Source organism: Calditrichota bacterium, from assembly GCA_013112635.1.
Taxonomy (GTDB): domain Bacteria; phylum Calditrichota; class Calditrichia; order Calditrichales; family J004; genus JABFGF01.
In genome coordinates, this window is the sequence record JABFGF010000004.1 from 403,700 (window position 1) to 461,370 (window position 57,671).

46 protein-coding genes (2 of these 46 running past the window's edge) are annotated in these 57,671 nt (G+C 36.8%); 15 read left to right on the forward strand and 31 right to left on the reverse strand.

Features of this window, described 5'->3' with window-relative positions; genetic code table 11:
* Both HND50_13260 and HND50_13265 read left to right on the forward strand, forming a co-directional pair.
* Positions 1 to 1,286: the 3' portion of a urocanate hydratase gene (locus tag HND50_13260; GenBank protein ID NOG46202.1), read on the forward strand. Its footprint begins 712 nt before the window's first position; the window shows 1,286 of its 1,998 coding nt (coding positions 713-1,998); the start codon falls outside the window, past its left edge; it ends in the stop codon at positions 1,284 to 1,286.
* On the forward strand, positions 1,286 to 2,524 hold the full coding sequence (locus HND50_13265) for an imidazolonepropionase (GenBank protein NOG46203.1): 1,239 nt from the start codon (positions 1,286 to 1,288) through the stop codon (positions 2,522 to 2,524). The genes HND50_13260 and HND50_13265 overlap by 1 nt, the downstream gene beginning before the upstream one ends.
* A 152-nt stretch (positions 2,525 to 2,676) precedes the next feature.
* On the opposite strand, the gene HND50_13270 is transcribed toward HND50_13265, so the two are convergent.
* From HND50_13270 to HND50_13280, 3 genes are all read right to left on the reverse strand, one after another.
* The gene (locus HND50_13270) at positions 2,677 to 3,810 is read right to left on the reverse strand and encodes a Fic family protein (protein NOG46204.1); all 1,134 of its coding nucleotides are present in this window, start codon (positions 3,808 to 3,810) and stop codon (positions 2,677 to 2,679) included.
* Positions 3,811 to 3,956: 146 nt separating this feature from the next.
* Positions 3,957 to 5,588, reverse strand: a complete 1,632-nt coding sequence (locus HND50_13275) for an ATP-binding cassette domain-containing protein (GenBank protein NOG46205.1) — start codon at positions 5,586 to 5,588, stop codon at positions 3,957 to 3,959.
* Positions 5,585 to 6,454 carry an ABC transporter permease gene (locus HND50_13280; protein ID NOG46206.1) on the reverse strand — a complete coding sequence of 290 codons (870 nt, stop codon included), beginning with the start codon at positions 6,452 to 6,454 and terminating at the stop codon, positions 5,585 to 5,587. The genes HND50_13275 and HND50_13280 overlap by 4 nt, the downstream gene beginning before the upstream one ends.
* Positions 6,455 to 6,559: 105 nt before the next feature.
* Here HND50_13280 and HND50_13285 point away from each other — a divergent pair, with 105 nt between their 5' ends.
* Positions 6,560 to 8,353 (forward strand): hypothetical protein, encoded by a 1,794-nt coding sequence (locus HND50_13285; protein NOG46207.1) that lies wholly within the window; start codon positions 6,560 to 6,562, stop codon positions 8,351 to 8,353.
* Here HND50_13285 and HND50_13290 read toward each other — a convergent pair.
* Positions 8,332 to 9,465, reverse strand: coding sequence for an ATP-binding protein (locus HND50_13290; protein NOG46208.1), 1,134 nt, complete (start codon positions 9,463 to 9,465; stop codon positions 8,332 to 8,334). The two genes, HND50_13285 and HND50_13290, sit on opposite strands and share 22 nt — an antisense overlap.
* 115 nt (positions 9,466 to 9,580) lie before the next feature.
* Here HND50_13290 and HND50_13295 point away from each other — a divergent pair, with 115 nt between their 5' ends.
* The gene (locus HND50_13295) at positions 9,581 to 11,191 is read left to right on the forward strand and encodes a hypothetical protein (GenBank protein NOG46209.1); all 1,611 of its coding nucleotides are present in this window, start codon (positions 9,581 to 9,583) and stop codon (positions 11,189 to 11,191) included.
* Here the strand turns inward: HND50_13295 and HND50_13300 are convergent.
* Positions 11,184 to 11,615, reverse strand: coding sequence for a VOC family protein (locus tag HND50_13300; protein NOG46210.1), 432 nt, complete (start codon positions 11,613 to 11,615; stop codon positions 11,184 to 11,186). The two genes, HND50_13295 and HND50_13300, sit on opposite strands and share 8 nt — an antisense overlap.
* Before the next feature lie 274 nt (positions 11,616 to 11,889).
* Between HND50_13300 and HND50_13305 the strand changes: the two genes are divergently transcribed.
* Together HND50_13305 and HND50_13310 are read left to right on the forward strand one after the other, a co-directional pair.
* Complete coding sequence (locus tag HND50_13305; protein NOG46211.1) at positions 11,890 to 12,681, forward strand: DUF3365 domain-containing protein; 792 nt, start codon at positions 11,890 to 11,892, stop codon at positions 12,679 to 12,681.
* The gene (locus HND50_13310) at positions 12,681 to 15,470 is read left to right on the forward strand and encodes a HAMP domain-containing protein (GenBank protein NOG46212.1); all 2,790 of its coding nucleotides are present in this window, start codon (positions 12,681 to 12,683) and stop codon (positions 15,468 to 15,470) included. Before HND50_13305 ends, HND50_13310 begins: the two co-directional genes overlap by 1 nt.
* A gap of 78 nt (positions 15,471 to 15,548) precedes the next feature.
* Here HND50_13310 and HND50_13315 read toward each other — a convergent pair whose 3' ends face one another.
* The 13 genes from HND50_13315 to HND50_13375 form a co-directional block, all read right to left on the reverse strand.
* The gene (locus HND50_13315) at positions 15,549 to 16,178 is read right to left on the reverse strand and encodes a rhodanese-like domain-containing protein (GenBank protein NOG46213.1); all 630 of its coding nucleotides are present in this window, start codon (positions 16,176 to 16,178) and stop codon (positions 15,549 to 15,551) included.
* Positions 16,178 to 16,768 carry a YeeE/YedE family protein gene (locus HND50_13320; protein ID NOG46214.1) on the reverse strand — a complete coding sequence of 197 codons (591 nt, stop codon included), beginning with the start codon at positions 16,766 to 16,768 and terminating at the stop codon, positions 16,178 to 16,180. Before HND50_13320 ends, HND50_13315 begins: the two co-directional genes overlap by 1 nt.
* 137 nt (positions 16,769 to 16,905) lie before the next feature.
* On the reverse strand, positions 16,906 to 17,409 hold the full coding sequence (locus HND50_13325; GenBank protein NOG46215.1) for a YeeE/YedE family protein: 504 nt from the start codon (positions 17,407 to 17,409) through the stop codon (positions 16,906 to 16,908).
* 109 nt (positions 17,410 to 17,518) lie between these two features.
* Positions 17,519 to 18,472, reverse strand: a complete 954-nt coding sequence (gene nrfD, locus HND50_13330; protein NOG46216.1) for a polysulfide reductase NrfD — start codon at positions 18,470 to 18,472, stop codon at positions 17,519 to 17,521.
* Between the two features lie 316 nt (positions 18,473 to 18,788).
* Positions 18,789 to 19,325 (reverse strand): 4Fe-4S dicluster domain-containing protein, encoded by a 537-nt coding sequence (locus tag HND50_13335; GenBank protein NOG46217.1) that lies wholly within the window; start codon positions 19,323 to 19,325, stop codon positions 18,789 to 18,791.
* Positions 19,322 to 21,544 (reverse strand): molybdopterin-dependent oxidoreductase, encoded by a 2,223-nt coding sequence (locus tag HND50_13340; protein ID NOG46218.1) that lies wholly within the window; start codon positions 21,542 to 21,544, stop codon positions 19,322 to 19,324. The genes HND50_13335 and HND50_13340 overlap by 4 nt, the downstream gene beginning before the upstream one ends.
* Entirely contained in the window at positions 21,534 to 21,992 is a 459-nt protein-coding gene (locus HND50_13345) for a MerR family transcriptional regulator (protein ID NOG46219.1), read from the reverse strand. The genes HND50_13340 and HND50_13345 overlap by 11 nt, the downstream gene beginning before the upstream one ends.
* A gap of 300 nt (positions 21,993 to 22,292) precedes the next feature.
* Positions 22,293 to 22,484 carry a hypothetical protein gene (locus HND50_13350; GenBank protein ID NOG46220.1) on the reverse strand — a complete coding sequence of 64 codons (192 nt, stop codon included), beginning with the start codon at positions 22,482 to 22,484 and terminating at the stop codon, positions 22,293 to 22,295.
* Between the two features lie 182 nt (positions 22,485 to 22,666).
* Entirely contained in the window at positions 22,667 to 23,800 is a 1,134-nt protein-coding gene (locus tag HND50_13355; protein ID NOG46221.1) for a hypothetical protein, read from the reverse strand.
* A 31-nt stretch (positions 23,801 to 23,831) separates the two neighbouring features.
* The gene (locus tag HND50_13360) at positions 23,832 to 24,713 is read right to left on the reverse strand and encodes a hypothetical protein (protein NOG46222.1); all 882 of its coding nucleotides are present in this window, start codon (positions 24,711 to 24,713) and stop codon (positions 23,832 to 23,834) included.
* Positions 24,714 to 24,807: 94 nt separating this feature from the next.
* Complete coding sequence (locus HND50_13365) at positions 24,808 to 26,550, reverse strand: hypothetical protein (protein NOG46223.1); 1,743 nt, start codon at positions 26,548 to 26,550, stop codon at positions 24,808 to 24,810.
* A gap of 86 nt (positions 26,551 to 26,636) precedes the next feature.
* Positions 26,637 to 27,026: a GxxExxY protein gene (locus HND50_13370; protein ID NOG46224.1), complete on the reverse strand. Its 390-nt coding sequence runs from the start codon at positions 27,024 to 27,026 to the stop codon at positions 26,637 to 26,639.
* Positions 27,027 to 27,106: 80 nt separating this feature from the next.
* On the reverse strand, positions 27,107 to 29,476 hold the full coding sequence (locus HND50_13375) for a hypothetical protein (GenBank protein ID NOG46225.1): 2,370 nt from the start codon (positions 29,474 to 29,476) through the stop codon (positions 27,107 to 27,109).
* 280 nt (positions 29,477 to 29,756) lie between these two features.
* Between HND50_13375 and HND50_13380 the strand changes: the two genes are divergently transcribed.
* Positions 29,757 to 30,812, forward strand: coding sequence for an HlyC/CorC family transporter (locus HND50_13380; protein NOG46226.1), 1,056 nt, complete (start codon positions 29,757 to 29,759; stop codon positions 30,810 to 30,812).
* On the opposite strand, the gene HND50_13385 is transcribed toward HND50_13380, so the two are convergent.
* Entirely contained in the window at positions 30,809 to 31,693 is an 885-nt protein-coding gene (locus HND50_13385; GenBank protein ID NOG46227.1) for an HDOD domain-containing protein, read from the reverse strand. The two genes, HND50_13380 and HND50_13385, sit on opposite strands and share 4 nt — an antisense overlap.
* Before the next feature lie 100 nt (positions 31,694 to 31,793).
* On the opposite strand from HND50_13385, the gene HND50_13390 reads away from it, so the two are divergent.
* Complete coding sequence (locus HND50_13390) at positions 31,794 to 32,513, forward strand: CPBP family intramembrane metalloprotease (protein ID NOG46228.1); 720 nt, start codon at positions 31,794 to 31,796, stop codon at positions 32,511 to 32,513.
* 18 nt (positions 32,514 to 32,531) lie between these two features.
* A complete protein-coding gene (locus tag HND50_13395; protein ID NOG46229.1) occupies positions 32,532 to 33,011 on the forward strand; it encodes a nuclear transport factor 2 family protein in 480 nt (159 codons plus the stop codon).
* Positions 33,012 to 33,053: 42 nt separating this feature from the next.
* On the opposite strand, the gene HND50_13400 is transcribed toward HND50_13395, so the two are convergent.
* The 10 genes from HND50_13400 to HND50_13445 all read right to left on the reverse strand — a co-directional run bounded on the left by HND50_13400 (position 33,054) and on the right by HND50_13445 (position 45,988).
* On the reverse strand, positions 33,054 to 35,252 hold the full coding sequence (locus HND50_13400) for a HAMP domain-containing protein (protein NOG46230.1): 2,199 nt from the start codon (positions 35,250 to 35,252) through the stop codon (positions 33,054 to 33,056).
* 41 nt (positions 35,253 to 35,293) lie between these two features.
* Positions 35,294 to 35,710 carry a hypothetical protein gene (locus HND50_13405; protein ID NOG46231.1) on the reverse strand — a complete coding sequence of 139 codons (417 nt, stop codon included), beginning with the start codon at positions 35,708 to 35,710 and terminating at the stop codon, positions 35,294 to 35,296.
* A 25-nt stretch (positions 35,711 to 35,735) separates the two neighbouring features.
* Positions 35,736 to 36,935, reverse strand: a complete 1,200-nt coding sequence (locus HND50_13410) for a hypothetical protein (GenBank protein ID NOG46232.1) — start codon at positions 36,933 to 36,935, stop codon at positions 35,736 to 35,738.
* Positions 36,936 to 37,408: 473 nt separating this feature from the next.
* Entirely contained in the window at positions 37,409 to 39,784 is a 2,376-nt protein-coding gene (locus tag HND50_13415) for a HAMP domain-containing protein (protein ID NOG46233.1), read from the reverse strand.
* A gap of 689 nt (positions 39,785 to 40,473) precedes the next feature.
* Positions 40,474 to 40,962 carry a 6,7-dimethyl-8-ribityllumazine synthase gene (locus HND50_13420; protein NOG46234.1) on the reverse strand — a complete coding sequence of 163 codons (489 nt, stop codon included), beginning with the start codon at positions 40,960 to 40,962 and terminating at the stop codon, positions 40,474 to 40,476.
* 11 nt (positions 40,963 to 40,973) lie between these two features.
* Positions 40,974 to 42,197, reverse strand: a complete 1,224-nt coding sequence (locus tag HND50_13425) for a bifunctional 3,4-dihydroxy-2-butanone-4-phosphate synthase/GTP cyclohydrolase II (protein ID NOG46235.1) — start codon at positions 42,195 to 42,197, stop codon at positions 40,974 to 40,976.
* A gap of 1 nt (position 42,198) precedes the next feature.
* On the reverse strand, positions 42,199 to 42,843 hold the full coding sequence (locus tag HND50_13430; protein ID NOG46236.1) for a riboflavin synthase: 645 nt from the start codon (positions 42,841 to 42,843) through the stop codon (positions 42,199 to 42,201).
* Positions 42,844 to 42,884: 41 nt separating this feature from the next.
* Positions 42,885 to 43,952, reverse strand: a complete 1,068-nt coding sequence (gene ribD, locus HND50_13435; GenBank protein NOG46237.1) for a bifunctional diaminohydroxyphosphoribosylaminopyrimidine deaminase/5-amino-6-(5-phosphoribosylamino)uracil reductase RibD — start codon at positions 43,950 to 43,952, stop codon at positions 42,885 to 42,887.
* Positions 43,939 to 44,655: a CoA pyrophosphatase gene (locus HND50_13440; protein NOG46238.1), complete on the reverse strand. Its 717-nt coding sequence runs from the start codon at positions 44,653 to 44,655 to the stop codon at positions 43,939 to 43,941. The genes ribD and HND50_13440 overlap by 14 nt, the downstream gene beginning before the upstream one ends.
* Complete coding sequence (locus HND50_13445; protein NOG46239.1) at positions 44,639 to 45,988, reverse strand: sigma-54-dependent Fis family transcriptional regulator; 1,350 nt, start codon at positions 45,986 to 45,988, stop codon at positions 44,639 to 44,641. Before HND50_13445 ends, HND50_13440 begins: the two co-directional genes overlap by 17 nt.
* Positions 45,989 to 46,184: 196 nt before the next feature.
* Here HND50_13445 and HND50_13450 point away from each other — a divergent pair, with 196 nt between their 5' ends.
* Together HND50_13450 and HND50_13455 are read left to right on the forward strand one after the other, a co-directional pair.
* Positions 46,185 to 47,897 (forward strand): SpoIIE family protein phosphatase, encoded by a 1,713-nt coding sequence (locus HND50_13450; protein ID NOG46240.1) that lies wholly within the window; start codon positions 46,185 to 46,187, stop codon positions 47,895 to 47,897.
* A gap of 205 nt (positions 47,898 to 48,102) precedes the next feature.
* Positions 48,103 to 49,932, forward strand: a complete 1,830-nt coding sequence (locus HND50_13455) for a GHKL domain-containing protein (protein NOG46241.1) — start codon at positions 48,103 to 48,105, stop codon at positions 49,930 to 49,932.
* A 7-nt stretch (positions 49,933 to 49,939) separates the two neighbouring features.
* On the opposite strand, the gene HND50_13460 is transcribed toward HND50_13455, so the two are convergent.
* Positions 49,940 to 51,382 (reverse strand): response regulator, encoded by a 1,443-nt coding sequence (locus HND50_13460; protein NOG46242.1) that lies wholly within the window; start codon positions 51,380 to 51,382, stop codon positions 49,940 to 49,942.
* A 162-nt stretch (positions 51,383 to 51,544) separates the two neighbouring features.
* Between HND50_13460 and HND50_13465 the strand changes: the two genes are divergently transcribed.
* The 4 genes from HND50_13465 to HND50_13480 all read left to right on the forward strand — a co-directional run bounded on the left by HND50_13465 (position 51,545) and on the right by HND50_13480 (position 55,076).
* The gene (locus tag HND50_13465; protein ID NOG46243.1) at positions 51,545 to 51,982 is read left to right on the forward strand and encodes a hypothetical protein; all 438 of its coding nucleotides are present in this window, start codon (positions 51,545 to 51,547) and stop codon (positions 51,980 to 51,982) included.
* Positions 51,983 to 52,113: 131 nt separating this feature from the next.
* A complete protein-coding gene (locus tag HND50_13470) occupies positions 52,114 to 52,767 on the forward strand; it encodes a hypothetical protein (protein NOG46244.1) in 654 nt (217 codons plus the stop codon).
* A gap of 169 nt (positions 52,768 to 52,936) precedes the next feature.
* On the forward strand, positions 52,937 to 53,977 hold the full coding sequence (locus HND50_13475; protein ID NOG46245.1) for an Mrp/NBP35 family ATP-binding protein: 1,041 nt from the start codon (positions 52,937 to 52,939) through the stop codon (positions 53,975 to 53,977).
* A gap of 256 nt (positions 53,978 to 54,233) precedes the next feature.
* Positions 54,234 to 55,076: a formylglycine-generating enzyme family protein gene (locus HND50_13480; GenBank protein ID NOG46246.1), complete on the forward strand. Its 843-nt coding sequence runs from the start codon at positions 54,234 to 54,236 to the stop codon at positions 55,074 to 55,076.
* Between the two features lie 94 nt (positions 55,077 to 55,170).
* Here HND50_13480 and HND50_13485 read toward each other — a convergent pair whose 3' ends face one another.
* A protein-coding gene (locus HND50_13485) for a T9SS type A sorting domain-containing protein (protein NOG46247.1) crosses the window boundary here: on the reverse strand, positions 55,171 to 57,671 show its 3' portion. Its footprint extends 2,071 nt past the window's final position; 2,501 of the gene's 4,572 nt are visible here — the last part of the coding sequence; its start codon lies off the right edge, out of view — the gene reads right to left on this strand; the stop codon is at positions 55,171 to 55,173.

Genomic DNA, 57,671 nt, shown 5'->3' on the forward strand with positions numbered 1-57,671 from the left:
CCCCCACCGGAAAAATATTCTTAACCGCCGGTTTAGGCGGAATGAGTGGTGCCCAACCAAAAGCGGGCAATATTGCCGGCTGCATTACAGTTTGCGCAGAGGTAAATCCACATGCGGCAAAAAAAAGACACGAGCAAGGATGGGCAGATATCTTAATTGAAAATATGGATGAACTTGTTAAAACTGTTAAAAATGCCAAGAACGAACACAAAGTTGTATCGATTGCTTTTATTGGAAATATCGTTGATGTATGGGAACGATTTGATGTGGAAAACATTTTCGTGCATATCGGTTCAGACCAAACTTCACTTCATAATCCTTGGTCCGGTGGTTATTATCCAGCCGATGTCACATTCGAAGAATCCAATCGGTTAATCCGCGAAGAACCGGCTTTGTTCAAAGAAAAAGTTCAGCAATCCCTCCGCAAACATGTGGTTGCAATAAACAAACACACTGCAAAAGGCACATACTTTTTTGATTATGGAAATGCCTTTTTGCTGGAAGCATCCCGTGCCGGAGCTGAAATTATGGCGGAGAATGGTATTGATTTTAAATATAAATCTTATGTGCAGGATATACTGGGGCCCATGTGTTTTGATTTTGGATTTGGGCCATTCCGTTGGGTTTGTACATCCGGAAAACCCGAAGACCTGGATTTGACTGACAAGATAGCCCGCGATGTTTTACAGAAAATAATGGATAACTCACCAAAAGAAATTCAACGCCAAATGCTGGACAATATTGTCTGGATAAATGAAGCCAAAAAGAACAAAATGGTTGTCGGTTCGCAGGCCCGCATATTATACGCCGATGCTGAAGGGCGCGTAAAAATTGCATTAGCTTTCAATAAAGCGATAGCAGAAGGTAAAATTGGTATGGTCGTATTAGGGCGCGATCATCATGATGTGAGTGGTACCGATTCGCCTTATCGGGAGACGTCCAACATTTATGACGGTAGTAGTTTTACAGCAGACATGGCAATCCAAAATGTTATTGGAGATAGTTTTCGGGGAGCAACCTGGGTGTCCATCCATAATGGCGGCGGTGTTGGTTGGGGCGAAGTAATAAACGGCGGTTTTGGAATGGTCCTTGATGGAACGCCGGAAACCGAATCGCGCATAAAAAGTATGCTTTTTTATGATGTTAACAATGGCATCGCCCGTCGCAGTTGGGCAAGAAATGATGGGGCTTTATTTGCAGCCAAACGTGAAATGCAACGTTCTCCAAATCTAAAAGTGACGCTTCCAAATATCGTATCAGACAATTTAATAGAAGGTCTTTTCTAATGCGGCTACTTTTAAAAAACATTAAAGAGTTACTTCAGGTACGAAACAACTTTATTCCATTTGTAGCCGGAGAACAATTGAGCGAACTACCTTCTATAAAGAACGCCTATCTGCTGATTGAAGATGACTTAATTTCCGATTTTGGACCAATGGATCTGTGCCCTGATCACAAGGTGGATAAAGTTGTGGATGCTACGGGAAAAATGGTTTTACCAACCTGGTGTGATTCACATACACATTTGGTTTTTCCTGAGACACGAGTAGGTGAATTTGTTGACCGGATTAATGGCCTTTCTTATGAACAGATCGCTCAGAAAGGCGGCGGGATATTAAACTCAGCCAAAAAAATGCAAACTATTACAGATGAAGAATTATATCTGCACAGCGAAAAACGATTGAAAGATTTAATTCAACTTGGTACCGGTGCCATTGAAATAAAATCAGGTTACGGTTTAGAAACAAATGCCGAATTGAAAATGCTTCGGGTAATCAAACGATTAAAAGAAAATAGTCCGGTAGAAATAAAAGCCACTTTTCTTGGTGCGCATGCACTCCCGTTAGACTATAAAAATGATAAAAGCGGCTATCTAAAAATGTTAGTAGAAATTGTAATGCCTAAAATTGCTGAAGAATCGTTGGCGGAATACATCGATATATTTTGTGAAACCGGATATTTCGATATTGAGGACACTAATTATATTTTAGAGGCGGGACAAAAATATGGACTTATACCAAAAATTCATGTAAATCAGTTTACAATTATTGGTGGTGTGCAAACTGCTGTTAAATTTAAAGCATTATCTGTGGACCATCTGGAAGAGTTAAATGAAAAAGACATCCAGTCTTTAAAAAACACCTCTACAATGCCGGTTGCTTTACCAGGTTGCTCCTTCTTTTTGGGCATTCCCTATACACCGGCCCGACAAATAATTGATGCCGGACTCCCAATCGCCCTGGCATCTGATTATAACCCAGGATCTGCACCCTCAGGAAATATGAATTTTATAGTTTCATTGGCTTGTGTTAAAATGAAAATGAATCCAAATGAAGCTATAAATGCCGCCACACTTAACGGCGCATATGCGATGGGTCTGGAAAATCAGTTAGGTTCAATCACGGTTGGCAAATTGGCAAATATTATTGTGACGAAGCCGATCGATTCGCATGAAGAATTGCCTTATTCCTTTGGTGAAAACCTTATCGATCAGGTTTATATTAAAGGCAATCTAGTTAAATAATATTTAAGTGAAAGTTAAGGAATTAAGTGCTGAAGCTGGCTAAGTATTACGAGAATGATTTCAGATAATAAATGTTTTCCGGTTTTACAATTTTGTCAAAAATCTCTTCATTGTGTGAAATAAGTAAAATAGCTTTTCCATCAGCTTTTTACCTATAAAAAAAGATTCAGATATTCTTTGAAAACAAAAACACGGTTTCTCTTGAAACCAGTATCTTCGATCAAAATTCCCATTTGAACAAAATCTTTAATGAAACGATTCGCCGTAGCCGGTGATGCCTGCAAAATGGCACCTATACGTGCTGCATTTGTAATGGGGCGACTATATAATTCATTTAATACATGTTTTGCTTTAATCTGTTTTTGGCCAAGAGTTAATAGCTTTTTACTTTCAATATTTTCTTTTAGCTTGATAATCTTATTAAATGTATCGATTGAATTTAAAGCCGTTTCCAGAACACCCACAAGGAAGAACCGTATCCATTGCGTTAGATTATTATGTGTTCGTACACTTGTTAAATTATCATAATAATGCGGTTTGTTACGCTCAAAGAAATCAGACAAATACAATGTTGGTTTTTGCAACAATCCGTTACTAACCAGATATAATGTAATTAACAACCTTCCCAGTCTTCCATTGCCATCTAAAAAAGGATGGATCGTTTCGAACTGATAATGGGAAATGGCAATTTTTATTAAGTGGGGAACTTGAATAAAAGTGTTATTTAAAAACTTTTCCAGGTCACTCATCAATCCCGGAACTTCTTCTTGAGTAGGCGGAATAAATATAGCATCTTTTAATGAAACGCCTATCCAGTTTTGGCTACGCCGAAATTCACCTGGCGAGCGTTCTTTGCCACGTACGCTTTTTAAAATGACCTTATGTGTATTCTTTAACAGACGGTTAGACAAAGGAAGTTTATCTAATTCTTTTATGGCCTGGTTCATAGCCGCTATATAGTTTTGCACTTCCTGCCAATCATCCCGACGTTCTGGCAAAACGCTTTCTTCTTCAATGAGTGCTTCTTCAAAACTGGTTTGAGTGCCTTCAATGCGGTTGGACTTGGTTGCTTCTTTGGCCATATGCATCAGGATAAAAAAATCGACATCAGGAATAAGCTGAGAAAATGCATTCAGCTCGCCCAGCTTATGATTGGCTTCACCAAGCAGAGTGTTAAGAGAGGGGTCGGAAATAATCCATTCGTGGTTAACGGGATTTGGTGAAAAGCTTTTATATTCAAATTGCTGGACCAATTTGCCAGCTTTGAAATTTTTAATATCCATAATTTTGAAAATATAGTTTTCTATATTTTTATTATCACCATTTTATGAAAATATAACAAATTGTGTTTTCATTTACAATTGTAATATGAAATGATATAAAAGATAGAATCAATATTTTTTATAGATTTAACTGCTTGCAATGATAAAAATTATGTGGATTTTAAATAATAAATATTTTCCGGTTTTACAATCTTATCAAAAATCTCTTCATTGTGTGAAATAAGTAAAATAGCTTTTCCATCAGCCTGACGTTGTTTAATTTTTTCAATAATTTTATGGGCGCTTCTCAAATCCAATCCGTTTAGCGGTTCATCCAAAATCAGAATATCTGTATCCAAAACCAGGCTGCGCAAAATATTGATGCGCTGCTTTTGCCCGCCGCTTAAAAATTTAATTTTTTTCTTTAAAAAGGATGGCTTCAGTTTTACATCAAACAATTCCTGGATACGTCGAAGCACTTTTGCATCATTTACTTTGCGCGTATCCGATAATGCTTTAAAGATTTCCAAAACTGAAGCATTTTGGTTTAGCGATTCATCCGCATGTTGAAAAACCATGGAAGCCCTTTGGCCCCAAATATGTTTCCGCCAAAAATCCTCAGTTGTTTTATGAGAAACGTTTTGCTGGTCGAATGACAAAACCATTCTTTGCGCTTTTACCAAACCCATAATTATTTTGGCAACAGTTGTTTTACCCGCCCCGCTTTGTGCTTTTAGATAAACAAGCTCACCACGCTTTACTTCCAATTCTATTTCCGGTGAATCAAGATTCTCTTTATGGAATGTCAGCCGTTTTCCAAAAATATTTATCCCGCTGCGGACGCTTAGAAGTACATGACCGGCGTGAATCGCATCTGAAGAAACAAAGCTTTGTTTTTTTATCCAACTAAGATATTCTTCTTTGGAAAAATCGTTTAACACCAACCCATTTTCAGAGGAATCTTTAATTATGTCATTCCCGAATGTATTAATCGGGAATCTCTGATCAGGAGATTTAGATTCCTGCTTGGAACTTGCAGGTTTGTTAACAACGGCTTGTCGGTGAATGACAGACATATTTTCAGATCTGGTAAGTTCCAAATATTCTACCGCTGCTGAGATATCTTTATAATTTTTTTCAACCTCTGAAATAATGGAATAATCGTGAGTTATGATTAAAATTGTAAATGGTTTCAGTTGGTAACACTCAAGTAAAAGTTGGATGAATAAATTGCGAAAACGGTTATCCAGGCTGCCAGATGGCTCATCAAAAACAAACAATGCCGTTTTTGTGCTTTTGCTATCAAGATATATTTTGATTTTTTTAAAAGCCATGGCCAGTAAAATGCGTTGCTTCTCACCACCGCTGGGCCGGTAAGGTTTTGGAAAAATTTTCAACAAGCGGTTTAAAAAAGCTTCCTCTGCCCCATTCCATAAATGCCTGATTATGGCTTGTTCGTCCGATGGATCAACATTTTGTAGGCTGCCTTCGCTTAGTTGTTTATATAATGGCAATAATGGATTGAGATGGGATGATGGCTCCTGAAAAACAAAAAAGCCATTTTCTTGCACAGATTTTGTTGCTGGCAAATTGAGATATTTTAAATAATCACTTTTATTAATTTTTACATCCAGGTCATCCGGATCAATTAATCCAAAAATTGCTTTGCTGATAATTGATTTACCGATACCTGACTCACCAAAAAGGAAATTTATTTTGTTTGGTGATATCTTAAAATTTGAAATATCTACAAGCTTGCGGCGCCCGGATGCAATTTGCAATGCAAATTCAAATGCACTCATATATGATATCTCCGGGCAAATCCATCAGAGATTTTATAAACACAAAATAATGTGAATACAATCAAAAAAGAAACGCTTATACCCTGCAAATGACGTAAAAATAAATTAGGAAAATAAAGCGGGTTTGTTAGTGTCGAGCCGATCGCTAAAATGTCTTGTTTGCTGTCGATCTGTGCCAGCATACTTCCAAGGGTTGATGGCAGGTTTATGGCGCTCACATCGGTGGAAAGTCCCACGGACACAATAAAATCAATACTGCAAATCAGAAAAATGGTCATCCCGAAAACAGCGATCAGTTTATTAAACAAATGTATCCAGCTGTTTTTGTAAAGTATATCAAAATTAATGATATGAAAATCTGAAATACCACACACACGGCTGGCATTGTAAAAATCTGTTTTCTTAAAATGATCGATCCGCTCCAGCATTAAATCACTTATCTCTAAAAAAACAAACAGGCTGATTATTAATGCCAGGAAGATCATAATTGTGGTGGTACCAAGCGTGGTTTTTTCCAGCATGCGGGTTACAAAAACATAACCGATCAAAATGCCTAAAATTTGTGGAATGGAGCGTATCAGGTTCACGAGCACTTTTACCGGGAAAAACAGGATTCCATTTAACCGCTCTTTGCTAAAATGAATCAGCATTGTTTTCATCCATGCCAGGATCAATGAAAACAGAATCACAAGCAGGCCGATAAACAGGGTATTAAAAAATGCCGCTTCAAGCTTTCTAAGCGCCGGATTATTGAGAAACATTAGATCCCACAACCAAAGAAGCATAAGGCCGCCAATCCAGGTTATGGCCCAAAGTTTGTCTTTTTGTGGATATATGTTTTTAAGAATTTCCAGAACAGGGTTCATATAAATTAGATTTTTATAAATGCAAAAAGTAAGCTTTCAGTTTTGACGCTATTTAAAATGTAACTATATTTTTTCATACCATTCAATCTTTTAGTGAATTCTTCTGTGAAAAAAAAGCAACTTACATATTTTACCTTAAGCGGTGTAATTTTTCTGATAGGAAGTTTTGTTATAATTGACTCTTTTGTTTTAAAAAAAGAGATCGTCTCCATCCCTGTTTCTGAAGAGAAATGCTTAACCTGCCACACGGATATGGGCGATCCAAGTCCGTTCCACCCAATTGCTGCTTATGGTTGTGTAATGTGCCATCTTGGAAATGCTTCAACTGATGATAAAGATGATGCCCATGAAGAGATGCTTGTAAATCCATCGGATTTAAATCATGCAGATCTTACTTGCGGTAAATGCCACAATGATATCCTGCACAATGTCAGAAACTCCATCATGACCAATAATGCCGGTTTGGTTGCTTCAACACTTTATCAATGGGATGAACGCATATCGCCCGATGATACTTCCCTGCATATAAATGAATTGCCGGATACATCATTGGCAACATCGCATATGCGAAAATTATGTGCCGGCTGCCATGTTAATAAACTGGAAAATGATCTCCCTGGAGAAACAGGAACGCGAGGCGGCGGCTGTAACGACTGCCATTTGGTAAAAGCCGGTACCGAGGGAAAACATTCAACCTTTTCTGTGCAAATGGATATCCCTGTTTGCGAAAAATGCCATAACCGATCTGACCGTGTTGGTCTTACCTACCAGGGAAAATTTGAATCCGAAGGTTATGGAACGCCTTACGAGCATGGAAATACTTCATCGATGGAATTATCCAACGGGCGCTATTTTTATCAAATCACACCGGACATTCATTACGAGGCAGGCATGGTTTGCATTGATTGCCATATCGCCGAAGATGTAATGGGTGATGGTAAAAAATATACTCATCTTGAGTTGGCCGTTCATATAAAATGTGAAGATTGTCATCAAATGAAAACAGCCCGCCCACCGGCAGATAATATTGTATGGAGAATGATTGAGGTAAATAGCAACTTGCAATTATCACCTGATTCTACTTTTGCCAAAACAGAAAGAAATTCATTTTATGCGAATGTTTTTATGGAAGATGAAGATGTTGTATTAATCCGTAAACTCGACGGCCAAAAACTAATCATTCCTCAAAACAAGAACAGGCCGGAGTGCCAAATGCCGGGGCATGAGAAAATGAGTTGTCAGGCTTGTCATTCTGCTTACACACCTCAATGTTATGGTTGTCATGATGTTTATGATCCGACAAAAAAACAGCTTGATAAGGTTTCATATGAAGAAACGTATGGCCATTGGAGTGAAGGCCGTTCCTATCTGCGATTTGAAAAACCAACACTCGGAATTGACAACCTTGGGCGGATTATACCGTTTGCTCCCGGCTGCCAGGTTTATATGACGGAGTTGGATGATGACTTGCAAATTAAACAACAAAAAACATGGCTGACAATGGCACCTTATGATCCACATTCTACTCGCAAAAATGTAGCAACATGTATTGATTGCCATGGCAGTATAAAACGGTTTGGGCTTGGAGAAGGAAACGTCCAATTCAAAGATGGCCTGTTTACAACCCAGCAAATTTATGATGCACCTTCGTCTGGTTTGGGTAATTTCAGTTTGGAAACTATGATTGATGAAAACGGAGAAATCCCACAAAAGATGTCCCGCAAAACAGCGCGGCCTTTTAGCCTAGATGAGATTAAAAAAATCTACAGGGTAAGTTTATGCATTACCTGCCATGACAGCTATAAAGATAAGATTTACAAAGATTTTGATAGAAGCATAGAATATTTCAAAAGCAAAAAAAACAAAGCCTGTCAAAACTATTTTAGCCATTCCAGGTAGTTTTCAGATGTGATTGTTGAAAATATTGACTTCGGATAAGCCTTTTTCCATGCCACAGGAATCTTTGTTTTCTGCTGTTTCCATTTAAATTCATACGCGAACTCAGTCCCTTCACGCTCCTCAACCCAATCAATCTCCTGCTTGTCATAAGTGCGCCAAAAATAATTATTTACCAGATATCGATTATAACTTTGTTGTTTTATCCTTTCAGAAACCATGTAGTTTTCCCAAAGTAAACCAATATCATTTCTTAGTTCAACCGGGTTTAAATTGGCAATTAAAGCATTGCGTATACCATTATCATAAAAATACCATTTAGAATTTTTAACAACTTCTTTACGCAGATTTTTACTAAATCCACCAACTTTATGAATTATAAAAACTTTGGCCAGCAAATCCAGATACCGTTCGACAGTTGTCTTACTCATCCCAAGTTGCTTTCCTAATTCCTGGTGAGATACCAGGCTTCCTGTTTGGTACGCAATAAGTTTTAACAAATTAAACAACTTATCTGAATTTTTAATACCATCGAATATTAAGATATCTTTTAACAGATAAGAATTAATAATTTCTTGAAGGTATTCAGTTTTTTCTGATTTGCCTGCCGAGTGAAGAAGTTCAGGATAATTTCCAAAAACCAATCGTTCTCTCAAGTTGTCCCTTCTCTGGATTATTTCCTCTGTTTCAGAGATTTCTCTTTCGCTTAAAGGGAAAAGGTGGAAAGTGGTTTTTCGGCCGGTTAAAGGTTCACCAATTGTATTGCTCAAATCAAAAGCAGATGAACCAGAAAGAATTACTTTCAACCCGGAAATTTCATCAATCATTAGTTTTATAATTTCACCGATTTGTTTTATTTTTTGTGCTTCATCAATTATTAACAATTTTTTTCCATCCAAAATATTTTTATAATTCTGAATGCTTATTGTTTTTAAAATCTCTGCAACATTTCTATCTTCTCCATTATACAGCAAGAAAGGTTCATTAAACTTTTCAATTAATTGCTTGATCAGGATTGTTTTTCCAACACGCCTTGCTCCTAGAATCACTACAACTTTATTTGGTTTAAGATAATTTATTATTTTCTTTTTTATTGCCCTGTCGATTAAATTCATTTTGTTCCTTAATAAATATCGCCAACTATCTGACGCAATTTGCGTAAATACCGTCATCAAACTGGCGCAATTTACATAAATGCCGTAACCAAGACAACATATTTTCATTGATTAAATGGAAAGTATTTCGAAAAAGCTAAAAATCATAAACTGGATAATAATTCTTTTTTCAATTTTTTCCAATCTATTCGCTCAGGAAGAGACGTGTGTTGACTGCCATAAAGAGTCAAAATCCAGCTGTAATATTAGCTGCCAGGATTGCCACAGTTCACCCAATGCGGATTTTATCCCCAATGAAAAAGATCATCCAACTATAATTCAAAATCCATCGCTGGAAAAATGGTGGGACGAAAAATGCGTTTCATGTCATGAAGATTACATAAAAAAATTTAGATCCAGCCAACATTATTCTACAGCCGATATAATAAACCAAACACGTTATTTATGGGGTAAAGATGAATCTTTAAAAAACAACAATCATGATTCGTGGAAGGAGTTGGAAAAAGAAGGCGTTGCCTCTGGTAATACACCTGTTGAATTGGTGGATAATTTGTTAGCCAAGAAATGCATGGCGTGCCATTTTAATGCTTCCGGTAAACAAAATGCTGTTGGCAAAAAAAGAAACAGCGGTTGTGCAAGCTGTCATATTCCATTGGATCAAATAACGGGCAAAGCACTATTTGGACATAAAATGCAAAAAGAAGTCCGGGATGAAACATGCCTTACGTGCCATACAAGCAATTATGTCGGGGCAGATTATTTTGGTTATTTTGAACATGATTATCATGAGGAATATGCAACGCCGTTTGGTGCGGAACCAATATTTGGCAGTTATCAGCACAGATTGATAAAAGATGTACACGCCAGCGCAGAGATGAACTGTTCAGGTTGTCACACTGAGGGAAACTCAAAATTTGAAAAAACTAAAAATTGTAGCGATTGTCATGGCGGTTTTAATCAATCTCTTAAATTAGAAAACGAAAACCCTGAAACGCCTTTATTTAATAAAGAAGTAATTTCGCATAGAGATTTTCATAAAAATATTGAATGCAGTGCCTGCCATGCACAATGGTCTTATCAGGATTACGGACTGCATTTATTTTTAGATGAGACTAATAATTTTCAGATGTGGGAAAATGTAAAATGGCAGGGTGATCAAGGCATTACGGATTTGCTAAATTCTGCCTCCGGGGAAAGCCATGAGTCTGTGATCCCACAGAGCATAAATCGCTTAAGCGGAGAAAAAAGCAGAGGTATGTGGTATAAGGGCTGGACTTTTAGAAGATGGGAAGATCCGGTTTTAGGGATAAATGAAAAAGGGAAATACAGTATAATCCGACCTATGTACCAGTTTTATATAACCTATGTTGACAGCAATGAAAACATCTGGCTGGATTCAGCAATACCTGTAAAAAGTAATGGACAAAAAGGCTGGAGCTGGGATGCTTACTCACCACACACAATTGGCAAAGGCCGCAACTGTGAAAGCTGTCATGAAAATCCTAAGGCTATTGGCCTTGGAATAAGACAATCCCTAAAAGACAGCCCGGCAAACGAAATTTCATTACCATCTCAACCTATAGAAAAAAGCTCTCGCCTGCTTACCACACAAGAGCAGATGCGTCTTTTAAACAAATCCAACCTTTATAAAAAATGGCGGGCCAAACATTTTATTGAAAGTGGCTTGGATAAAATTTTAAAGCAAAGTCCAGAAAAATCTAAATAAACTGTTTATCGCCTTTGGCGGCATTAACCATCCAACGGATGCCAAATTTATCTGTAAGCATACCAAAAGTATCACCCCAAAACTGCTCGCTATATGGCATAGTTACACTACCTCCTTCGGAAAGATTTTTAAAATACCGCTCTCCTTCTTCTGCAGATTTTGCGCCAATCGAAATATTATAAGCATCCCCAAATGTGACTTCATTTCCTGGCATTCCATCTGAAGCCATCAAAATTGCATCGGCAAACTTAACTGAGGCGTGCATAACCTTATTTTTATGGTCTTCAGGAACTTCCATAGGTGAGTCCGCAAATGTCATTATTTCAAGTTCACCATCAAGTGCAGTTTTATAAAATGTCATGGCTTCACGGCAATTTCCGTTAAAAGATAAATAGGGATTAATTGTTGTTTTGCCTGTGTTCATATTATTCTCCTTTTAGGTTTAATTCTTATTTAGTTGATAAGAAGTATAACATACTTTACAAGATATCTATTTCTTAAAGCTACAACTAAAATATTATTTGTATCCTTTGCTTAGCTTACCACAATAAGCCTTTTATGACCGAAAATTGAACAGATGTTTTAAAAGCTTATTTATATCGGTTTAAATGACGAAAAATAATTTATAAAGCTAATAAAATATTCGCCGGAACATTTTCTCCGGATTAAATGACACCTCATAACAAAAGGAGTTTGCCATGAGACGCGCATTTTTTTTCATAGGGATAATCGCATTTACGTTTATTTCAATTTCAGCCTTGAGTAAAAAGGATAATAAAGCCCTTCTCGAAGAGTTGAAATCATCAGCCATGTCACAAATTGAAAACCATCAGACGCTATTTAATACAAACAAAGATGGCTCTGTAACAGACAAAGGCATAAGTCCTGCATGGTTTGGAAAAGCATCCTACAAGCAGTTTAAAACTATGTCTAAAGGCATGGAATGGAAAGTTAAACACCTTTCAAACAACTATGAAGTGGGACAGCTTGGAGAGGCCCTATCTATTTACTTAGCTGCCGCAAGGATAGTTGTTGCCCGCTCCCAGAAAAAAATAAATACTGACAGCGATGGCACAGCAAATCCAAAACATTTTTATCCTGCTGTATTTGGCCGCTTAACTGCACAAGAATTTCAAAAAAGAACAGGTATTGATATTAAACAAACTACTACCGGTAAAGGAATGGGCGCGCGGAACAAACAATACAATTCTCCTGATAGCTGGGAAAAAATGGCCCTTCAAAAATTCGAATCAAACGATTTAAGCCGAGCGATTGGTTTTGGGGAAAATGTAACAGAAAGTGGGGAAAACTATTATCGTTTTATGTACCCACTGGAAATCAAAAAAGCATGCTTATCATGCCATGGAGCGCCAAGAGGGTCTAAAGATATTTCCGGCCATGTTCGTGAAGGCTATGAGCTCCATGATGTACGTGGTGGCATTAGTGTTAAAATTACAACCAGTGAATTTTTAGTTAACCATGGAAAATAATGCTTCAATCAATCAAAACTAAACTAATAGCATACTTTGGCGCATTTGCATTAACCCCGCTGCTGATACTGGGAATTTACAATATTGTAGTGAATTCCTGGAAAATGGAAGAGGATATCTTTAACGATTTAGGTTCTAAGTCGGCAGAGAAAACCACATTACTGCAAAGAAGTTTAGTAAATATAGAAAATGACCTGCGTTTTTTAAGCAGTTCATTTTCTGTAATAAATTTGATTGAGGCAATTTCTTATGATGACCCGGATGAGATTGAATACTGGACTGATGCAACTGCAAATATGTACAAAAGTTTTCTAAAAAATAATAATAACTACTTGCAATTGAGATTCATCAATTTGGATGGTAGAGAAATTGTAAGAGTGGACTCAGATGGAGAAAACCTTCGAATAATTGAAGAAGATAATCTGCAAGACAAAAGCCAATCATCCTATTTTATTGAAACAGTTAAACTTAAAAAAAATGATCTCTATATATCTCCTCTAAACCTAAATAAAGAACATAGTGAAATTCAAAAACCTCACTTACCCGTTATTCGCTATGCTACTCCTGTGTTTGATGATTTCGATGAATTATATGGGATTGTAGTTATCAATGTTTATGCAAATTCGTTCCTTAATAAATTTAAAAGAAATAGCTCCGGTGAATCTATTCTTGTTAACCAGGACGGCTACTTTTTATCGCATCCGGATAGCAGCAAAGAGTGGGGATTTATGTTTCCCGGTTCTGATGAAATGCTTTCAAAATATTATGAAACAGACATTATCGATACTTTATTAGCAGGCAACGGTGGGATAATTGAGCCTGGTGATGGGACGATAATGTATTATGAGCCTTTATTTTATGATACACAGGATAATTCAAAATATTGGGTCTCTATAATACGTAACCAGGAAGAAGAGGTATTTGCTGAATTAAACTCCTTTATTAACACATTAATTTTTCTACTGATAAGCATCGCTATTATTTCTGTTTTTATTGCTATTTATATCAGCAAATCATTCAGCAATCCAATAAACAAACTTTCTAAAGCAGCAAAAGGAATTGCAGCCGGTTGCATAGATACACAGTTGCAGATTACTCAAACTGATGAAATTGGAGAGTTGGCACAATCGTTTAACAAAATGAGTGCTTCATTAAAAGAAAAAACCCAAATTGCAGAAAACATTGCAAATGGAAATCTTGATGTGACATATTCGCCATCATCTACTGATGATGTACTTGGCATCGCTATTAAAAAAATGACAAAAAGCCTGCAAAATATGAATGCGGAATTTGTCAACATAATTGATTCTCAAAGAAATGGAAACCTGGACTCCCGCTGTGATACAAATGGATTAAACGGTGTTTATCACAATCTTACTTCCGGGTTTAATGAAGTATTGGATGTTGTTGTTAAACCCATTTATATGTTATTGGAAATTTTGGAAAAATATGCAGATGGTAATTTATCTGAAACTATGCCAAAACTACCAGGCCAACAGATAGCGATTACAGATGGAATAAATACAATTCAAAATAATCTGAAAGCCTTAATTGAAGAAGGCAATATGCTAAATCTAGCAGCCTTTGAAGGTAACCTGTCTAATCGGGGAAATACTGAGTTATTTAAAGGTGATTACCGTACAATAATTTCCGGGATGAATACAACATTAGAGAATATTCTTACTCCAGTTTATGAAGCCGTAAAGGTTTTGGGGAAAATGGCTGATGGTGATCTTTCCGAAAGTGTACAGGGAGTATACAATGGTGATCACAAAATGATGAAAAACTCTTTGAACAAAACTGTTGAGAGTCTAAACGCGATAATTTCCCAGGTTCAGCAAATGATTGATCAAGTTTCATCTGGTGCCGATCAAGTATCCGATTCAAGCCAAACATTGTCTCAAGGAGCAACCGAACAAGCCAGTGCACTGGAACAGATTTCTGCATCGATGAACGAGCTTAATGCACAAACAGAAAAGAATTCACAAAGTGCAAACAGTGCAAAAGAATTATCCGAATCGGCCAAACAGAATACCACGCAAGGCAATAAACACATGCAGGATATGGTTGATTCAATGAAAGATATTAATCTATCATCGAATAAGATTTCCAACATTATTAAAACAATTGATGAGATAGCATTTCAGACAAACTTACTTGCACTAAACGCTGCTGTAGAAGCTGCCCGGGCGGGAACTCATGGTAAAGGATTTGCCGTTGTAGCTGAAGAAGTAAGGAACCTTGCCCAAAGAAGTGCCAAAGCAGCCCACGAAACAACCGAAATTATTGAGGATTCTATTTCGAAAGTAAAACAGGGCAGCAAAATTGCAGATAACACGGCGATGGCCTTCAGTTCAATAAACAATCAAATTGTAGAAATTAACAGCCTGATTGCTGAAATTACAACTGCCTCAACTGAACAGGCTTCTGGGATTAATCAAATTAGTGAAGGTTTAAACCAGATTGATAAAGTAACTCAATCAAACACAGCAAGCTCCGAAGAAACAGCCGCTGCAGCCGAAGAATTGTCCAGCCTGTCTAATCAATTAAATCACCTAATATCGAAACTGAAATTGAAAAATGAGCTGACTGAGCAACCTAAACAGATTAATAAATCTTCAAAGAAAACTAAATCTGTGAAGAAAAAGAGTATTAAGCCTCCGCAAAACGTCTCCAACGCCAAACATAACTTTGGCAAAGTTTCAAATAATGTAATTGAGGAAATCGAACAGGAAAAAGATCCATCCTCAATAATAAGTTTGGATGATGATGAATTTGGAATGTTTTAAATATTGATTATAAAAAAAGGCTGTCACATTAATTTGAGACAGCCTTTTTATTGTAGAAAGTTATTTACTATTACTAGTTTAACAACCTTCATCCACCTTCTTTTTAGCTTTTTTACGTTTTCTCTTTATAGGCTTGGGTTTATCGATTTGATCATCAGATGTCTCTACAACATTGTTCGTACCCATCATAACCGGACCAGCAGATTTACGAAACTGAAAAGTGAAAAGCTCATCATCAAAAGCACCATCTTTTGGTTTCTTTGGATTACTAAAAACATTTACCCAATGGTTCATTCCACCGTGCAGGACAAAAAGATCCTCATAACCATGAGAACGCATTAACAACCAGGCTTGCCCTGCTTTGGTGTTTCCGTTCGAAGCAAGCACAATTGTCTTCTCCATATCCATAATGTCTGATGCTTCTGTACTAAATAAGCTTTCAATTGGTATCGAAAAAGAGCCTGGGATATGATATTTTTTGTAATCTTCCAATGAACGAATATCAATTACCTGGAATGAAGGATCTTTATCGATAATCATATGAGCTACTTCTTCGGCTTCAATATAATTGCTTTGATTGTGCAATTGGTGAATCAGGTCATCTGTTGTTACTTTTTCAACTTTTATATCATCAACCGGTGAAAAAGCCAAAATTAAAGTAATTAGGATTAATGCACCAAAGCCTAAATTTTTTGCAGAAAGGTTCATTATGCTTTCTCCTCTCTATATTTCCGTTCAAGCCATTCACCACCAAGAAACATCCCTACAGCCATTAAAACAGCAAGAAAAACAACAACGCCTGTAGAAAGATTAAACAGTTCCGGCAAACGAATATTGCCCATATCACCGGCGAGGAACAATTCTTCTATCCATGGGAACATCTCCCCAAAAACAAACATCCCAAATAAAGCTCCGCCTAAAAATACATATGCATCTATTCTACCTGTTACCGCGCCTACAACTGAAGTACCCGGACAATAGCCGCCAATTGCAAAGCCAATCCCTAAAACTAATCCTCCAATTACCTGTGCCCACAGATATGTTGGATTAATATAAACAGCAGTAATATCAATCCAGCCAAAAAGTGTAAAATAAGTAAGGCCAACCATCGCAACAACAATTGCTGTAAACATTACTTTTAATACTGTCATATCACGAAAATAAAATTGTAAAGCCAGTTTTCTGCTGTAGCCAAATCCGGCGCGTTCCAACCAAAAGCCAAAACTGATGCCGAGTAACAAAGCAATTATAAACCCTGTTTCCTCGCCGAAGTAATCAAATTTATAAAATGGTGCCATTTTTTCTCCAATCTATGATTGAAAGGTTGAAAGATTGAAAGATTGGTCTCAGGTTTTTGACCTTACTCATTTTTTGAAACCTCATACTAATTTCAATACTCCCACTTTCAATTGTTAATTCTCAATTCGTAATTCAATTAAATCCACTGTCTGCGGACAAACCAGGCCGTTGCATATGCTCCTGCAAAAACAGCAAACATAAATGCCCAGCCTCCAACAGCCAATGTTGCGCCTCCGGTCAAAGCCAGACCACTTGTGCATCCGCGGGCCAATCTTGCACCAAAACCCATTATTGAGCCACCTAAAAATGCTAAAGCCAAACGCCCTTTATTAGAAATTCTCGGTCCCTTACCAACTGCAAACTTTAAACGGCCAGCCATAGCCCCGGAAATAAATCCACCAACCATGACGCCAATTACTTCAAAGACAAGCCAATTTGAAAGTGGGTTGATTGCATATTTTGAAAAATATGGATTTGCTGCAATATGATCGGCGGCAAATAAGCCCATAAACCATACTTCAAAACGCATCATCGCGCCCGAAGCCCCTAACCCGCGGCCCATTAAAACAAAGGCTAACAATAAAGTTAATCCTAACCCAACGCCTGCTACATAAGGCGACCAGTATTTTTGTTCTTTCATTTCATAACTCCTTAAAATTAATTTGTCATTCTGAGCCCCGCCTGACAAAGCGGGAAGTGAAGAATCTCATATCCAGGGGAAGCTTCACTACGTTCTTAGTGACAATTTTCTATTCCATAAATTTGTATAACCAGCGCGAAGACTGGCCTGCATCAACAACAATAAACCTTAAAATTAATCCTCCGGTCAAAACCATAATCGCAGGAAGCTTTGCCGGAATATGGATTCCTTTTAATTCCATGATTTCTACAATTAAAGGGAAGGCCAGGCCAAGCCCCACAACAAAAACCCAAAAGACTGCGGTATAAGGGCCGCCTAAAAATAATTCTGCAGCCTGAATATGAACCGATGTGCTGGCTAAAAAACCCATAAAAAGGTGAATAATCAAAAATATCTCAACACCGATTAAAACCATATCAACCTGGCTGTATCGTTTTCTTTCTTGCTCGTTTTTACTAAACAACATTACAAATGCAGCACCTGTGGAAAGACCCGAGACAAGGAATAATGGGCCTAAAATAGATGTATTCCAAAAGGGGCGTGCATTAAATGCGGAGAGTAAAATTCCAGTGTACATACCCAGAATTGCAGCCAAAACAATTAATGACCATGCCATCCATCGGCGATATTTTATCAACAATTCAATAGTTTTTTCAACGATTGGAAATTTCCAATCCCAGTTTGGGAAAACATCTTTCATCCATGTGGCGGCCCAGGCCATGCTTATTGGAAAAATAATGCCCAGTGTCCATGCACCCCAAGACATTGGCGACTCCCAACGGATCGTTGTATATAATTTCCAGAAGTATAATTTATGTGATAAATCCAGCATTAAGGCCACCAAACCAATCGCCAGCAAAGGCGGAACCCACATAGGTGCAACTTTTATCCCGGCGCGAAAAACATCTTCTTTTCCACGTAAATAAAATATAGCTGAAAAGAATAAAATCCCGGCAGTAAGCCCACCTAAAAATAAGTAAAGCGGGATCTCCCAGCCCCAGGCATGAAGAACCGGATCAACCCCAAGATTCATTCTTCCTGATGTAATTGTTGTTTCGTTCATTTTTAACTCCAATTTTTTTATTTCGCTGTCCGGAGACAGCTCCTACCATCTGTCATTCTGATCGAAGTGCAGAGAAGGATCCCATTGTTGTTTCGAGACTGAAGCAATCCTTAATCAGATGCTTCGTGCCTCTGCTTGACATATTTCCATTCGCTGTTCTGAGACACCTCCTGCCATCTGTCATTCTGATCGAAACGCAGTGCAAAGAAGAATCCCATTGCTTTACTTTTCGCTGTAATCCTTTATGGGATGCTTCGCTAATACTCAGTATGACAAACTTCATTCGCTGTAAGGAAACAGCTCCTACCTAATCAAATTATAACAAATAATAGACATGCGGTTTTGTGCCGGCTTCAGGAATCAAGGTTTTGTATTTCCTTGTTTTCAAAGCCTTTGAAATCTCGCTGTTTTTGTCATCCAAATCGCCAAAGATCATAGCCGTAGTTGGGCAAACACTTACACATGCCGGATTTTTTCCATCCCGTACACGATGAATACAAAAAGTGCATTTATCAATATAACCTTCAGGATGTACAAAACGTGCATCATAAGGGCAGGATGCAATACAGGCTTTACAACCTATACAATCCTCTGGTTCTACTAAAACAATTCCACCTTCAGCAATGTGGCTGGCGCTTGTCGGGCAGCACCGAACGCAAGGTGCATCTTCACAATGGTTGCAACGTTCCGAACGGATTTCCATTGCCAGATCAGGATATGCGCCAACTGTTTCTTCCACAATCCAATCACGGCAGTAACCCACCGGAACATTGTTTTCAGTCTGGCAAGCCACAACACAATCCGAACAGCCCACACATCTTTTAGTATCAATAGCCATGGCGTAACGCATTATGCCACCTCCTTCTTAAATGTCACGAAATTGGTGCGCATTCCTGTTCCGCCCATAATCGGATCTACTTTAATTTTAGTTATCAGGTCAGTGTCATTTGCCCCTTTTAAAAACGAACGTGGCATTTGCTTTTGCGAATGGCCAAATCCATGAACCATATAAACACAATCATGCCGGATTCTTTCTGTCACTTTAGCACGCACCTTGTTGCAAACCGCTCCATCCTGATTTTCGAGAACAACATATTCCCTATTCTTAATATCCCATTCTTTGGCCACTTTGGGATTAATCCAAACCTCATTTTCCGGCATTAAATCTGCTAAATTAGGATTGTTTGTGGTGCGCCCGAAAGTATGCATCGGAGCTCTTCCATAAATTAACCGGTAATAGCCGTCTTCAGGTTCTTCGTGTTTTGTAAATTTTGGGATTGGGTCAAATCCGGTTTCCGCCAGCGCAGTGGAATAAAGTTCAATTTTGCCGGTATTCGTAGCAAACTCAAACTCTTCACCATCAAGATAGTAGAGCTCATTTTCATTGTTTGGTAAATGTTTTACGCCCAATTTTTTCATTTCTTCAAGGCTGCTGCCAATAGATTTTAATCGTTCATCCAAATAGCTTTCCATTGTTTCATGTGGAAAATAATGACCCAGATCCAATCGTTTGGCAATTTCCCGTGCCATCCAATAAGCAGGCTTTGTATCATATTTTGGTTCAAATGCCGGGGCCCGTAAAGCCACATTTGGTTCACGTCCTGGAGAAACACGCAGATCATCATAACGCTCCAGATAAGTGCATTCCGGTAAAACCACATCAGCGTACCCTGTAATTTCTGCCGGCATTATGTCGATTGCCACAAGCAGATCAAGCGCTTGAATTGCTTTTAGAGTTTTCTCCGGCTGCGGCAGGGTAAACAGCAAATTGGTGCCATAAACAAACCAGCCTTTTATATCACAATCGCGTGTTAGAGAAGGAATAGTAGCATCACAAATACCCTGCGAAATTGCCAGGTTGGCTAAGGGAAATTGTCCTGGAAAAGCATCACGCCAATCCTTTCGCGGTTTTGGATATTTCGGAGTTTTTGGCTTTTTCACACTTGCTTTAGCCGGAGAATAAAAACCACCGCGTCTGCCCCAACTACCAAGCAAAGCATTTAATATTGCGCCTGCTCTAACCCGCTGGGTATCATCACCATACCAGGTAACATGTCTTCCCGGGTGGATAAGAGTTGCCGGAGCATTTTTAGCCATTTCACGAGCTGTTTCGCGGATAATATGTGGCTTAATAGTTGTGATCGGATATGCCCACTCCGGAGTATTTTTCTTAACAGATTTCTTTAATTCCTCAAAACCATAAGTGTATTGTTCAACATATTTTTTATCGTACAATTCTTCTTCAATTATTACGTTTATCCAGGCCAGCATAAGTGCCAAATCCGTGGCTGGTTTTATTGGCAGCCAATATTTCGATTTACTGGCAGCAGTTGAAAAACGCGGGTCCACAGTTATTACGGATGCACCGCCTGCGATGGCTTCTGTAAATTCCTGTACCTGGCCGTTATGCATATTTTCGCCCAGGTGAGAGCCAATCAAAACGATGCATTTAGAGTTCTGCATATCGGTGCGTTCCGGCGAACCCACTGTTTCCCCAAAAGTGAGCATATAAGCTTCTTCCCTTGGGCCGCGGCATTGTGCGTAAGATGGAGCAGCAATATTATTAGAACCAAAAGCACGCAGCATATTTTTAAAATAACTACCACCAGAACCATGAGTAAACAAGGCCATACATTCCGGGCCATGTTCTTTTTCGATAACCTTCATTTTGTCTACGATATAATCAAATGCTTCATCCCAACTTGCTTCCCGGAATACTTGTTTGCCTCGCTCTTCTACCCGGATAAGCGGCGTTTTCAATCTATCAGGATCAGTATAAGCGCCAACCCCACCGGTTCCGCGTGGACAAAAACGTCCGTTACTATGCGGATCATCAGGGTTTCCAATTATTTTCCAGGCTTCACCATCTTTTTTATGAACCCAGCCGGCACATTTCCAAAAGCATATTTCACAATATGTAGGAGTCACTTCCGGGATTCCTGTTGAAAGAATTTGCGCCGGGTCTATTTCAAATGGATTGAATGCCTGCAGCATAGATGCACTGGCAGCCATACCGCCAACACCTAATCCTGTAATTTTAATAAACTCTCGTCTATCCATTTTATTGGCCATTTTTACGGACCCTCCAATATGTATTTAAAATCGACTTTATATCAGTGCAATCAGAAGACTGCAAATAAACAGTACAAGAATGGCAATCTTCAGTTGAACATATTTCACCTTTAACTTCTACCAGCCAGCATGGTTTTGAAGATGATGTGAATGCATCACAGTTAGCTCTGTCCTCTTCAGAACAAGGTTTCAATTCCCAGCATGGAATGGCCGACAGCATCATGCGAATACCTGCAAGATTCAACCCTTCCTCATCTATCATCTTACGGATACATTGGATCCTTTTTATGTCAGATTCAGAAAACAGCCTGTGTTTTCCTTTGCTCTTATGGGGAATTATTAAACCTTCGGCTTCATATAATCTTAGTGTTGCAACGGATATGTCAAACATCTGCGCTACAACACCTATGGGGTATAGTATTTGTTTGTTTTGGGTTTTAGATTTCATAAAAACTCTATTATAAACTATAGGTATATCTACATTGAATACTGTAGATTGCAAGTTATGTGCCAATATTCACAAATAGATAAGTCTTTATATTTTATAGATTTAGAATTTTCCTGTGTCTTTTGATTTCTTATTACTTGGAAATGATATAGAATGCATTCCCAGAAGTGAGAATTTTCGATTTAACTTGGTGAGCTCTAATTGAAGAATCTAATCTCATAAAAACAAAACCCCTTTACCATCATTAACAGTAAAGGGGATTCGTGCTTTAACCAACTATCAGCGGAGGGTGTTATGATTTCATAATACTGCGATACATCTTATCATTTTCAATTTTTTAGCACTGTCAATCGGGGCAGAATTAACAATTTTCGCTTCAGGCTCAGTCCCAGTTCCGGTAGACAAGAAAACTTGTCGCATCAGGTTCAGATCAGTATTCAGTTTAAGCAGTGCTTTTATCAGCAGGAGTTGATGAATCCTTTTCCAGCTCATGATCTCAATAACATGTTGAATTTATATTCAAATTCTGTACCAAAAATGTGTTGCAAACACAAGGTGTTGTTATTTAACGGCTTAGCGAAAAACAGATTTACTGTAGTTTCTCATAATTGGGAAGAAGTATAGGATGTTCTAATCTGGAGAGAAATATGTGAGATTATTATGTAAAAATGGTATTAATTGTTGTTATAAAGCTTTGATTCTCTCTCTATCATCCAATCCACAAATACTTCTGTGGCTTTCACCAGATAATATATTCCTAAAACAATAAGCGCAACTATTGCAAAGTTTTTATAAAGGATGTTTTGTAATAATTCATAAGATAAATGATCCTGAATATTCAGTGCCATTTCAATAATTATCAATCCTGTGATAAGAAATGATGCTTGCTCTTTAATGGTAGCCAAATATTGGAAACGGGCATTTTTATAAATATGGCCAAATACGTGACCCGGAAAGATTTTATTCCATTGAATAATTCGTCTGCATGAAATACCATCACTGGCGTTCATCTTATATGAATTAAACATATTTTTTACAATGGCAGTCTGAACATACCCCCTGCGGCTTTCACTTACCAGGAAAGTAAAAAACTTATGTGTATAGGTAATAAGGATTGCATTTGAAATTAAACCAAGCAAAACCATAAATACGAGCATATCAGTATCAAACTTTGTACGAAAAGAATATGCCAGAACATAAGCAGGGGAAAACAAAACCATGTATGCAAATCCTTTTCCGATTGCTTTTAAAAACAGGACTAAAGCCGGTTTATAATCTTCCCAATATTGCTTCCAATTTTTAAACCCGGTTTGTTTTTTAATATAAAAATACATTTCTATCAAATAGGCTTGTCTTTTTTGCTTTAGTCTAATAAAACGATAAATACCCAATGTTTGAACGCCATACCAGGTTAGCACAAGTGTAATTACATAAACAAATATAAATTTTAGATACATCCATGCTATCGTCCAAACCTGCCGGGTTGTGATTGGGCTTTGGCCGTCATTATTTACTGTAGATTTTAAAACTTGTTGCTGACGATATGTTACAATGTCTTCAATTAAACCAGCATGTTTTTGGTCTTGCCATGGTTCAAAAATATTGAGTGACTCTTCCAGAATTGCCCTGTGCATTGGATTATCAAAATCAAGGAAATCCAGGTTAAGCCATCTCTCAATTTCCCTATTTTGGCTTAACTGGGATCTTTTCTGAATATTATTAAAGTAAATAATCAGCGAAATTAGCAAAACGCTAATCAACGCAAAACTTATAATATGTTCGAGCCATTTTTTGCTAATCTTGGGCATTGTAACCTAATTGTTAATGTTTGGTAAAGATTTATTTTACCATTATTTCAATAGCTGTGCCAGTAGAATAAACAGGAAAGGAACTACCGGCAAAAATCGCTTCAATCTCATTTGTAAAATAATTTATGCTTTTTTCAAATTTTTCAGGTGGAACATTTTGCAATTGTAGCACCACACCTTTTATGTTTGATTCCATACTCCAAAAAGGCGCCGGCCGGTTTTGGTTATACGATGCATTAAGTTTTTTATACAATTGTGTGTAAACCTTATTGGCTTTTTCAATTTTTGAATAAACCTGCCTAAGCAAGGTGTCATCAATTTTGATACTCGCTGTATCAGCATTTTCTGTGTTGCTCTTTTTTAAGCTTAATCTGCCTTGCGGGCTTATCCAACCAAAATCCCTTTTGCCCGATTGGAGTTGAACAAAGTAATTATTTTTATTCTGGAAATGGGCTTTCAATTGTGTACCCTTCTCGAGATACGTTCTATTATACTTTTTGCTTTCTTCATTAAATGGAATTTTTCTAAACAAAACCGCTTTATTCTGGATAATGGAAAAAGTTTGTTCAAGAATAGAACAATTGTTTATAATGTGGCTTAAAGTATTATTCTCCCGACTTAAAAGTTTTCCCAGATCATTAAGAGTAAAGAAATATTGCTTTCCTTCAAATTCAACCTTCATTGCTTTAGTAAATTGATCGCTTAGCAAAGTGTTTTCTTCTATAATTTTCCAGGGAGTAAATTTGTGAAAAAGTTTTTTATCACTAGAAGAAATTTTTTGCTGATAGCGGTTTAGTATTTCATAATCAGCAGGGTTTTCTGCAATAAAGAAACTTGCATTATTATCGGTCTGAGCAGAAAGCTTTATTGTAATAATAAACAGGAGAATTATTTTAAATATATAAATTTTCATTTTCCTTAAAAATTAATCAATTACAAAAACCCTGCTAAAAATACTGGCAGGGTTGTTTTGTCAATCTATTAAATAAGCACTTTACTAATGCGGTCTATTCTTCTTTTTTCTCCTGCCATTTTTCTATGGTAGAAAGCTGGGATGCTACACCGTATAAATCTATAGACTTCTCATCAAACTGGGTTGAAAAATAAGCCGTTGATGGCAAAGAAAAAAGCCAGGCCCCTAAAGCCAAATTCTGGTCCAACATGTCTATGCGGCTTGCAAACTCCTGACGGTCATAAACGCGGCGGGTAGACATAAAGCCATAAATATATTCCAGTAAAGTTTTTGTATCATCATAATCCTCACCGGAACGGCTTAAATCCAAACGGAAAAAATTCTTATCAGCCTGAAAAGAATCTGTGTTATAAACCCTGTTACCACGGCCATCGGAATCTGTTACCAGATTAACTTTATGTAATGCCAAATTTGGCTCGCGTAAAAAAACAGAATACAAATCATAAAAGAAATTACTGCTATAGCCGTTGATTGCAATCAGGACAGCATCATAATTGCCGTTTTTGATATCCTCATTTTTAACTGCTCTGGCCCGTAACTTTCCGTTAAACAAATTGCGGTCGTTAAAAATCTCCAGCAACTCGCTATATTCTTCTCTAAAACCATAATTTAAATTTGCCTGGATAATTATCGAATCCGGTAGAACAGATAAATCGGCATTACCTTTTTCTTTTAATGGCACAATAATCGGATCGTCTCCATCTACATAATATGATGAAGATGGAAAAACGCTATGGTTTAGATAATCATCATAATTATCCTTATTTCCTTTATAATCTGCAATATGTCTTTGTTGCTCTGTGCCAACTTTATAAAAACGATCCATAACAGTTTTGTTATTGATAAGTTTACGTAGCTCAGTCCGCTGTTGACGATTCAATCTTTCCGTATTAAAAAGCAGTGCAAAATATGTTGTGCTGATATTAGACTTAAAGAAAAAATCCTCAGGATCTTCCAGGATTGGTGACAGGCTGCCAAATGGTGTGGTTAGTAAAACATTAAAATTTGTATTGTTTAATTCTGTTGTAAAAGTGCTGTTATCGATATATGGTTTTAAATTCAGGTTGTCGATTTCTGCACTTTGAGATGGATTGTTGACATAATTACTAATATCGGCATTGGGAGTTATGGCCATAAACGGGCCTGTTCCCATGCTGTATTGAGAAGCCAGCATATCTGAATCGTATGGTAATATTTTAAAGGAAAGCATTTCTTTCACATCATCTTCTGTCCATACCCGGAATGGTTTAAAGCGAAATTGAATCTCATAATTTTCATCCGGTCCGGTAAACTCCAGGCGTTCCATCGATTGTGTCAATAAAAGGTAATCAGGTGAAAGGCTGCCAAGACGCTGAATCCTGCGTAAGGTAAAATTGAGATCCTGGGCTGTAAAAAAAACACCTGTTTTTTCTTCTACTTTTACGTTTTCATCCTCGTCGACTGTAATGTCATAGCTGCGATGCCATTTCTTTTTCGGCTTCAAGCGCACAGTTACAACATATTCCGGAGAGATTTCAACAAGTTCTCCCAATCCATTTTCATAGGTAATACCGCTCGGATTGGCTGAGACATTAAACAGACCGTCAAATATCACTTCATCCAGTTTATCCGATAGAGACACAGAACTTGGTAAATGCGGATCAACAGATGGTTTTTGATGTGCGATATATGGGATAGCAATCTGGTTTTCAAGATTTTTCCAGGGTGCCCAAATATATAGCAAAACAGCCGATGCTAGGACAACTACAACTCCACCAATTATCAAACCTTTTTTCATTTTCGTTTCCTTTCTATAATTATTTTAAAAAATATTTGCACAAGAGTCGCAGAGTACACAGAGTTAATAAACTAAATTATTAAGTTTTACATTTTCTCTTTAATCAACCTTTTTACACCATTTTTCATTACGCTTACATTAAAATTTAACAATAGCCCCACTTCTATCCCGGATAGCTTTAAATAAGAGATTAATTGTGCTTCATGGATAGGAAGAATATTATCAACAGATTTCAACTCCAGAACGACTTTGTCTTCTACAACTATATCAATAATATAGGCGCAATCTAGTTTAACTGTTTTGTATTTCACTGGGAGTTTTACTTGTTTTCTAAATTTCAGCTGTCTTTGGGATAATTCGAAACACAAACACGCTTCGTAGGCCGATTCCAACAAACCCAGCCCCAGTTCTTTATGGACATCAATACAGGCACCGATTATTTCTTGTGTTAATTTTTCATACAATAAATTTTTCATCTCGTTACCCTATGTGCCCATGGCATAATATTTTATGATTTTCCTCAATGCTCTCCGCGTCTCCTTATTGATTACAAATTTTAATTTTTACGCAGGATTGGTTCCTGGGCATTAATACTAACTTCAAAAACCTTTAATGAATTATGTTTAAAATGAACCTCAAAAACACTATCTCCATCTTTAACTACTTCCAGAGGTGCAATCAAAGCTGTGTAATTATTATCTTCAGATGGAGCTGTAATTGTAAAACGGCCTTCTGCTTTTAACAGTTTTTTGTTCATTGTCATCTTCTCATACCACGATGAACTTCCGGCGTCTTTGGCTACCTCTTTTGGTAATTTCACATTTACATCCCAAGTTGCAAAATAAGCATCTGTCGGGATGCGGAAATTAATCTTAACTACATAAGTATTTTCACCCGTAGGATTGTTTGTTGTAGGTAATGCATAAACCTTTCGGAAATCTCCTTGCTTAGTAATCCATTTAGAGGCTGATGGATCACATTCTCCGACTAATGTCTTCAATTTTCTATCATCACCTTTGTAATGCTGTCCATGTGTAACTATGGCCCGCGCTTTTAAGACACCATTGTTATTAATGTTTTTAGTGAAATCTTTATAAAGCGCCTTTATGGCTTTGGCAGGAAATTCAATTTCTTTCAAAGATTTGAGACGACCGTTTAATTTCTGTTTTCTCAACTTAAGATCATTTTGACTCCCTGAAGTGAACGTAATATCCCATGCGGCTTTAAAAACAGGATCAGAATACAGCCCTTCAACATCATTAACTTCGACATATTTTGCTGCGACAAATGCATTTACTTTCTGGCGTGTTACACGCTCAACCCGATTCAGCAAAGTGTCCTCCATCGCTTTTACGGCAATCCGCTTTTTGGGTTTAATGCTTTGCAGTTTTAAAAAATCATTGTTTAAATGAAGCGAGCGCAACCCTTCTTCTGCACCTCGCCAATCTTGTGTTTTAAGTGCTGATTTTATTAATGACTTTTGACGGGATAACGATTTTTCATCCAGGCTGGAATACATTTTTGGTAAAAACTTCAATGCCTTATTGCGGTTGATCAACTGAATCATTTGGCGGTATGATTTGCTGGAAGCATAGCGGTTCAATTGGCTTACTATACCGTTGGCCCGTTTATATTCATCTCCAACCCGAATCAACTCGCTGTGTAAAGAATGAATTGCATTATTCAAAAGTTTTGAACATTTGGCAGAAGAAAAATTCTTATGCTGACGAAAACCCGCTGAAGGAAGTTTTTTCTTAAACTGCGTTACCTGTTGGGAAACACCGCTAAAATAAGAATTATCAGGCCACTTATTATAAGAAGATACCTTACGCCGGATATCATCCACATTAGATCGTGTTTCTGAAAGGGCATGAGCTTTATTATTATAATCTTCTACAAAAGAGGCTAGTTGTTTGTAAGCACCCGGCTTTGTCGATCCAATTACATTGTATAACTCATTAACATTGTCAACATTAAGATCAATTGGCTCAAAGTCATTTTTTTTGCGAATGTGTTCTTCATAAAATGGGGTAAGTTCATCAAGCCTTGCATCAAAAACACGGTTTGCTTCATTTATAATATTATTTGGGTAACGGTCTTTATGCTGATAGAATTCCAAAAAACCAGGGATAGATTGTGCAAATGCAGGCATATCATTCCGGGTTTTTAATTCACTTTCAAATAACATCAGTGCATTGGTATAGTTTTTCTGAAAAGTAAGCTCGAGATCAATATCTTCTTTTAATGTAAGATAGTTTTGATAAGCTTCATCGCTTGAATTTAAGATAGATGCCGGAAATAATTTTTCAATGGAAGCCAATTGCAAAAACAGGCTTTCAAGGTTTCCTGTTTTTTCTTCCAGCTCGCTCAGTAGTCTGCTAAAGTTCAAATCATTTAATGAAACACTGCCACCAATATTTTCATATGTCAGCCTGTCCACTTTATTCTCTGCCAATATATTTTGGAATGATTCGTACTGGGTTTCAAATTTATAGCGCCACTGAGGAAGATAGCGGTAGTTCAGATCGAGCAAAAGTTCATCTTTATAAACATTTTCTATAACCCAGTAAAATTTTTGCACACTACTACTTACCGGATAGGCTGCTTCATTGGCATCGGACGAGGCTTCATTTTGAACCCGGGATAAGATTCCTTTATCCTTATCAAAGCGGTCTGCTAAAGCTGAAACAATTTTATCTCTATCAGTAACGTCAATTAAAAGGTAAAAATTGTTTGCCGGTGGTGCAGGAAACTCGATATAATATTTTTTATCTTTATCCAGTTCAAATGGATCCCCATCATCTTGAATCTCAATGTACGCGCCTTCTGCAGGTATAACTTCCGGATCGGGCTGTAATTGCTTAAAAGCAGCACAACTTATTAAGAATGGGATTAGGCCTAAAACAGCAATACGAATCTTCATCATATCCTCTCAGGTTTTATGATTTCATTAACACGGGTTTATTTTTTTGAATAATATTTACTAAGACGTTGGTTCTACTAAATCAGTTCAAAAGTTGTTGCAAAAACTTTGCCTCTTTTTAGATTCTTTCATAAAAAATTAAAAATTTATGCAGGAACAGATTAATATGGCTATATTAAACCACTCTTTATCAAGCAATCATAATTAATTTAACTTAACTTTTTTTAAGAAAAGAAAAAACTTAACCCCAAATATTACTAATAATAAATTCCGCACCCAAATTATGACATTGCTTTTTATCTATCTCTCAATTGCCGTTTTTGTTTCATTTTTATGTTCAATTCTTGAAGCCGTCTTATTAAGTATCACACCGGCTTTTATAAATATAAAAATCCAGGAAAAGAAAAAAAGCGGGCACGATCTTAAGAAATTAAAAGATAATATTGACCGCCCCTTATCGGCCATTCTTACTTTAAATACTTTTGCCCATACAGCAGGCGCTGCCGGCGTTGGAGCTCAAGCACAACTTGTTTGGGGAAATGAATACCTTACGGTTGTTTCATTCGCCCTTACTTTGATAATTCTTTTTGTTTCTGAAATAATCCCCAAAACTATTGGTGCTGTGTATTGGAAAAAACTGGCTGCCCCGGCAGCAGCAACTTTAAAATATCTGGTAATTATTTTAATGCCAGCTGTTTGGATTAGTCAGTTCCTGACAAGCATCCTTAAAACAGAGAATCAAAAAAGTGTGCTTAGCCGGGCAGATTTTCATGCTATGACAGAGATTGGGTTACAGGATGGTGTCTTTCGGGAGAGTGAATCTACCATTATTAAAAACCTGCTTAACTTCAACTCTATCACAGTTGAAGATATAATGACTCCTCGCACAGTAGTGATTGCCGAAGACGAAGAGATGACTTTGCTTGAATTTACTAAAAAGCATCCCGAATTCAGGTTTTCTAGAATCCCTGTTTATAAGAAAAAAATTGATAGTATTACCGGGTTTGTTTTAAAAGATGAAGTTTTACAAAACTTACTACAAAAAAGCGAGAACAAACATTTAAAAGACATTCGTAGAAAAATTGAAGCTGTTCCAGAAATAGTTTCCATTCCAGAATTGTTTAAGTTGTTAATCGAAAAAAACACACACATTGCCATGGTTGTAGATGAATATGGTGGAATGGCCGGTATTGTAACAATGGAAGATATTATCGAAACATTATTGGGATTAGAAATTACGGACGAGCTGGATAAGGTTGAGGACTTGCAGGAACTAGCCCGTTCCAATTGGGAGAAACGGGCGAAAAAACTAGGATTAATTAATAAAAAGAATAGCTAAAAAAGAGATTGCATAAACTGTTCAACTTCTAATTGAAGGTCACGAATTTCACCCATTAGTAATAAAAATTCATGATCATCAATATTTAAAACAGACATTACTGTATTTGCAAGTTGCTGGTTAACTTTTTTATTTAACTGACGGATAGAAAACTCAGCACATAAACTACCCACACAAAGAATCCTTTTATAATCAGCCTTAGAATCATCATCAGAAATATGGCTAATAACATCTATTGTGTGGTTTTCACAAGCAAGTTTAATCGGGTTCGGCAATTTCCAGTAGGTGCAAACCAAGCTTCCAAATGTAGAGCTGGAAGGAATATTAAGTTCTTTTTCTACCTGGGAAAAAAGCAGTCCTTTTTTTTCGCCTATATTGATGATTTCTTGATAATGATCAGGATAAAATTTTAAATAAACCAATGAGCCAATATCATGCAGTAAGGCAGCAGACCAAAGTTCATCACGATCTAAATAGCGTGCATATTTCGTAGCCAATAATTTTACACATAAAGCAGTGTAATAAGATTTATACCAGAATTGTTTAATGTCATTTTCTTTTCCGGCGTCAATTGATTTTATCACAGACAAGGATAAAACTATACGATATATTTCGTTAATCCCTAAAAATGCAATAGCAATTTTGAGATCAGTGATTTCTTTCCGAAGTCCGTAGTAGGCTGAATTGACAATTTTTAATATTTGTGCTGTTAAAGATACATCAACACTTACTAGTTTTGAGATATCGTTTACATTTGTTTCTTCACTCTCCATTATGTCGTGGATACGCGTCAATATTTGTGGAAGAGGAGGAAGTTTATTATGACTTTTAAACAACTCGTCAGACGTAATTTCAATAGGAGGAAGTTCTTTCGGATCCATTTTTTAAATCAAACCTGTTTTTTGTCACTTGTAATTATGTAACTGTCTTCGGATGATATATAAAAAAAATAACCTCTGTATTTAAAAAAGATACTTTTTTATGAAAAACTCGTTAATTAGTTCAAATCTTTTCAGATTACATCCTTTTCTGGAATTTTTTCTAATTCTATTTATCGCTTTAGGTGATTTTATTGTTTCTGCTTTTAAATGGCTCACAATTGAAGGTTCCGGGAACTCTACAGTTAGTTATGGTAATGATGACATCCTTAATTTACTTATTTATGAAACGATTGTTTTAATAATTATCGTCCTTATACTCAAATGGCAACAATGGTCGTTAAAAGATTTTGGTCTAAGATTTTCCATAGACAAAATAACGGCAGGATTAGTCTTATTCATTTCACATTACCTTATGTACTTATTACTTTTTAGTTTGTTTGGGGATTTTTTTCTGGATTCAGAAGGTACTGCCGGCTCTTCCGCAACAATTTCCTTTTCAACAAGTTTAAATATTTTACCTTTAACTTTATTTTCAATTTTCAATCCAATTTTTGAAGAGTTTATCCTGGTTGGATATATCGTTTCAGCAATGCGCAATCGTTTTGGGATTATTGCGTGTGTATTTATAAGCATGCTGTTCAGGGTTTCATTTCATATATACCAGGGACCGATTATTTTACTCTCAATATTACCAATGGGAATAATGTATGCCGTTTTCTTTTGGTACAAAAGAAGCATACTACCTTTAGTTATTGGCCATGGTCTGATGGATTTTTTAAGTTTTTTTGTCTTGATGACCATCCAGGGAAACCAGTATTAAACGACAACAAGAGGATTTATGAATATACATGAACAACTTATAAATACTTTTTATACGGCCTTTACAAAAGGTGACTACAAAACAATGCAAAAATGCTACCATCAGGATGCACAATTTTCTGATCCTGTATTTCAAGGCCTGGACAGTAAAGAAGTAAAAGCCATGTGGCATATGTTATGTGAAAATGGAAAGGATTTACAAGTAACTTTTGGAAATATCGGAATCTTTGATACCTCAGCAAAAGTTACATGGAAAGCTGTTTATAGTTTTGGAAAAAATAGAAGAATTGTCCATAATGTAATTGATGCACAATTTTATTTTAAAGATGGGTTGATTATTCAACATATTGATTCTTTTAATTTATGGAAATGGTCAAAAATGGCCTTGGGACTTCCGGCATTTTTACTTGGCTGGACCGGTTTTATGCAGGAAAAAGTTCGCCAAACAGCCAAAAAACAATTGGCACAATTTACTAAAAAACACCCTGAATATATTTAGTTCACAAAATAAAATCCTGATTATACAAAGAGAAGATTTAAACTAAAAACTGCCAAACTCATCGTCATCAAGATCAATTGTTGGCTCTTCTGTAAGCTTATTTTGTTTTGGCTTTTGCTTTTTTTTGCGTTTAGGCACCTCATTTGCTTCTTGAGATATTCCGGCTTTTTGTAATAAATCTCCTATCTTTCGCTCATTTTGTTTTAAACGAAACTTATTTAATATTTGTTTTAGCTGAACTGATTGTGATGATAACTCTTCAGCTGTGGCAGCACCTTCTTCCGCCGCTGCTGATTGTGATTGGGTTACCTGGTCGATCTGGCTCAATGCTATTGAGGTCTGATCAATTGCTGAAACTTGTTCGGATGAGGCAGTTGCAATATCTCCAACTAACGAACTCACTTTTGTTATCTCTCCAATTATTTCATTAAGAGCTTCCGAAGTTTTATCAACAATAGTTGTACCAATTTTTACTTTTTCGGTAGAGTCTTCTATCAATTCAGTAGTTTCACTAGCTGCTTTAGCGCTACGTTGCGCCAAGTTACGTACTTCTTCTGCAACCACTGCAAAACCTTTCCCATGGACTCCTGCACGGGCAGCTTCAACAGCTGCATTTAATGCTAATAAATTTGTCTGGAAAGCAATTTCATCAATGACCTTGATAATTTTTGAAATCTCATTAGATGAATCATTTATATTACCCATTGCAGAAACCATTTCCCTCATTCGCTCATTACCTTTTTCTGCACTTTTACGGGAACTAATAGTAAGTGTATTTGCTTTGGAGGAATTCTCTTCATTTTTACGGGATTGCTGACTAATCTCGGTAATCGAAGCTGATGTTTCTTCAAGAGAGCTTGCTGCTTTGGTGGTGCCCTGAGAGATAGACTGGCTGGAATCGGATACCTGTATTGCGCCGCTCGAAACCTGATCCGCTGCGAGAGATACCTGGCTAAGTAAATCATTCATTGATATTAATGAATTATTTAAAGCATCTTTTAGCTTAGCATGGTCGCCCTTATAATCTCCAACCATACTTACGGTTAAATCACCTGAAGACATTTTATCCAAACAACTTTGTGCTTCCTTAACCGGATTAATAATATTATCTATTGTACTATTTATACCACTAATAATTTTTTTATAACTTCCCGGAAATTTGTTTGCATTGCCACGCACATTTAAATTTCCTTGTTCCGCTGCTTTTGTTAAGTATAGACCTTCTTCTATTAATGCATTTAAATTATACCTAATACTGTTTAGTGCCTCGGTAATAATCATTTGTTCACCGGGCAGATCATGCATTTTTCGCTCAAGATTACCAACCGAATATTCTTTTAATATTCCAATTGCATCATCTATAGGGACTGTAATTGAGTCCATTGCCTCGTTTAGCATTTCCAACATTTTTGTATATTCACCTGAGGCGACTGAGATATCGCTTCTGGCAGCGGTATTTCCTTTTTTATACTCTTCTGCAAGTTTATTAATTTCAATAACAACGTTATTTATCATTCCTACATTAGCAATGTTCTCTTCTTGGTGTTCTTTCAATGATTTTATCATGTTATTAATTGAACACGCCAATTCACCTAACTCATCTTCACTATTAATTTGAACTTCTTGTTCTAAGTTGCCTTCGCCAACCTGGTGCGCAGTATCCTTAAGTATTAATATTTGAGAAACAACTTTCCTTAAAACATAAAAAATAATCATCGTTGCGAATAATGCTATTACTAATGTCCAAACTATGCCAGCAAATCGATTGGACGCAATTTGAACATTAACATTCTCTAAAGAATAATTTAATATAATGGTGCCATAATCATGGTCGTTGTATGAAATGGATGAAACAATAACCACATTATTATCTTCAGTTTTCAGACCTTTTTTTTGGGCAAATTGTTCAGTATCAATTGCCAGTGAATTAGGGTTGTAGTCTACAAATACCGAATTACTTTCATCCAAAATAGCAATATAGTTTACATTTTCATTTTCCTTTGCCCAATCAAAGGCCTCTGTTACCAGAACAAAGTTATCATCTGCAAAACCTGCTCCTACAGAGAGTGAGAGCATTTCAGCTATTAAACCAATTTCTGATTTTACAGATTTCAAACTTATATCTTTTTGTTTGCCTGGAAAATAAATCGCAATAAATATGACTACGCATAAAAAGACAGCAAGAAAAATTCCAGATAGTCTCATATTTAATGATCTTTTAAACAGTTCAAAAACCTTCATTACAGTTCCCCATTTGATGCTTATATGATGATTATAAAATTCTACTTAATAGTTGCTATGGTTTTTACATCATCCGATACTTTTGAAGTGCTTACAAACCCTATAGCTCCGGGTGTTGAAGCAACTTTTTGTACAACCTCATCTTCTGACCCAAGGGATTTTGGAGCCTTTCCCTCGCCGGTAAGTTGAGCTTTCATCCACGTTTTTTTCAAATCGTTGGCTTTAGAACCAATATGGCCATAAAACTTATTTTGTGATTCACCTTTGGTTTTAAGATTAAATACAACAATTTTTGATCCATCCGCCCATTTGGTTGTTTTTAGTGTATAAATACTTTTTAGTTTTCCAGCATCCAGTGATGATTCGGAAACCGATTTGTTTACAATTATAGAAACCTGAGCATTGGCTGCCATGCTAAACATCAGGATTATAACAAAAGACAAAATATATTTTTTCATTTTATACCTCTTTTCATTTTAATTTTTAGAATAATACGCTGACTGCGAGACTCAATGATGTATAATCCAATTTAGATTTTGCATCAGTCGTATATATTGATCCGGCAGGTGCAGGTGGTGGAAGAGGAATATTTACTACATTTTTTAAAGTGCCATCAGCAGAATAATTAGAATATTGAACTTTAATGACTACAGAATAATCCGGCTTATAGTTTAGTCCAAACAAAATTCCTTTCATTCCTGTAGCAAGAAAATCTGATTCTTTATCTTCCAGATGACTATAGGTACCATACGCTGTAAATTCATCAGTAATATTATACCCAGCCGTACCGAAATAAAATAGTTTTTCAGTTTCACCAAGATATTTATCTGGATCTAAGGTGACAGAAATATACTCGGCCTCTACAAAAAAGTCACTGTACGAAAAAGATATATCTCCACCAATCCTGACCCTGGGTACATCTTCTCCAATTTCTGCCTGCCTGTTTGCTTTATCAAATGTGCCCGATACCCCAACTTTTAGATTATCATAAGTGATTCCCGCACGACCACCTATTAGTTTAAATTTTGTTGTGTCTGTTCCTGGGGATGAGGCACCTATTGTTGTGCCAGATGCGATATAAGCTGTTTCACTTTGGCCGATGTAAGCTGCATAATCAAAGCTCAAATCTCCAGATGGCATTTCACCATAAAACTGCAAAAAGGCTCGTTCCGGAATATACTCATGAATTGGTATTACAGTTGCTAAAGACGCTTCATACACCAATGGTCTTACAGTATAAGGTAAAAGAGGCATTCTATTTTTGATCTCATTTAAATTATTAAACCTTGGGATTAACAAACCTGCTTTAATGTTAAACAATTCACTATGCTGATATCTTAACCAGGCTTCCTCAAGATTTAACGCCCCCCATTCACGACGAGATGAATAAGAACTTAAAAACTCCAGGTTTACTAAGGCTGTAAAATTATCAGTCAATTCTTTTCTAAAAAATAAATTCAATTGTTGAACATTCGAATTAATGAAATCAGAATCCGCTTCATCCAAAACCGTTTCGGCTGATTGCCCAAGAGGAGAAAGATCAGTTGTAAGATTAAATTCTCCTGTCTGTTGAGATAATACACCCTGGAAAAACCCAAAGACTTCTAAATCTTCCTGGGCAAAACTTGGTGAACACAATGCAAAAACTAAAAAAGCAAATAATATAGATTGAAATCGCTTCATTATACCTCTCCCTTAACTTTCTGTTAGTTTGAATTATTAAAAATAAAATCTGTATACAAGCTTAATACACTCTGTTTTAACAAAATGCATACTTCCTATTTATATAATTTCAGGTATGTGATTTCTATATAAGGCATCAAAAACAATAGAAAACCATACTGAATAGTTTGAAAATTCATCGATGTTTTTACTAATGATCTTATAGTCGGATTATAAAACCGATAATTAGATTTATGGGGGTTCAAGCAGAATAATGACCAATTATTGTTCAGCAATTGTGCGTGTCTAACTTATTGAAAAAAGGAGATTTAAGAAATCTATCAATCTAATTGAACAAAGCGGACTTTCTAAAATAGAATGCTAGAAGTACAGAGGAATACAAACGGCTTTTTAGGAGAAAAGAAAGCCCTGTTTTTAAGAAAATAAAAATCAAGGCTTTCAAAAACACAGATAAACTTTGTAATTGGGCAGTTTTAAAACTCACCAAAGTTATCATCATCAAGATCTATATGTGGCACTTCTTTTATATTTTTTTTACGATTTATAGATTTTGCCGGTTCATTGATATCTTCGGTAGTCTTATCACTTTGCGCAATACCTGCATTATCCAATAAAGATCCGATATTTTTATTATTCTCTTGGTTCAGTTTGAATTTACTTATTATTTGTTTTAGCTGAATTGCCTGTGCAGACAGCTCTTCAGATGTTGCTGCTCCTTCTTCTGCGGCGGCTGATTGTGATTGTGTAACCTGGTCAATTTGCCCTAATGCAGTTGAGGTTTGATCAATTGCAGCTACTTGTTCATTTGAGGCGGTAGCAATTTCCTGTACAAGTGAACTTGCTTCTGTTATTCCACTAATTATCTCTGTTAATGCTTCAGCTGTTTGATTTGCAATCTGGGTTCCATTTTTAACTTTGTCTACTGAACCTTCTATTAGGTCTGTAGTTTCCTGGGCTGCTTTTGCACTCCTTTGAGCCAGGTTCCGAACCTCTTCTGCAACAACTGCAAAGCCTTTACCGTGGACACCTGCACGGGCTGCTTCTACAGCGGCATTTAAAGCCAGGAGATTAGTTTGAAAAGCAATTTCATCAATAACTTTAATGATTTTGGATATTTCATTTGATGAGTCATTAATAACACTCATTGCCGAAACCATTTTATCCATCCGTTCATTACCAACTTCTGCGCTTTTTAAAGAGCTTACTGCAACCTTATTTGCATTTGCAGAGTTTTCAGCATTCTTACGTGATTGCTGGCTTATTTCAGTTATTGAAGCAGAAGTTTCTTCCAGGGAACTTGCTGCTTCTGTCGCTCCTTGAGAAATAGATTGGCTATTATCTGAAACCTGAATTGAACCACTTGAAACCTGGTCTGCAGCAATTGTGACTTGTTGAAGCAGTTCATTTAACTTAGAAAGAGTATTATTCATATGGTCTTTCATTTTGGCATGATCGCCTTTATAATCACCTTTCATGTTAACAGTTAAATCACCAAGTGCCATACGTTTAAGACAGCTCTGTGCTTCCTTTATTGGATTCATAATATTATTAATGGTGTTATTGATACCTACAATTATCTCCTTATAACCACCTTCAAATTTATCTTCATCCCCTCGTGTTTCAAGTTCACCTTTTTCAGCTGCTTCCGTTAATCTGCCGCTTTCATTTATCAAAGCCTGCAAGTTTTGTCGGATGTTGTTTAATCCATTTGTAAACATGATTTGTTTGCCGGGAAGATCACGAATTCCTTTTTGCAAATCCCCTTTTGCATACTGCTGCAAAATTTCAACGCCTTCTAAAAGGGGATTGATTACAACATCGAGAGTTTCATTTACACCACCTAATAATTCTGCATAAGCACCTTTAAATTTCTCAGGATGGCATCGTGAATCAAGTTCACCCATTTTTTGATCTTCGATAGTCGCATTTAAATCGTGTTGCATATCAACTAAGCTATCCTTCATTGTAATCATTGCCTTAGCAAGTACATCTGAATCAGAAATAGCGATTATATCAACATCCAAATTACCAACAGCTATTTGGTTTGCAGTTTGTGCCTTTGATGCAATCGATTCAATTAGCAATTTGAAAGAGGTTGCAAGACTTCCAATTTCATCGTCTGAATCAATATCTAAATAAACATCTATTTCACCGGTAGCAGCCACTTCTGCAGCTGAGCTTAATTTTTTAATAGGATTGGAAAGATTCTTTGATATAAAAAAACCAACTGCGATAATAAATATTAATGCAATAAAAAATGCCCCTATAATATTAGTCGTAATCGCAGAAACCTCTTTCTCTACATCATCAATATAAACGCCAGTGCCTACAATCCACCCCCAGGGTTTATATAATTTAACAAATGATGTCTTTGGCTGGGGTTCATCTTTCCCCGGTTTTGGCCAATCATAATACAAAAAGCCCTCTTCATTTTTTTTACAGGTTTCAACTATTTCCCGAAACAATGTGCCAATTTTTGGATCAGAGCCAACGTTTTTTCCATTTAGTGTTGGGACTGTAGGATGTATAATCACTACATGATCAAGGTCATTTATCCAAAAATAGGTTCCTTCACCATATCCAATTTGCTCAACAAGAGATATAATTGTTTTTTGTGCATCTTCTAATGAAAGATTTCCTTGCGATACTTCCTGATCAAATTTTTTAATAACATCGTAAACGGTATTTGTAACGCTTTTTATTTTTTCATCTTTTTCTGCATATAATTTTGACTCCACCTCTGGCAGAAAATAAAACAATGTGATAATTGTAAATGGAAGAACGGCTACTACAATTAATGCAATTAGCTTATTAATGATTCGCCAGTCTTTAAATTGTTTAACTTTCATATCAGTTCTCACTTTATTTAAATTATTTGTTATAGAAAGTATCTCATTACATCGCAATCTATAATGAAATTATACACTATTATTCAAGTCAACCACAGTTTGTAAACCATGACTTTATGAATAGACTTTAAGGTTAAGTTTTTATTTTTATAATACTTAATTAATCGAAAATATATGTTTGAAAGTAAATTTAAAGGCCATAAACAGGTAAGGGTGAGCAATTATTGACCATGTTCAAAAGTCGATTTTTTTTCTCAATGAAGCTTTGTAGGATAGGTGATTTACGTTCCATATCGATATGAAAAGTTCATAACAATATTTGGGGAAATATATAGATAGCATTACTTATTTTATAAATTAAATAGTGCCATTTATTTAAATTTTAGAATCCGTTAGAAGCTGCCAAATTCATCATCATCTAATTTGATTTGAGGTTCTTAAATCCTGGTCTTTTATTTCCCCAATAAAATCCAACTGGATATAACACGACGTTATAAACATCGAACAAGAGAAGACTATTAGTATAGATTTTAGATGCATTGCTTAAATGCTCAAGATCATAATGATTGAGATAGAATCCGCTTTTTTTCCTTAAACTTGAAGAGTCGTTGCAATATAATAGTCATAAGATTGAGCAAGAGTGAATAAAACAAACAGTTATACTCAACATAAAACAATAACTTACTTTACTATAGTTTTTGCAATAGATCTGCCATTTCAATTGCAGTTAAAGCAGTATCCCAGCCTTTATTACCAGATTTAGTCCCGGCCCTTTCTAAAGCTTGTTCAATTGTTTCGGTTGTTAAAATTCCAAAACTAACAGGCGTTTCATATTCCAGGTTTAATTGGCCAATTCCCCTTGCAACCATTCCGGCAACATAATCAAAATGTGGTGTGGCTCCGCGGATAACAGCGCCTAAACAAATTATTGCATCATAAGATCCGGATGAAACCATTTTTTTAGCAACCTGGGAAATTTCAAAAGCACCCGGACACCAGGCAATTGAAATATTTTTTTGATCACCCTCGTGCCGAACAATACAATCAATCGCACCTTCTAATAGTTTTGAGCTTATTAACGAGTTAAACCGGCCTACAACTATTCCAAACTTTTTGCCTTTTGCAGATAACTTTCCTTCAATTATATTGGCCACAATGCCTCCATCAACTTTAATCATTTTTAAAATTTTTAATTCTTTTTTAAGAGATGTCCAAGTTTATCGCGTTTTGTCTTTAGATATTGATGATTATTTTCATTTGGACAGATTTCTATAGGCACTCTTTCTACAATTTCTAAATTATAACCTTTTAGGCCTATAATTTTTTTAGGGTTATTGGTTAATAGCTTGATTTTTGAAAGGCCTAAATCAATTAAAATTTGCGCTCCAATTCCATAATCCCTCAAATCTGCTTTAAAACCTAATATCTCATTTGCCTCAACTGTGTCTCGCCCTTCTTCCTGAAGTGAATACGCTAATAATTTATTAACCAGCCCTATTCCTCTGCCTTCCTGCCGCATATAAAGTACAACACCTTTTCCTTCCTGCTCAATTTGTTGCATTGCCGCACTCAGCTGATCGCCACAATCGCAGCGCTGGGATCCAAAAACATCTCCTGTCAGGCATTCCGAATGCACCCGGACAAGAATTGGATCATCGCCGGAAATATCACCTTTTACAAGAGCAACATGATGTTCTGTTGGGTTTAGCAGGCTTTCATAAGTGTGTAGTTTAAATTTGCCAAACTTTGTTGGCATATCTACGATTACTTTGCGCTGTACTAATTTTTCCCGTACACGGCGGTATTCAATTAAATCCGAAATAGTAATCATGTTTAAATTGTGTTTTTGGCAAAATAATTCAAGGTTACCTACACGGGCCATCGATCCGTCATCATGCATAATTTCACACAATATACCCGAAGGCTTTAAACCGGCCAATCGGGCTAAATCGACTGCTGCTTCAGTATGTCCGGCACGCCGTAAAACGCCTCCTTTTTTAGCAATCAGGGGGAAAATATGTCCCGGTCTGGCAAAATCATTTGCTTCAATTTTATCATCAACTAATGCCTGTATTGTGCTTGCCCTGTCATGGGCAGATATCCCTGTTGTCGTCCCATGTTTATAATCAACAGTAACCGTAAACGGTGTTTGGTGTAAAGCTGTATTTTCACCTACCATATAATCCAGTTCCAACTCGTTTGCACGATCGGGCGTGATTGCCGCACATAACATTCCTCGTGCTTCTTTTGTAATAAAATTTACATGTTCGGGCAAAACCTTTTCTGATGCCATGATCAGGTCACCTTCGTTTTCCCGGTCTGCATCATCAACAACAACGACCATTTTACCATTTTTAATATCATTCAAAGCCGCTTCAATTGAAGCAAAATGTGACTTTTGTTTTAAACTCATTCTAAAATCCTAAATCTTTAATTTTTTGAATCGTCAACTCTTTTTCTGAAACTCGACCGCTAAAGGATAACAATCGTTCAACATATTTTGCTATCACATCAACTTCCACATTCATATGGTCCCCAACTTTCAACTGCGCAAGATTAGTATTTGCCCAGGTATGCGGGATAATGTTTATGCCAATAGATGTGCCGGACAACCGTGCTATAGTCAAACTAATACCATCCAACGAAATAGATCCTTCTAAAATTGTATACCGTTCCAGCTGTTTATCTATTATAACATCCAGCGCATAATTTTTACCCAATTTTGTAATGCGGGAAATAACAGCCTTACCATTTACATGGCCTTGCACCATGTGTCCGCCAAGCCTTGTATTAAGGCTTACAGCACGTTCAAGATTTACTTTCTGGTTTGTTTTAAATTTTCCAATTGTTGTCTTTTGCAAAGTCTCTCCAACGGCGTCTACCCAAAAACCACTGTCTGTTATTTTTGTAGCTGTAAGACATACGCCATTAACCGCAACCGAATCATCAACACTAAGATCATCTAAAATATCTTTAGCCCCAATCAAAAGGTTTAATCCACCTTTGATCGGATTAATCTTTTTAATATTTCCTAATTCTTCTATAAGTCCTGTAAACATTTTATAATTTACTAATTTTTTATCGCTGAAATATAAATTTTTTAAACTTTTTTTCGGAGGATTAGATAATTGTCTTCACCAAGTATTCCACTTTCGTAAATGCTTAGCTCAAAATCATTTTTTAGTTGGATTGAAGACGTTCCGGATTTGAAAAAAACAGGTGCCTGCAAAATGATTATTTCATCAAATAATTGTTGAGATACAAATTGAGAAAAGATATTTTGACCACCTTCGACCAGCAAACTATTAATGCCTTCATTTCCCAATTGTCTCAAAACATCTTTTATGCTGATTCTCCTATGGTTATCTTCTTCACATTCAAACAATCTTACGTTTGCTTTCTGCAACCAATTTGATTTGGAACCTTCACTGGACGGATTATGAAAAATCCATGTTGTCCCCGCTTCAAATGTTTTTGCTTCAGGATCAGACGACAGCTTTCCATCAATAACAATTTTTACAGGATCTTTTCCATCAACATGTCGAACATTTAACTGAGGATTGTCCGATCTTACGGTCCCTGCTCCAATTAAAACAGCATCAAATTCTGCACGTAATTTATGAACAAATTTCCCTGATTCTGCTCCGGTAATCCAGGTTTGTGCGCCTTTATTTTTGCTAATCATGCCATTAAGCGTTTGTGCAATTTTTAAAGTTACCCATGGTTTACTCTCAAGAATATGTTTAAAGAAAAATCGGTTTAATTCCTGCCCTTCATTTTTCAAAATATTTTCAACAACCTCAATTCCTGCATCACGCATTTGTTTTATCGACTTACCTGAAACATTTGGATTCGGATCAGAATTGGATAAAACTACTCGTTTTATACCGGAATTTATAACCAGAGGCAAACAGGGCGGGGTTTTCTTATTTGTATGGCAACAGGGTTCCAGGTTGCAAAAGAGAGTTGCGCCGACTAATGATTCTTTAGCTGTTTTAATGGCCATCGCCTCAGCATGGAGACCACCAAAATGAGCGTGAAAGCCTTCTGAAATAATTCTTCCATCTTTAACAATCACCGCCCCTACTAAAGGATTTGGGCTGACTTTACTACGGCCATTTTTTGCCAATTCAAAACAGCGTTGAATATATTGGTTATACTTGTCCATTTTCATCAGAGGCATTTTTTAAAAGATTATTTGGTTCTTTTCGACTAACAATCTCTTTTAAATTGTCTCTTTCTACACCAAAAACGATTGAAAGAAAATTACTAAGCAAAAAACCTGTAACACCCCAAATAACATCCCCGTTATAATTATAATAGTGGATATTCCAGTCATATCCATGGCGGGAAATCTTTTGGACCCTGAAGATATCATCATTTAAAAGATGTAAAAGCGGTACTTCAATAAGACGATCAATTTCATCTATGCTTATGCTATAGTTGTAGGGATATGGATAGTATCCTACAAAAGGTGAAACAAGAAAATCCGTATTGGTAAGAAAAACATCTGTTTGGCCAAGCACATCAATATCATTGTTTTTAATCCCAACTTCCTCATCTGTTTCACGAAGAGCCGTAAAAAGTAAGTCTTTATCCGTATCATCTTTTCGGCCACCGGGAAATGATATTTGGCCTTTGTGCGTAGCTACCTTTGTAGTGCGTTTTGTGAATAAAATATGGGCCTGATTGTCTTTGAAGAAAAGCGGGATTAATACTGCAGCCGGGTTAGAAGGTCCTTCTTTATAAATAAATGATTTTTGCTTGCGGTTGGAAAGTACTTTTTTGATATGGTCATAAAGCTTATCAGAAGATGAACACAATTCAGCCCAATCTTTCCGGATATTTTTTGTGTTAGCTGAATTCTTCATCTTTTATTTCATAATCTTCTAATTTATTATAAAGCGAACGCCGGGAAATCCCAAGCATTTCGGCTGCTTTTAGCTTGTTTCCTTTTGCCATCAATAATGTTTTGATAATTGACTTACGTTCTATTTCCGGAAGAGGTGTTCCAGCCGGAAAACGAATTTCCTGCCCAGGTAAAACACCTTTTCGAACTGATTCAGGCAAATCCTTTTTATGAATAACATCTTTGGCGGATATCATCGAACGTAACAGAATATTTCGTAGCTCGCGCACGTTTCCAGGCCAGGAATATTTTTTCAGGATATCTGTTGCTTCTTCATCAATGGAATTAACTGTTTTTCCATATTCCCTGTTAAATTTTTCAAGAAAATAATTGTTGATTAATGGTATATCTTCGTTGCGTTCCCTTAAGGGTGGCAGCTCAATGTTATATACATTCAGGCGGTAATATAAATCTTCACGGAATTTTCCTGCGGCGATCATATCTTCCATATTTTCGTTTGTTGCCGCAACAATCCGAACATTGATATCGATCTCTCGTGCGCCACCAACCCGATCAATTTTATGGTTTTCCAAAACTCTTAATAATGAGATTTGAACCTGCTCGCTCATAGAACTGATCTCATCCAAAAATAAAGTGCCACCGTCTGCCTCTTCAAACTTCCCTTTTTTATTATCGATAGCACCGGTAAATGCACCTTTAACATGTCCAAACAGTTCTGAGCTGATCAGGTCTTTTGGGATTGCACCGGTGTTAACTGCGATAAAAGGTTCATTTTTTCGGGATGAAGCCTTGTGAATCGCCCGGGCCACCAACTCTTTCCCAGTACCGCTTTCTCCGTAAACCAAAACTGGAACATCGATATTGGCGATTTCATTTATTTTCTTAACAACATTTTTTATAGGGCGTGATTTACCAATTATTTCGCCAAAATGTACAAACCTTTCCGGGACAGCTATTTCTTTTTCAATTGCAGGTGTTTGTAATAAACGATCAATAATTTGTTTTAATTTAACCGGATCGACAGGCTTAGGAATATAATCAATCGCACCAAGATGAATTGCCTCTACCGCATGCTCTATTGAGCTAAAGCCGGTAATCATGATAACTTTCTGTAATGGATCGTAATCATTGATCATTTTCAACAGTTCCATGCCGTCAATATCCTGCATCTTAAAATCTGTAATTACCAAATCATAATGGTTTTTATAGATTAGCTCCATTGCAGGCTTGGCACCATCAGCCTGATCAACAGTAAATTTGTGAGCCTGAAGAAGAAGGACTAATCCTTCGCGGTGGTTTTGGTCATCATCAATAACAAGTAATCGTGGGGTCATATTTCTCTAAACAAATTAAACATTTTTATTATTTCGGACTGTTTTGGTGAATCTAAAAAAAGACGGGCTAAAATTAAAATAAATCGGCACTTAAGTAATTGTTTGCGGACACAACTGGGCCAGGTTATCAACTATTTATTTTAAAGTAAAAAATAGTTATGTTTGCCTTACTTTTTAACGAATTGAAAAATATACAATGGCCATTAACCTTTCTGCAGAACAAAAAACCCGGGGGATTGGGGCAGAACAGGAAGAAGTTCTGACCTTTTACAAACGGCTTTTTAACTACAAGTTTTTATATATTTTTCCACCGGTAAAACAAAACACCATTAAACCTCTTGTTGCTATCGGCCGCGAAGAAAATCTCTCTTTTTATAATGCAAGAGATATCGATTGGTTAAATTTTTATCATAAAGTTTTAACTGTAGAAACACTAAACGGAGAGAGCTCTATTGATCAGTTTTTTGAGCACTACGAAATTGACCGGCTGTTTCCAATTCGCTTAAACGATGAGTGTTTTGGTTTTTTGGCGCTTGGTTCTCATGGCCGCCAAAGCAATCATTTAGAAAACCAAATTGCCCAGCTTATTATTCGCTATCTGGCCTCGCTTTGGCATAACCATGCTCTGCTTAATGATATAGAAGATTCTTCAAAAAAAACTGAACAACTTTTAGCAGAAATATCAACACTTCTTGAAGTAACACAAGCCATTGAATCCGGCGGAAATATCCAGAACCTGCTGGAAATGATTATGCAAAAATGCATGAATGTAATGATGGTTGAAGCTGTTTCGCTAATGCTGTTAACAAAGGATAAAAAGGAGTTGGAATTTAGAGTAGCTTTGGGGCCAAAAGGCAAGGACGTTAAACCGTACAAGCTAAAACTTGGGCAAGGAATTGCCGGTACCGTTGCCCTTTCCGGGAAGCCGCTGCTAATCCCAAACGCATATAATGACGACCGTTTCGATCCGGCTTTTGACAGACGAAGCGGATTTAAGACTGAAAGTATATTATGCGTTCCTCTAATTTACCATAATTCCGTTTTGGGTGTTGTTCAGGCCTTAAACCGTTTTGATGGAAAACCATTTGCTGAACATGACCTGAGTACATTCAAAATATTTTCCACACAGGCTGCATTGGCCATAGAAAACACACGGCTGCTGCATGAAGCTATAGAAAATGAAAAACTAAAAAGCCAAATTGCAATTGCTTCCGAAATTCAACATTTAATTGTCCCGGAAATACTGCCGGAAATTCCGGGATTGGAAATGAGTGGATGCTATATTCCAAGCCAGGGAGTAGGCGGTGATTTTTATGCTGTTCAAAATGTAAACGAACATGAAACCATTTTTTGTATTGCCGATGTATCCGGAAAAAGTGTCCCGGGTGCACTGCTTGTCTCAACATTGCATGCTACTTTGCGTGCCTATTTGGAGTTTACTACAGACTTGCAGGTAATCATGAAAAAACTTAATGAGTTGATTATTAAGCTTTCTACGGCAGACCGCTTTATTACCTTATTTATTTCAAAGTTTAACTCAAAAACTTCAAAGTTAGATTATATAAGTGCCGGACATAATCCTCAGTATTTATTGCGGGAACCTTTTAAAATAAGCAAACTATCTTCTACCGGAGTATGTGTTGGTTTAATCCCATTTGACTACAAAATAAAAAGTGTAGATTTAAAAAAGAACGATATGGTACTTCTTTATACAGATGGTATTGTTGAAGCTAGGGACAAAAATAAAGAAATATTTGGTGAAGAACGTCTTGGAAAAGTTTTATTTGAAAACTTAAAAAGGCCATGCGATTTTATCCAAAAACAAATAATCCGTGCCGTAGAAACTTTTAGCCCGGATGCCCACCAACAGGACGACTTAACACTTCTTGTAATACGCAAAACTGACTAACTTTAAACCTTCTCAAAAACAGGAATCCTATAAGCCATTGATTTATAAAGAATTGTACTAAACGGGCGACAATAAATTTTGTATGTCTTAAACTGTTTATATTATGCCTTTAAACAACAATACATTAACGAATAAAAAAAGTAGCCTCTCACTCTTTTTTAAACGTTTTCTTGCAATCTTTACCCCTTTGTTTATCATCGTATTTATGATTCTCGCCAGTATTTATTATTCATTGGTAAAATCATTAATAGATGAAATCTACGATCAGGAATTTTTGGCTGTTTCTCTTCAAAAAAAACAAATTAAGATGGAAACCTCATCGCTCATATCGCATATTCATTTTCTTTCGCAAGAACAACATTTGGGTCTTTTAATAAAAGATGGGCAGATAAATTCACAAATTAGAAAAGAAATAACTAACAGGTTTTTAAATTTCTCACAAACCAGCACTTTTTATGATCAAATTCGCTTTATTCAAAACAGTGGAAGAGAAATAATTCGAATAGATTTTAAAAATGGCCGGTCTGAAGTTGTCGATGATAATAGTTTACAAAATAAAAAATCCAGATATTATTTTAAAGCAGTATCCGGTTTACAAAAAAACCAAATATTTGTATCTCAATTAGATCTGAAAATAGAGAACGGCAAAGTTGAACGGCCATATAAACCAATGGTCCGCTTAGGAATGCCGGTTTTTGGAGATGAAAACCAGCGGATTGGAATGGTTGTAGTTAATTATCTTGCAAACCGCTTTTTAACTGTACTTACTGAAACAAGCCAGATTAACCCCGGTGAGATCATGCTGCTTAACGGAAAATCTTACTGGCTAAAAAGCAAAAACCCTGATGACGAATGGGGGTTTATGTTTGAAGATAAAAAAAACAGAACATTCGCAAATAAATTCCCAAATGAATGGAAGGAGATTTCTGAGAAACAGGAAGATCAATTTGAAACAGATAATGGCCTTTTTACATTTTACACCATAAATCCCTTTTTTCTGAAAAATGAAAAACAGCTTGTCCAAATTATGAACCCCGGTGACAAATACTGGAAAATTCTATCCCATGTTCCAATGAATTATATCCGGTCAGAAAAAATATCTTTGCTATATTCATTTTTGCCTGTATTTTTTTTGTTAGTCTTTTTACTCATTTTAGGAACCCTGATAATCACCAACATTTCTATCCAAAAATCCAAAAAAGACTGGGAACTGGAAACAGCAAATCAACAGCTTGAGAACAAAGTTTCTGAAAGAACAAAACAGCTTTCAGAGATAAACAAAGACCTGGCAAAAGAAATAGTTAAACATAAAAAAACAGAAAAGAAATTACAGAAAAAGACAAATGAGCTGGAACGGTCTAATAAAGAATTGGAAGAGTTTGCCTATATTGCCTCGCATGACCTTCAGGAGCCTTTAAGAAAAATAAGCAGCTTTTCAAAGCTATTAGAAAAACGAAGTATTGAAAGCCTTGATGAAGAAGGCCAAAAATACTTAGAATTTATTACCAGCTCTGTTGCACGCATGAGAACGCTTATTAGTGAACTGCTAAAATATTCAAAGGTTAGCAGCTCGAAAATTAATTTTGATTCTGTTGATCTAAATGATGTAATAAAGGCTGTTTTAGATGACCTTGGCATGGTTATTAAAGAGTCAAATACACAAATCAACTTTAATAATTTACCGGAAATAAAAGCCGACAAGACACAAATGATCCAATTAATGGGAAATCTGGTTAGTAATGCAATTAAATATTATGAACCCGGACGAAATGGCGGGCCAAAAATTAGTATAAATGCTAAGGAGGAGCCAAACCAATGGCTTGTTTCAGTTCAGGATAATGGCATTGGAATTGACCAATCTCATTATGAAAAAATATTTGTTATTTTCCAACGTCTGCATGGCAGAAATGATTTTTCCGGGACAGGGATTGGGCTTGGAGTTTGCAAAAAAATTGTTGAGCGTCATGGAGGTAAAATCTGGGTGGATTCAGAAAAAGATAAAGGCTCTACTTTTTACTTTACCATAAAAAATTAAAACCTTCTCATTTGTCAAGCGCTTCGTAAAAAATCTTGTCTATTCCAACATTTAAAACTTTTAGCCGATCTATAAACAATTCAACATCCTCGCCGTTAATCAACTTGCCAAACCTTGGGGCAATAACCAGCGGCTTTGGTTCCAGCCATTTTACATTTTCCAAAACTTTTAAAAGTGCAGAATTTGATGAAATATTTTTTTGATGATAAGAGCGCATTCCTTCCCAATCTTTTTCTTTTGCATAAAGATCGTTGGTCTTTTCTGTAGTTGGTTTAGAATCAGAGCTAAACAAACTTCCGCTGAAAAGAACCCTGCTTTCAATATCATAGGTCATAAAAGAACTGGCTGAGCCACAAAAAGGTGTTTCAATAAATTGTAAGTTATGGCCTGAAGCAAGGGTAATAGAAGGTGTTTTTTCAATATCTACTTTTTTCACACTCCTTGGGTGGATTTCATAATGCTTTATGTAATCCCAGTTTTTTGTACTGGTCATACAAATCACACGCTCATTTGCCTGCCGTAACATCCTGCTGTTTAAACTGGCTTCCGGGCTCGAATCCAATGGAATATAAATATTTATTTTGGAAGCACCCCCAAGAGCCTGGTCGATTTTTTCTGAAATCGCATTAAAATATAATGGAGATCCCGGATCAAATAGAGCACATATTTTTTTGGAATCATTTTTAAAAACACGCAGATAGACATTTTGATGAACTGCTTCTTTTTCATCTATATGACCTACCCACCAAACATTTTCCATTAACTTTCCGGCAAACTTTAGGTCTGTTTTTTCAATATTTAGTTGTGGATCAACTTTAATTTTAATATCCAAAGGCCGGACAACAAAAGTTCCCTGGGTCCATTTTCGCATGGCATCAAGGGCAGCCTCATCTTTTAAAGAGTTATAAGAAACCGAAACAATATCACCATGATCCAGATTTACAGTACCAACCTGTCCTTCTCTTTGAAGAATCAGTTCTCCACTAATTTTCTCCCGCAGGCAAAGTTCTATAATTTCTTCAACGGGAACATCTTCAATACGTCCTTTATGCTGGCTGGCCTGCTCGCGCGATTGGGCAACCCGCCTGAACATAGTTTCAATTTTAATCAAAACTTCATCCACATTAAAAGGCTTCATTAAAAAATCGTCGCCACCAACATTAAGCCCTTCTAGCATCTTCTCTTTTTTTGCTGTCAAAAATATAAACGGTACAGATTTGGTTACAGGATTTTCGCGGACTCTTTTACATAAATCGATACCATTTAAGTTTGGCATACTGATATCAGAAATAATCAAATCCGGTACAAAACTTTGCAGCTTATCCATGGCAATAGCACCATCTTGCGCTACAACTGCTTCATAATCTCCTGTTAGTTCCAAAATACGCTGTAAAGCCATCAGGATAGGTTCTTCATCTTCTACAATAAGTACAGTCTTTTTGGAATGCATTTTCTCCTCGTTTATACCTTTGCCGGATGTACTGCTTTCGGATTAGAATACTATTTTTATTAGTAATTTTTATAAAAGAATTTTAAATTTATTTTTAAATATTTGTAATTAAGACGATTAATTCTGCGTTATAAACACTGATCAGAAATTAAAGGTAAAATAATGAGTGACTTTTTAGACAAGCTGAAAAAAAGTGCCGAAGGCAGCTATTCAACAGTTCGTAACAATGCTATTAATTTAAAAGACATTGCCGGTGACTATGGAAAAATCGCTAAATTAAAGTTTGAGCTGCACCAGTTAAAATCTGCCCGTGAAAAAAAAATGGCTTTGCTTGGAGAAACAGTTTTTCCTTATTTGCTTGAAAACAATACAAAAGCTTTAAAAACCCACGATACATTGCAAATGCTGCTTGATGAAATTAAAAATACGGACAATCAGATTGAACTTGTTCAACATGCTATTTCTGATATTTCAAAAAGGGAAAAAGCACCCAAACCACAAGATCATAAAAAAATGCATGCCGAAATTGAGTTGCTGGAACAACAAATTGAAACTCAACTAGAAGAGCTTCATGCAGTAAAAAAAGCCTTAGAAAAATAAAATATCCAACCATTATCATTCGAAGTAGTTGAGTAAAGCGGTTTTTCATTTAAACTACATTACTTAACACCTTGATTTTAAATATCCTTATGTATATTTTCCAATGATCTAACTACATGATGGAGGCTCTAATGCATCACAACCAATTTGATGCTTCTGCTTTAAATGGTGAAAGCCGATTAAAAAGAAACTTTCTTGGGTTTCTTAAAAAGAAAAAAGTTAATGTAAGGCCCGGTGCTTTAACACCCGATGAACTACGCGCAGTAGTTAAAGAAATCGGAAACAATAAAAAAGTAAATATTATTCGCGTTGAATACGACGGGACACCGGAAGACAAACCTGTTTCTGTAAAAATTGTTGACATCCGTGATGACTATTTTACTGGAAAGATTGTTAACCTTGAGCGCAGCATAAAACAAGAAATGGATGAAAAACTTGTTTTTGTAAAAGGCGGTGGCGGCACTATCGATTTTTATTTTAATGATGGCGACATTAGAAGCGTGGAGCAGGATATTGATGAAAGTATCCTTGAGCCTAAAAATCCGGTTGAACTTCTTGAAATTCTGGATGCGCTTGATTTGGACGAAGCAATTCTGCTTAGTTTTTACGACAGGGACAAAGGTGGCGTGATGAACGGTTCCGGTAAACTTGTAGCCAAAGATATTGAAAACAAGACTTTTCAGGTTGAGTTGAACCTGATCAATGATATTGAACTGGATGTACCAAAAACAATAGATCTTGATCTTGAAAAAGACACAGTTTTAGATTTAGAAGTTGTAATCTAAATAATTTATCTTTTTAAATATTCAATGCCTGGTGAAGTTTTTCGCCGGGCATTTTTTGTTTTAAGGGAAAAAATTTATTTGTCACTTTCCAAAACAAGAATAATCCAATCAATAAAAATGTTAACCAAAACAAATTATTAAATTAAAAAGATCCCGTAAGGAGAAAAAAATGCCAGGCAAGCAAGAAATAATTGATCAATTAAAAGAAGTAAATTACCCCGGTTTCAGCAGAGACATCGTTTCTTTTGGTGTAGTTAATGATGTAGTTGTTGAAGACAGCAAAATCTCAGTAATAATAAATTTAAAAAGCCAGGATCCCAAAATTGCCGATAAGGTAAAGCAGGATGTAGAGAGCCATTTAAAAAAGAAAAATGCCTCAGTAGAAGTTGAAGCAAAAGTTTCCCTTCAGCAAGCTGCCCCTGCACCGGGTGGCGCACCTCAAATGTCGCTGCTAAAAGATGTAAAACATAAAGTGGCTGTTGCAAGCGGCAAAGGTGGTGTAGGAAAATCCACAGTAGCTGTAAACCTGGCCGTAGCCCTTGCCAAACAAGGTTTAAAAGTTGGTTTGCTCGATGCAGATATTTATGGACCTAGTATTCCTCTTATGCTTGGCGTTGATGAACAACCTAAATTTGATGGTCAAAAACTTATCCCGATTGAAAAGTATGGCGTTAAGCTTATGTCACTTGGTTTTCTTGTTGATAGCAATGATCCGGTTATCTGGCGCGGTGCTTTGGTAACCAGGGCTTTGCAACAATTAATGACAGATGTTGATTGGGGTGATTTGGATATTATGCTTTTTGATATGCCTCCTGGTACGGGTGATGCCCAACTAACTCTTTCTCAAAGTGTTGCTTTGGACGGTGCAATAATTGTATCAACCCCTCAGGATGTTGCATTGGCTGATGCGGTAAAAGGCGTGCAAATGTTCCGTAAAGTAAATGTGCCTATTCTTGGTGTAATTGAAAACATGAGTTATTTTGTTTGCGCCCATTGCGGCGGTCGTCATGAAATATTTGACCATGGTGGTGTTGAGCGAGAGTGCAAGCGTATTGGCGCTGATTTACTTGGCGAAATTCCACTTGATTCTGAAATCCGTATTGGTGGAGACAAAGGCACACCGGTTGTTTCTGATGAAGCAAATAAACCACAGGCCATAGCTTTTATGGAAGTGGCAAAAAAAGTATCTGAAAAATTGAACAGTAAATAATTTTCAAACCGCCTAAAATAGCTGTCATTCTGAGCGAAGCGAAGCTAAGAGAAGAATCTTATTAACCATGGGATCCTTCTCTTCACTAAGTTTCGATCAGGATGACATCTCATTATAAATATTAACAAACTCTACACTCGATTTCTTTGATAACTTTCTTACCCTCCTGCTGTTTTTATTAAAAAATGTCAACTCCTCAACCGATAGAATTTTTAGTGTTCATTTAACTATCGGTCCCTATTTCATGAAATTTTCCTTGTTAATAGTTTTAGTTTTTCTGCTTAACTCATGCAATGTAACCTCTTTATTTATCAAAAGTGATAGCAAAAAAGATGATCCTCAAAATGATTTAAGGATGACACATCCACAAATCGAAGGTATGGCTTATATTCCCGGCGGATGGTTTAATATGGGATCAAAGAAAAGAAAAAATGAAAAACCGGTACGCAGAGTTTACATTGAAGGTTTATACATGGACAAAACAGAAGTTACCGTTGCCCAATACCGAAAATTTGCAAAAGCTACAAAGCGTAAAGTCCCAAAACAACCAGATTGGAATTTGGATGACCACCCTGTTGTAAATGTTGCCTGGAAAGATGCCATGGCCTATGCAAAGTGGGTTGGCAAGCGTTTACCGACCGAAGCCGAGTGGGAATATGTTGCCCGTGGTGGAAGCGCCAATTACCAATTTGTTTACCAAAACAGCCAGCAGTATGGCAAGAATTATGAAAATATTGCTGATGAATCCATGCGCCGCTATAAATATCATTTTCCGGTTGTAAGTGGTTATGATGATGGTTATGTCTTTACTTCCCCTGTTGGATTGTTTGCCCCCAACAAATTTGGAATCCATGATTTAAATGGCAATGTACTAGAATGGTGTGCTGACTGGTACTCCGATAAGAACCCTAAAGTTGAACAGAAAAATCCGGTTGGCCCAGCAAAAGGCAATTATAAAGTTATCCGTGGTGCTTCCTGGAACCGCAGCGGCAAATATATGAGTGCCTCATACCGTACATTTTATAATGTAAGCGTGCGTTTCGATTTTCTTGGCTTCCGTTGCGCCAAAGATGCTGAAATGCCTATTACTCAGAAATAATTCCTCCTCAAACAAATACCAACTAAAAAGCCCCTCAAAATTTGAGAGGCTAAATATCCGTCCACTGAGCTTGCCGAAGTGGAACAATACATGATCATTTGATCAAAACCATTTTCTTTTGAGATATAAAATCTCCACTAACAATACGATAGATATACATTCCTGTTGCTAGGTTCGTTGCATCAAATGAAACCTGATAACTCCCAGCAGTTTTATGGTCATCAACCAATGTTGTAATTTCCCGCCCTGCAATATCAAAAACTTTAATTTGCACTTTTGAGTCTTTTGGAACCTCATAAGAAATTGTGGTCACTGGATTAAAAGGATTGGGAAAGTTTTGTGAAAGCTTATATGTAAGCGGCAGGCTGATTCCATCTACCTGAAGTTGCTGATATGTTTTCTTGGCCAGCGATTCTTCGCTGTTGTGACCATTTCCCAGATAATATTCTGCCATACCTTCAACATCGGTAATGAGCCTTAGATAATAATCACCTGTCGTCAAGCCGGAACAGTCCAGTTGGTAATCGATGGCTATGTAATTATCGACATTATCTTTATTATATACAACCTGGTCGATAACGCCGGAAACTGTATTGTTTGATGCATGAACCAGTTCAACCCGAAAGCGAACTTCATCATTTTCTGAAAGTAGCGAATCGGCCAGATCTTTGTTGGATACATAATATGTATGGCTAAAAAACAATAGTGATTCAGCTGTTAAAGGCATATCGTTTGTGCGGGTAACCGAATTTAAGATTTCCCGGGTGGCCACAGAATTGGTATCAGAAAATTCTACAAACTCAATATTTTGCCCATCTAAAAGTACATCGCCAATGTTAAAAACAAATTCCAAATCGCCTTTTGTGACAACGCCCTGCCTACTGGCCGGATTGGCAGCAACAACTGCGCTTTTGCTTATCCCGCCACTTCCATAGTCTGTTTCCGTTTTTTGCAGTTTATAGGGCAGTCCGCCATTACTTTTAAAAGTCATTGATTTTATTTCATCAATATCGGCTCCATTGGAGACCTGTGCATACATTCCGGCCGGAACGTGGTAGTCCGTTGTATAACTTCCTGTTGGCGTCCTTTTTATATAGCGGCTGGAACTATTATCGTTTTGGTTAAAAACAACCACGGAATATCCGTCACCGCTGGCATTAATATTGGCAGTGCCCACATCGTCCCCGGTTTGGTAAAAGCTGCCCCAGGAGTTTTGGCCCCGTACACGCATAACTGTTTTATAGATATAACTCACCACAGATGTCTTCTCAAAAACCGGCACATCTGGTTCTTTGCCTTGCCAGGTCAGCGCCGCTTTGTACTCATCTGTCGCCACAATTGAGGGATACAGGTTATAACTGAAACCACTGCCACTGGAGACCGTTGTATAATTTTTCCAGATAACCGGATTGTTGGCCTTTGTATAATATAATTGATACTTAATGGCATCGGAATGCTGCCAGGCCATATGGATGTAGGAATAAAAATAAGGATATTTAAATGCGGAAAGCGTAAGGTTTTTGCTGCTACCGCTTGTGTTTTGTACAGAAGCATTTTGCAGGCGCCAGGCACCGGTTTCCCTATTTTGCACCGAGTATTTGTAGCCGGAGGTTGCAGATGGTTTCCAGGCCACGAAGACATCATCATCGGTAACGGCAACAACAGGTTTTGCATTTTCTCCATAAGCAGCATTATAAGTGGCAACATAAAAGTAATCAGAGCTGCCGGATTGCGTGTCATACTTTATTAAATAGATATCCGGGTCATACACACTGTTATAAACAAGCTCATAAACCAGGTAAAGGGTGTTTCCGTAATAATCCAACGAGGGGTTATGGGAATTCTCCCAGTTGGTAAACGGGAATATTTCGTCTTTGGTCCAGTTGGCGCTAAAATCTGCTGATGCGCTTTGCGCGTGATACACAACAGGATAAGTGTTTTCATTTTGAATATCATAATAATCACTTACATACACGGTATGGTAGATTCCATCATCGGTTTGTACAATTTTACGTTGGCTATTACTTGCATAAGCCGATGTGAGGTTACTGCGCAACCGCCCTTTGTAGTATGCGGTTACTGTTGCGTTGGGTTGGTAAAAAACAACGGCTGTTTCATTATTTTGCCAGTTTTGTAACGACGCGCCGGATTTGCCCCAACCATAGAAATCCCAAGTAGTGCCGTTTATAGTTTGGGCTGGGGCTTTGAGAGAATAATAGGTAGGAGATAGAGTATAGTCTTCTCCTAAAAACAAACCATCGTACCAGCTATAAGAACCAGAACCCGGAGTAAAAGGAGCTGTATAGCTTTTGAACTGGCTTAATTGCCGGCCATCTGTTTCAACAAACCAAGGATCTTTTAGCTGCACTTCGCCGACATCTATTGCCCCGGTTTCCAGTAGTTTAGTGCTTATGCTAAAGGAACCAGTATTGGTTGCTTTAAAATTAGCATTACGGTTATCAACATCAACAACTACAAAAAGATTATTATCATCCATTTTAAACTTGCTTGTATTATCATCCCACTCATGATGTTTAATTTTTTCGGTATTATAAACTGCCTTTTCAATCTCGGTTCGCCCGGTGTGTTTAATTT

Bases quoted from the DNA above. Each gene is read 5' to 3' on its own strand.
- HND50_13440 (NOG46238.1), bottom strand. From the start codon at position 44,655: ATGAAGAATTCAGCTAACACAAAAAATATCCGGAAAGATTGGGCTGAA.
- HND50_13275 (NOG46205.1), bottom strand. From the start codon at position 5,588: ATGAGTGCATTTGAATTTGCATTGCAAATTGCATCCGGGCGCCGCAAG.
- HND50_13315 (NOG46213.1), bottom strand. From the start codon at position 16,178: ATGAACCTTTCTGCAAAAAATTTAGGCTTTGGTGCATTAATCCTAATT.
- HND50_13405 (NOG46231.1), bottom strand. From the start codon at position 35,710: ATGAAAAAATATATTTTGTCTTTTGTTATAATCCTGATGTTTAGCATG.
- HND50_13340 (NOG46218.1), bottom strand. From the start codon at position 21,544: ATGGCCAATAAAATGGATAGACGAGAGTTTATTAAAATTACAGGATTA.
- HND50_13320 (NOG46214.1), bottom strand. From the start codon at position 16,768: ATGGCACCATTTTATAAATTTGATTACTTCGGCGAGGAAACAGGGTTT.
- HND50_13265 (NOG46203.1), top strand. From the start codon at position 1,286: ATGCGGCTACTTTTAAAAAACATTAAAGAGTTACTTCAGGTACGAAAC.
- HND50_13395 (NOG46229.1), top strand. From the start codon at position 32,532: ATGAATATACATGAACAACTTATAAATACTTTTTATACGGCCTTTACA.
- HND50_13295 (NOG46209.1), top strand. From the start codon at position 9,581: ATGGAAAGTATTTCGAAAAAGCTAAAAATCATAAACTGGATAATAATT.
- ribD (NOG46237.1), bottom strand. From the start codon at position 43,952: ATGGACAAGTATAACCAATATATTCAACGCTGTTTTGAATTGGCAAAA.
- HND50_13400 (NOG46230.1), bottom strand. From the start codon at position 35,252: ATGAAGGTTTTTGAACTGTTTAAAAGATCATTAAATATGAGACTATCT.
- HND50_13380 (NOG46226.1), top strand. From the start codon at position 29,757: ATGACATTGCTTTTTATCTATCTCTCAATTGCCGTTTTTGTTTCATTT.
- HND50_13425 (NOG46235.1), bottom strand. From the start codon at position 42,197: ATGAGTTTAAAACAAAAGTCACATTTTGCTTCAATTGAAGCGGCTTTG.
- HND50_13410 (NOG46232.1), bottom strand. From the start codon at position 36,935: ATGAAGCGATTTCAATCTATATTATTTGCTTTTTTAGTTTTTGCATTG.
- HND50_13350 (NOG46220.1), bottom strand. From the start codon at position 22,484: ATGAGCTGGAAAAGGATTCATCAACTCCTGCTGATAAAAGCACTGCTT.
- HND50_13345 (NOG46219.1), bottom strand. From the start codon at position 21,992: ATGAAATCTAAAACCCAAAACAAACAAATACTATACCCCATAGGTGTT.
- HND50_13310 (NOG46212.1), top strand. From the start codon at position 12,681: ATGCTTCAATCAATCAAAACTAAACTAATAGCATACTTTGGCGCATTT.
- HND50_13475 (NOG46245.1), top strand. From the start codon at position 52,937: ATGCCAGGCAAGCAAGAAATAATTGATCAATTAAAAGAAGTAAATTAC.
- HND50_13375 (NOG46225.1), bottom strand. From the start codon at position 29,476: ATGATGAAGATTCGTATTGCTGTTTTAGGCCTAATCCCATTCTTAATA.
- HND50_13420 (NOG46234.1), bottom strand. From the start codon at position 40,962: ATGATTAAAGTTGATGGAGGCATTGTGGCCAATATAATTGAAGGAAAG.
- HND50_13365 (NOG46223.1), bottom strand. From the start codon at position 26,550: ATGAAAAAAGGTTTGATAATTGGTGGAGTTGTAGTTGTCCTAGCATCG.
- HND50_13370 (NOG46224.1), bottom strand. From the start codon at position 27,026: ATGAAAAATTTATTGTATGAAAAATTAACACAAGAAATAATCGGTGCC.
- HND50_13355 (NOG46221.1), bottom strand. From the start codon at position 23,800: ATGCCCAAGATTAGCAAAAAATGGCTCGAACATATTATAAGTTTTGCG.
- HND50_13325 (NOG46215.1), bottom strand. From the start codon at position 17,409: ATGAAAGAACAAAAATACTGGTCGCCTTATGTAGCAGGCGTTGGGTTA.
- HND50_13290 (NOG46208.1), bottom strand. From the start codon at position 9,465: ATGAATTTAATCGACAGGGCAATAAAAAAGAAAATAATAAATTATCTT.
- HND50_13300 (NOG46210.1), bottom strand. From the start codon at position 11,615: ATGAACACAGGCAAAACAACAATTAATCCCTATTTATCTTTTAACGGA.
- HND50_13470 (NOG46244.1), top strand. From the start codon at position 52,114: ATGCATCACAACCAATTTGATGCTTCTGCTTTAAATGGTGAAAGCCGA.
- HND50_13415 (NOG46233.1), bottom strand. From the start codon at position 39,784: ATGAAAGTTAAACAATTTAAAGACTGGCGAATCATTAATAAGCTAATT.
- HND50_13465 (NOG46243.1), top strand. From the start codon at position 51,545: ATGAGTGACTTTTTAGACAAGCTGAAAAAAAGTGCCGAAGGCAGCTAT.
- HND50_13430 (NOG46236.1), bottom strand. From the start codon at position 42,843: ATGTTTACAGGACTTATAGAAGAATTAGGAAATATTAAAAAGATTAAT.
- HND50_13360 (NOG46222.1), bottom strand. From the start codon at position 24,713: ATGAAAATTTATATATTTAAAATAATTCTCCTGTTTATTATTACAATA.
- HND50_13280 (NOG46206.1), bottom strand. From the start codon at position 6,454: ATGAACCCTGTTCTGGAAATTCTTAAAAACATATATCCACAAAAAGAC.
- HND50_13450 (NOG46240.1), top strand. From the start codon at position 46,185: ATGGCCATTAACCTTTCTGCAGAACAAAAAACCCGGGGGATTGGGGCA.
- HND50_13305 (NOG46211.1), top strand. From the start codon at position 11,890: ATGAGACGCGCATTTTTTTTCATAGGGATAATCGCATTTACGTTTATT.
- HND50_13455 (NOG46241.1), top strand. From the start codon at position 48,103: ATGATTCTCGCCAGTATTTATTATTCATTGGTAAAATCATTAATAGAT.
- HND50_13445 (NOG46239.1), bottom strand. From the start codon at position 45,988: ATGACCCCACGATTACTTGTTATTGATGATGACCAAAACCACCGCGAA.
- HND50_13385 (NOG46227.1), bottom strand. From the start codon at position 31,693: ATGGATCCGAAAGAACTTCCTCCTATTGAAATTACGTCTGACGAGTTG.
- nrfD (NOG46216.1), bottom strand. From the start codon at position 18,472: ATGAACGAAACAACAATTACATCAGGAAGAATGAATCTTGGGGTTGAT.
- HND50_13390 (NOG46228.1), top strand. From the start codon at position 31,794: ATGAAAAACTCGTTAATTAGTTCAAATCTTTTCAGATTACATCCTTTT.
- HND50_13460 (NOG46242.1), bottom strand. From the start codon at position 51,382: ATGCATTCCAAAAAGACTGTACTTATTGTAGAAGATGAAGAACCTATC.